The 56765-nt window shown below is 63.4% G+C and carries 52 protein-coding genes and 1 pseudogene (1 of these 53 running past the window's edge); 32 read left to right on the forward strand and 21 right to left on the reverse strand.

Annotated features, from left to right (window positions below; all coding sequences use genetic code 11):
* Nucleotides 1-354: 354 nt before the first annotated feature.
* Together FVD38_RS13900 and FVD38_RS13905 are read left to right on the forward strand one after the other, a co-directional pair.
* A complete protein-coding gene (locus tag FVD38_RS13900) occupies nucleotides 355-771 on the forward strand; it encodes a hypothetical protein (protein WP_147935360.1) in 417 nt (138 codons plus the stop codon).
* A gap of 10 nt (nucleotides 772-781) precedes the next feature.
* Entirely contained in the window at nucleotides 782-1231 is a 450-nt protein-coding gene (locus tag FVD38_RS13905; protein ID WP_187271589.1) for a hypothetical protein, read from the forward strand.
* Between the two features lie 98 nt (nucleotides 1232-1329).
* Here FVD38_RS13905 and FVD38_RS13910 read toward each other — a convergent pair whose 3' ends face one another.
* The 3 genes from FVD38_RS13910 to FVD38_RS13920 all read right to left on the reverse strand — a co-directional run bounded on the left by FVD38_RS13910 (nucleotide 1330) and on the right by FVD38_RS13920 (nucleotide 3257).
* A complete protein-coding gene (locus FVD38_RS13910) occupies nucleotides 1330-2127 on the reverse strand; it encodes an OBAP family protein (RefSeq protein ID WP_147935361.1) in 798 nt (265 codons plus the stop codon).
* 122 nt (nucleotides 2128-2249) lie between these two features.
* Nucleotides 2250-2591 (reverse strand): methyltransferase family protein, encoded by a 342-nt coding sequence (locus tag FVD38_RS13915; RefSeq protein WP_187271590.1) that lies wholly within the window; start codon nucleotides 2589-2591, stop codon nucleotides 2250-2252.
* A gap of 249 nt (nucleotides 2592-2840) precedes the next feature.
* Nucleotides 2841-3257, reverse strand: coding sequence for a protein tyrosine phosphatase family protein (locus FVD38_RS13920; RefSeq protein WP_147935362.1), 417 nt, complete (start codon nucleotides 3255-3257; stop codon nucleotides 2841-2843).
* A 280-nt stretch (nucleotides 3258-3537) separates the two neighbouring features.
* On the opposite strand from FVD38_RS13920, the gene FVD38_RS13925 reads away from it, so the two are divergent.
* From FVD38_RS13925 to FVD38_RS13975, 11 genes are all read left to right on the forward strand, one after another.
* Nucleotides 3538-3897: an ArsR/SmtB family transcription factor gene (locus FVD38_RS13925; protein ID WP_229493658.1), complete on the forward strand. Its 360-nt coding sequence runs from the start codon at nucleotides 3538-3540 to the stop codon at nucleotides 3895-3897.
* Nucleotides 3894-4325: a YeeE/YedE family protein gene (locus tag FVD38_RS13930; protein ID WP_147935363.1), complete on the forward strand. Its 432-nt coding sequence runs from the start codon at nucleotides 3894-3896 to the stop codon at nucleotides 4323-4325. The genes FVD38_RS13925 and FVD38_RS13930 overlap by 4 nt, the downstream gene beginning before the upstream one ends.
* A gap of 13 nt (nucleotides 4326-4338) precedes the next feature.
* Nucleotides 4339-4776 (forward strand): YeeE/YedE family protein, encoded by a 438-nt coding sequence (locus tag FVD38_RS13935; protein ID WP_147935364.1) that lies wholly within the window; start codon nucleotides 4339-4341, stop codon nucleotides 4774-4776.
* A 27-nt stretch (nucleotides 4777-4803) separates the two neighbouring features.
* Complete coding sequence (locus FVD38_RS13940) at nucleotides 4804-5607, forward strand: sulfite exporter TauE/SafE family protein (RefSeq protein WP_147935365.1); 804 nt, start codon at nucleotides 4804-4806, stop codon at nucleotides 5605-5607.
* A 45-nt stretch (nucleotides 5608-5652) separates the two neighbouring features.
* The gene (locus FVD38_RS13945) at nucleotides 5653-6351 is read left to right on the forward strand and encodes an MBL fold metallo-hydrolase (RefSeq protein WP_147935366.1); all 699 of its coding nucleotides are present in this window, start codon (nucleotides 5653-5655) and stop codon (nucleotides 6349-6351) included.
* Nucleotides 6352-6370: 19 nt separating this feature from the next.
* A complete protein-coding gene (locus FVD38_RS13950; protein WP_147935367.1) occupies nucleotides 6371-7000 on the forward strand; it encodes a class I SAM-dependent methyltransferase in 630 nt (209 codons plus the stop codon).
* Between the two features lie 71 nt (nucleotides 7001-7071).
* Nucleotides 7072-8232: a c-type cytochrome biogenesis protein CcsB gene (gene ccsB, locus FVD38_RS13955; RefSeq protein WP_147935368.1), complete on the forward strand. Its 1161-nt coding sequence runs from the start codon at nucleotides 7072-7074 to the stop codon at nucleotides 8230-8232.
* 37 nt (nucleotides 8233-8269) lie between these two features.
* Nucleotides 8270-8692, forward strand: coding sequence for a DsrE family protein (locus FVD38_RS13960; protein WP_147935369.1), 423 nt, complete (start codon nucleotides 8270-8272; stop codon nucleotides 8690-8692).
* Nucleotides 8693-8865: 173 nt separating this feature from the next.
* A complete protein-coding gene (locus FVD38_RS13965; protein WP_147935370.1) occupies nucleotides 8866-10245 on the forward strand; it encodes an MBL fold metallo-hydrolase in 1380 nt (459 codons plus the stop codon).
* Between the two features lie 18 nt (nucleotides 10246-10263).
* Entirely contained in the window at nucleotides 10264-10770 is a 507-nt protein-coding gene (locus FVD38_RS13970; RefSeq protein ID WP_147935371.1) for a YeeE/YedE thiosulfate transporter family protein, read from the forward strand.
* Nucleotides 10763-11374, forward strand: coding sequence for a DUF6691 family protein (locus tag FVD38_RS13975; protein WP_147935372.1), 612 nt, complete (start codon nucleotides 10763-10765; stop codon nucleotides 11372-11374). Before FVD38_RS13970 ends, FVD38_RS13975 begins: the two co-directional genes overlap by 8 nt.
* Nucleotides 11375-11410: 36 nt before the next feature.
* Here the strand turns inward: FVD38_RS13975 and FVD38_RS13980 are convergent, their stop codons facing one another.
* Complete coding sequence (locus FVD38_RS13980) at nucleotides 11411-15229, reverse strand: EAL domain-containing protein (RefSeq protein WP_187271591.1); 3819 nt, start codon at nucleotides 15227-15229, stop codon at nucleotides 11411-11413.
* A gap of 330 nt (nucleotides 15230-15559) precedes the next feature.
* On the opposite strand from FVD38_RS13980, the gene FVD38_RS13985 reads away from it, so the two are divergent.
* Genes FVD38_RS13985 through FVD38_RS14005 form a run of 5 tightly spaced genes read left to right on the forward strand, consistent with a single transcriptional unit; the run spans nucleotide 15560 to nucleotide 22054 of the window.
* Entirely contained in the window at nucleotides 15560-17167 is a 1608-nt protein-coding gene (locus tag FVD38_RS13985) for a cbb3-type cytochrome c oxidase subunit I (RefSeq protein WP_147935374.1), read from the forward strand.
* 2 nt (nucleotides 17168-17169) lie between these two features.
* Entirely contained in the window at nucleotides 17170-17802 is a 633-nt protein-coding gene (locus FVD38_RS13990) for a cbb3-type cytochrome c oxidase subunit II (RefSeq protein WP_147935375.1), read from the forward strand.
* Nucleotides 17799-18659 carry a c-type cytochrome gene (locus tag FVD38_RS13995; protein ID WP_147935376.1) on the forward strand — a complete coding sequence of 287 codons (861 nt, stop codon included), beginning with the start codon at nucleotides 17799-17801 and terminating at the stop codon, nucleotides 18657-18659. The genes FVD38_RS13990 and FVD38_RS13995 overlap by 4 nt, the downstream gene beginning before the upstream one ends.
* A gap of 25 nt (nucleotides 18660-18684) precedes the next feature.
* A complete protein-coding gene (locus FVD38_RS14000) occupies nucleotides 18685-19833 on the forward strand; it encodes a c-type cytochrome (protein WP_147935377.1) in 1149 nt (382 codons plus the stop codon).
* A gap of 4 nt (nucleotides 19834-19837) precedes the next feature.
* Nucleotides 19838-22054 (forward strand): heavy metal translocating P-type ATPase, encoded by a 2217-nt coding sequence (locus tag FVD38_RS14005; protein WP_187271592.1) that lies wholly within the window; start codon nucleotides 19838-19840, stop codon nucleotides 22052-22054.
* Nucleotides 22055-22075: 21 nt separating this feature from the next.
* Here the strand turns inward: FVD38_RS14005 and FVD38_RS14010 are convergent, their stop codons facing one another.
* Both FVD38_RS14010 and FVD38_RS14015 read right to left on the reverse strand, forming a co-directional pair.
* Nucleotides 22076-23398 (reverse strand): sensor histidine kinase, encoded by a 1323-nt coding sequence (locus tag FVD38_RS14010; RefSeq protein ID WP_147935379.1) that lies wholly within the window; start codon nucleotides 23396-23398, stop codon nucleotides 22076-22078.
* Nucleotides 23395-24060 (reverse strand): response regulator, encoded by a 666-nt coding sequence (locus FVD38_RS14015; protein ID WP_147935380.1) that lies wholly within the window; start codon nucleotides 24058-24060, stop codon nucleotides 23395-23397. Before FVD38_RS14015 ends, FVD38_RS14010 begins: the two co-directional genes overlap by 4 nt.
* A gap of 206 nt (nucleotides 24061-24266) precedes the next feature.
* On the opposite strand from FVD38_RS14015, the gene FVD38_RS14020 reads away from it, so the two are divergent.
* The 4 genes from FVD38_RS14020 to FVD38_RS27150 all read left to right on the forward strand — a co-directional run bounded on the left by FVD38_RS14020 (nucleotide 24267) and on the right by FVD38_RS27150 (nucleotide 29714).
* Nucleotides 24267-25073, forward strand: a complete 807-nt coding sequence (locus FVD38_RS14020) for a TlpA disulfide reductase family protein (protein WP_147935381.1) — start codon at nucleotides 24267-24269, stop codon at nucleotides 25071-25073.
* Nucleotides 25074-25120: 47 nt separating this feature from the next.
* On the forward strand, nucleotides 25121-26947 hold the full coding sequence (gene dsbD / locus FVD38_RS14025; RefSeq protein WP_147935382.1) for a protein-disulfide reductase DsbD: 1827 nt from the start codon (nucleotides 25121-25123) through the stop codon (nucleotides 26945-26947).
* 26 nt (nucleotides 26948-26973) lie between these two features.
* Nucleotides 26974-27801 carry a thiol:disulfide interchange protein DsbG gene (gene dsbG / locus FVD38_RS14030; protein WP_147935383.1) on the forward strand — a complete coding sequence of 276 codons (828 nt, stop codon included), beginning with the start codon at nucleotides 26974-26976 and terminating at the stop codon, nucleotides 27799-27801.
* A gap of 317 nt (nucleotides 27802-28118) precedes the next feature.
* Nucleotides 28119-29714: a methyl-accepting chemotaxis protein gene (locus tag FVD38_RS27150; RefSeq protein ID WP_308616840.1), complete on the forward strand. Its 1596-nt coding sequence runs from the start codon at nucleotides 28119-28121 to the stop codon at nucleotides 29712-29714.
* Nucleotides 29715-29744: 30 nt separating this feature from the next.
* Here the strand turns inward: FVD38_RS27150 and FVD38_RS14040 are convergent, their stop codons facing one another.
* The gene (locus FVD38_RS14040; RefSeq protein ID WP_229493660.1) at nucleotides 29745-30548 is read right to left on the reverse strand and encodes a redoxin family protein; all 804 of its coding nucleotides are present in this window, start codon (nucleotides 30546-30548) and stop codon (nucleotides 29745-29747) included.
* Nucleotides 30549-30771: 223 nt separating this feature from the next.
* On the opposite strand from FVD38_RS14040, the gene FVD38_RS14045 reads away from it, so the two are divergent.
* Complete coding sequence (locus FVD38_RS14045) at nucleotides 30772-31377, forward strand: MBL fold metallo-hydrolase (RefSeq protein WP_229493662.1); 606 nt, start codon at nucleotides 30772-30774, stop codon at nucleotides 31375-31377.
* Nucleotides 31378-31640: 263 nt separating this feature from the next.
* Here the strand turns inward: FVD38_RS14045 and FVD38_RS14050 are convergent.
* Nucleotides 31641-32294 (reverse strand): annotated as a pseudogene (locus FVD38_RS14050) (efflux transporter outer membrane subunit); the annotation flags it as partial.
* A 733-nt stretch (nucleotides 32295-33027) separates the two neighbouring features.
* Between FVD38_RS14050 and FVD38_RS14055 the strand changes: the two are divergent.
* The gene (locus FVD38_RS14055) at nucleotides 33028-34071 is read left to right on the forward strand and encodes a DNA-binding protein (RefSeq protein ID WP_162819330.1); all 1044 of its coding nucleotides are present in this window, start codon (nucleotides 33028-33030) and stop codon (nucleotides 34069-34071) included.
* A 130-nt stretch (nucleotides 34072-34201) separates the two neighbouring features.
* Here FVD38_RS14055 and FVD38_RS14060 read toward each other — a convergent pair whose 3' ends face one another.
* Entirely contained in the window at nucleotides 34202-34696 is a 495-nt protein-coding gene (locus FVD38_RS14060; protein ID WP_147935386.1) for a hypothetical protein, read from the reverse strand.
* Between the two features lie 32 nt (nucleotides 34697-34728).
* On the opposite strand from FVD38_RS14060, the gene FVD38_RS14065 reads away from it, so the two are divergent.
* On the forward strand, nucleotides 34729-35007 hold the full coding sequence (locus FVD38_RS14065) for a helix-turn-helix domain-containing protein (RefSeq protein WP_184236219.1): 279 nt from the start codon (nucleotides 34729-34731) through the stop codon (nucleotides 35005-35007).
* Nucleotides 35008-36043: 1036 nt separating this feature from the next.
* Here FVD38_RS14065 and FVD38_RS14070 read toward each other — a convergent pair.
* Nucleotides 36044-36901: a hypothetical protein gene (locus FVD38_RS14070; RefSeq protein WP_147935387.1), complete on the reverse strand. Its 858-nt coding sequence runs from the start codon at nucleotides 36899-36901 to the stop codon at nucleotides 36044-36046.
* A 331-nt stretch (nucleotides 36902-37232) separates the two neighbouring features.
* Here FVD38_RS14070 and FVD38_RS14075 point away from each other — a divergent pair, with 331 nt between their 5' ends.
* Nucleotides 37233-37433 carry a hypothetical protein gene (locus FVD38_RS14075; protein WP_147935388.1) on the forward strand — a complete coding sequence of 67 codons (201 nt, stop codon included), beginning with the start codon at nucleotides 37233-37235 and terminating at the stop codon, nucleotides 37431-37433.
* A gap of 68 nt (nucleotides 37434-37501) precedes the next feature.
* Nucleotides 37502-39469 carry a PKD domain-containing protein gene (locus FVD38_RS14080; protein ID WP_147935389.1) on the forward strand — a complete coding sequence of 656 codons (1968 nt, stop codon included), beginning with the start codon at nucleotides 37502-37504 and terminating at the stop codon, nucleotides 39467-39469.
* 3 nt (nucleotides 39470-39472) lie between these two features.
* Here the strand turns inward: FVD38_RS14080 and FVD38_RS14085 are convergent, their stop codons facing one another.
* From FVD38_RS14085 to FVD38_RS14105, 5 genes are all read right to left on the reverse strand, one after another.
* Complete coding sequence (locus FVD38_RS14085; protein ID WP_147935390.1) at nucleotides 39473-41095, reverse strand: putative bifunctional diguanylate cyclase/phosphodiesterase; 1623 nt, start codon at nucleotides 41093-41095, stop codon at nucleotides 39473-39475.
* Nucleotides 41096-41956 (reverse strand): response regulator, encoded by an 861-nt coding sequence (locus tag FVD38_RS14090; RefSeq protein ID WP_147935391.1) that lies wholly within the window; start codon nucleotides 41954-41956, stop codon nucleotides 41096-41098.
* A gap of 24 nt (nucleotides 41957-41980) precedes the next feature.
* Nucleotides 41981-42475 (reverse strand): sensor histidine kinase, encoded by a 495-nt coding sequence (locus tag FVD38_RS14095; protein ID WP_187271594.1) that lies wholly within the window; start codon nucleotides 42473-42475, stop codon nucleotides 41981-41983.
* A 36-nt stretch (nucleotides 42476-42511) separates the two neighbouring features.
* Nucleotides 42512-44110, reverse strand: coding sequence for a sensor histidine kinase (locus FVD38_RS14100; protein WP_147935393.1), 1599 nt, complete (start codon nucleotides 44108-44110; stop codon nucleotides 42512-42514).
* Nucleotides 44111-44261: 151 nt separating this feature from the next.
* On the reverse strand, nucleotides 44262-46028 hold the full coding sequence (locus FVD38_RS14105) for an amidohydrolase (RefSeq protein WP_147935394.1): 1767 nt from the start codon (nucleotides 46026-46028) through the stop codon (nucleotides 44262-44264).
* A 211-nt stretch (nucleotides 46029-46239) separates the two neighbouring features.
* Between FVD38_RS14105 and FVD38_RS14110 the strand changes: the two genes are divergently transcribed.
* Entirely contained in the window at nucleotides 46240-46518 is a 279-nt protein-coding gene (locus FVD38_RS14110) for a hypothetical protein (RefSeq protein WP_147935395.1), read from the forward strand.
* A gap of 2 nt (nucleotides 46519-46520) precedes the next feature.
* Here FVD38_RS14110 and FVD38_RS14115 read toward each other — a convergent pair whose 3' ends face one another.
* The gene (locus FVD38_RS14115) at nucleotides 46521-47684 is read right to left on the reverse strand and encodes a tyrosine-type recombinase/integrase (RefSeq protein ID WP_147935396.1); all 1164 of its coding nucleotides are present in this window, start codon (nucleotides 47682-47684) and stop codon (nucleotides 46521-46523) included.
* Nucleotides 47685-47891: 207 nt separating this feature from the next.
* Here FVD38_RS14115 and FVD38_RS14120 point away from each other — a divergent pair, with 207 nt between their 5' ends.
* Nucleotides 47892-48260, forward strand: coding sequence for a hypothetical protein (locus tag FVD38_RS14120; protein WP_147935397.1), 369 nt, complete (start codon nucleotides 47892-47894; stop codon nucleotides 48258-48260).
* On the opposite strand, the gene pnuC is transcribed toward FVD38_RS14120, so the two are convergent.
* Both pnuC and FVD38_RS14130 read right to left on the reverse strand, forming a co-directional pair.
* Nucleotides 48261-48833, reverse strand: coding sequence for a nicotinamide riboside transporter PnuC (gene pnuC, locus FVD38_RS14125; protein WP_147935579.1), 573 nt, complete (start codon nucleotides 48831-48833; stop codon nucleotides 48261-48263). It abuts the gene before it with no gap.
* Between the two features lie 61 nt (nucleotides 48834-48894).
* On the reverse strand, nucleotides 48895-49389 hold the full coding sequence (locus tag FVD38_RS14130; RefSeq protein ID WP_123071074.1) for a pyridoxamine 5'-phosphate oxidase family protein: 495 nt from the start codon (nucleotides 49387-49389) through the stop codon (nucleotides 48895-48897).
* Between the two features lie 163 nt (nucleotides 49390-49552).
* Here FVD38_RS14130 and nadB point away from each other — a divergent pair, with 163 nt between their 5' ends.
* Nucleotides 49553-51160 carry an L-aspartate oxidase gene (gene nadB / locus FVD38_RS14135; RefSeq protein WP_147935398.1) on the forward strand — a complete coding sequence of 536 codons (1608 nt, stop codon included), beginning with the start codon at nucleotides 49553-49555 and terminating at the stop codon, nucleotides 51158-51160.
* 1 nt (nucleotide 51161) lies between these two features.
* On the forward strand, nucleotides 51162-52067 hold the full coding sequence (locus FVD38_RS14140) for a DMT family transporter (protein WP_147935399.1): 906 nt from the start codon (nucleotides 51162-51164) through the stop codon (nucleotides 52065-52067).
* Between the two features lie 70 nt (nucleotides 52068-52137).
* Here the strand turns inward: FVD38_RS14140 and FVD38_RS14145 are convergent, their stop codons facing one another.
* Genes FVD38_RS14145 through FVD38_RS14155 form a run of 3 tightly spaced genes read right to left on the reverse strand, consistent with a single transcriptional unit; the run spans nucleotide 52138 to nucleotide 55506 of the window.
* Nucleotides 52138-52347 carry a KTSC domain-containing protein gene (locus tag FVD38_RS14145; protein ID WP_147935400.1) on the reverse strand — a complete coding sequence of 70 codons (210 nt, stop codon included), beginning with the start codon at nucleotides 52345-52347 and terminating at the stop codon, nucleotides 52138-52140.
* A 23-nt stretch (nucleotides 52348-52370) separates the two neighbouring features.
* Nucleotides 52371-54260, reverse strand: coding sequence for an ATP-binding protein (locus tag FVD38_RS14150; protein ID WP_147935401.1), 1890 nt, complete (start codon nucleotides 54258-54260; stop codon nucleotides 52371-52373).
* Nucleotides 54250-55506 carry an SIR2 family protein gene (locus FVD38_RS14155; RefSeq protein WP_222706925.1) on the reverse strand — a complete coding sequence of 419 codons (1257 nt, stop codon included), beginning with the start codon at nucleotides 55504-55506 and terminating at the stop codon, nucleotides 54250-54252. Before FVD38_RS14155 ends, FVD38_RS14150 begins: the two co-directional genes overlap by 11 nt.
* Nucleotides 55507-56003: 497 nt before the next feature.
* Here FVD38_RS14155 and FVD38_RS14160 point away from each other — a divergent pair, with 497 nt between their 5' ends.
* Nucleotides 56004-56765 carry the 5' portion of an NAD-dependent protein deacetylase gene (locus FVD38_RS14160; protein WP_147935402.1) on the forward strand. It continues 108 nt past the right edge of the window, so only the first 762 of its 870 coding nucleotides appear in the window; its start codon is at nucleotides 56004-56006; its stop codon lies off the right edge, out of view.

The raw sequence follows: 56765 nt of genomic DNA on the forward strand, positions 1-56765 counted from the left end.
CTCAATGACTTCGGGGGAATACTTGGGTTGCTTCTTCATGGCTCCATTTTCTCAAAGAATGGAGCCTCTACAAAACCCGGGGCGATTCAGGAACCGACAAAGTAGAGCCCCAACCCAGCCTCCTCATTTGCTTGCTCGATGCGCAGTCTTACAGTTGTCGTGAGTACTCATCGGTAAACCGAGCCCTGGGGTGGCAGACACCGCTTGACGCGGACCAGCACTAATATTGCATTAAGGAACAGTACATGCCGTTCCCATAAATTGGCCTAAGATTGGTCGCGCAGAACCTATCAGGTCCCGTTCAAATACTGCCGACAAACGCGTTGAGTATTCATTCTTGATATGGAGGCTCCGATGTTTCCTGCAACAACTGAAAAAGCCGAACGCAATACCTCACCGGCCGCCATGCAGCGGTTCGACCAGCAGTTTCGAGAAAACATCGCCCGCCTCAAGGGGGCGGACAAGCAGGCGATGGAGCAGCGCTTGCGCGAACTTGATCGAGAATGGAATGTGGAGCGGGCGATCGAGCTCGAAGCGCCGACCATGATTCTCCTCGGTCTGGCCCTGGGCACCCTGAGCAATCGTAAATGGTTCGCGGTGTCGGCGATGGCGGCGAGCATGGTCATTCTGCACAACCTCCAGGGCTGGTATCCGCTACTGCCGGTTTTTCGCGCCGCAGGGCTGCGGACCGCCGAAGAGATCGAACAGGAACGCATGGCGTTGAAGGCATTGCTGGGTGAAGAATCCACGCTGGCACATTCAATTCACTAAGGAGATGATGATGTTCGCTGCCACCGCGACCCAAGTATCAGGCCATACCTCGCCGCAACTGAACGATCAGATTCGGCACGAGACGCAAGAACGGATCAGGGAATATGAACGCAACGACCGGAACGCCTTGATCACCCGTCGCCTCAATGAGCTCGAACACGAGTGGGATGTCGAGCGTACCCTGCAGACAAATTTCGCCACCCTGTCGCTTGTCGGCCTCGCACTCGCGCTCAAGAGCGACAAACGCTGGCTGGTACTGGCTGCCGGCGTGCCCCTCTTCATGGTGCAGCACGCGCTGCAGGGGTGGTGCCCGCCGCTTCCCGTGCTGCGCCGGCTGGGCGTGCGTACGGCGAGAGAAATCGCCGAAGAGCGCTATGCACTGAAATCGCTGCGAGGCGACTTTGACGATGTCGATGGCGCGAAGGATCCGGACGCGATCGTCCGCGCGGTCCGAGCCTAGCGTGGCCGCGCGGTCCCCAGCCTATATTCCTCGGTATGCAATGCAAGCCGACATGCGCCGGCTGGGGTTTTTTTGTGCGGCGCGCGCCCCCATGATCGTCAATGACTCGGCTTCTGACCGGCAGCGTTCTGGTCAACGACACCCGGGATGTCTTTCGTTGGCCGGGGGAATTTACCGCTCAAATCGTCTACCCCGGATTGAGGCTTGGCAAGCGCGCGCAGATCCGCGCGCTCCTCACGCTTCTTGGCCCTGTTGACTTTCAACTGCTTGTCACGCGCCTCACCCAAGCCAGGCATGATTTCACCATCCCGATTGAATGACCAGGCAAGCATGGCTTCACCCAACGGAATTCTATCGCCCGGCTTGCCCTGGTGACCGGTATGCCACACATGCCAGGTCTTGCCGTAGCTGTTCATTTTCTTCTTCATCAAGGCATGCTCGGCCGCTGCTGGCAGTCCTGGCGCAACAAGCTGGCCGGACAGGATCTCGCCGTTATGCGGATGCCAGTATTTTCGCTCTTCTTGGGGCAGGGTATTGAACAGCTTCTCTGAAATTATATATTCCACGCCATTCATGTTGGCGGTTCTTGTATTGCCATCGAAGAGCACGCACTGCGCAAAGTCCTCGTTGACCTGGTGGCAGTAATGGTGCGCCTCCATCTGCATTTCAGGGTTGTCCTTCATTGGATGGAATCCATTCAGATACACATCAAATCCTTTGAGAGGAGAGTTGCTCTGCAAGATCTTTGCGCCTGCCTCGAGCATTCTGGTATCGTCATATTTTGCCTCGCCTGCCGGTGCGGTCTTGGGTGGCGACTCGGACTGCGCCGTCGCTACACATCCACTCCCAAGCCCGACAACACAGATTGCTGTGGCCATACATGCGCTCAGTTTCATTTCGAACTCCTTTGTGTAGATATTCTATAAACGATGTTTCAGTGAATAGCATCTCAGCGGTCGATCCGGGCTGCCAGAGCCTGAGCGGCGTGCGACGCATACGATGCGTCCGCATCCGGGCCTCAGTAGAGGTAAGGCAGCAGTTTCTTGACCTTTTTCTGATACGCGGAGTAGTCGGGATAACGCTCTAGCAGCCACGTTTCTTCGCGTGTCGCCTTACAGTCGAAGAACACCCCCAGCAGCAAGGTCGATACGATACGCAAGGGGCTAAATGTCAACAGCGAAATCCCGAGTACGGCCAGAAGCAGGCCGAAGTAGATCGGGTGCCGAACCAGGCGGTAAGCGCCGCTTGTGACAAGCTGAGCCTTAGGCCGGGGCCGGGGGAAAGGCGTAAGCGATTTCCCGAGCGAGACGACACTACTGCCGAGAACAGCGATTCCGCCCAGTACGCCGACCGCTCCCAAGACGCCGAATAGCGTCGGCGTTGGCCAGGCCGGCCCAACCTGGGCATCAGCAGGAAGAGTGCAAATAGCAAGACCTGGATCACTACCCAGGCTTCGCCACGGTTGCCGAAACGGTTTCGATTCATGTCGTATCCAGTTTTCCTTGAGAAGCGACCGTCCACCGAGATGAAGCGCACGCCATCCCCAGCCTCAGGTTGGTAACGTCCGCAGCGGTACCATCCATTCGCGCCCGTTGAGCATGCGCTCCGTCTATTCCTTCTCCAGGCGCGGTGCAAGCGCGCTGAGATCGTACCCTGCCTGCGACGCAGCTTCCAGCAGCGCGGAAGGGGATTCCTCGCCCGCGCGGGAAAGCGCCCACATCGACGTCGAGCGCCGTCCGGTGCGGCAATAGCCGAGTACCGGCTTTGGCAACTCGGCCATCAATTGCTTGAACGCGGCCGAATGGGCATCGGTGACATTATCCGGCGCCGCCGGCAGATACCGTGCTTCCATGCCGAAGCAGGCAGCTTCCTGTTCGATCTCGCTGAAGGCGGGCTGGTCCGGTCCTTCGCCGTCCGGCCGGTTACAGATGATCGAACGAAAACCGTCCCGTGCCAGGGCGGGGATGTCCTCGAGTTGAACTTGTTGCGAGACCGCGAGGTCCGGGCTGAGCTGTTTGAATTTCATGGGATCTCTCCTGGATGGTTGAGTTTGGCGTCTGACCAAAGCACTTACGAGCTCAAGGCCGACAGAAGGAACGCCGCTGCCCGGCGATGCGGATGAGGGAACCTGATCAGGTGCCAAGTGAGCAATTCACTTGCGGCGATTCAGGTGCCACGTCAAAGCACATGTCTGACTACCAACCCGGCAAGCATGATGTCGCGGGTCACCGGCATAGGTAACAATATACTTGAAAATAGTTTGAGATACGATATACTATAAAAATGTATTTTGAATGGTGGACAGGATGTCAAAGAAAGATGAAGAAGCGGGGCTGAGTCCTGCCGATGGCATCGATATCGAGTCGATGCGCCGTGCTGCAGAGCAGGCTAGCGGCCTGTTGAAGGCGCTGGGCAATATCGACCGCCTGCTGCTGCTTTGCCAGATGACACAAGGGGAGTTCTGTGTCAGCGAGCTGGAAGTCTTGAGCGGCATTCGCCAGCCTACGCTCTCGCAACAGCTTGGGGTGCTGCGCGACGAGCAGCTGGTCCATACGCGCCGCGAGGGCAGGCAGATCTATTACAGCATAGCGAGCAGGGACGCGATGGCCGTAATGGAAGTTTTGTACGGGCTGTACTGTAAACCAACGAAGGAGAGTAAATCATGACCATCAACTGGAGCGAGTTCACGCCCTGGGCGTCGTTGTTCGGCGGCTTGCTGATCGGTCTCTCGGCCGCGCTGTTTGTACTGTTTAACGGCCGGATTGCCGGCATCAGCGGCGTGCTTGGTGGTTTACTGCGTCCGCTGCGCGGCGACATCGGCTGGCGTGTCGCATTTCTGGCAGGACTGATCGGTGCGCCTTTAGTGTACGGGATGTTCGCTACCTTGCCGGAAGCCCGCATCGACGCCGGCACCGGGACCCTGGTCGTCGCCGGACTGTTGGTCGGGCTGGGCACGCGCTACGGGTCTGGCTGCACCAGCGGCCACGGCGTCTGTGGACTGTCGCGGGGTTCGCCGCGCTCCTTGGTCGCCACGGCGAGCTTCATGCTGGCCGGCTTCGTCACCGTGTATGTCGTACGCCACCTGATGGCTTAAGGAGGGAATTCTCATGCAGATCGTAATGGCATTGATTGTCGGGCTCATCTTCGGTATCGGGCTGCTCGTGTCGGGCATGGCCGACCCGGCGAAAGTCCTGAATTTTCTCGACCTGGCGGGTAGCTGGGATCCTTCGCTGGCATTCGTCATGGGTGGCGCGATCGCAGTCGGCGTGATCGCATTCCATGTTGCCGCCGGGCGCAAGAAGTCGCTGCTCGGCGATGCCATGCGCTTGCCGACCGCCACGCAGATCGACCGGCGGCTGGTGTTCGGCGGTTTGGCCTTTGGGGTGGGCTGGGGCCTGGCGGGCTACTGCCCTGGACCGGCGCTGGTGTCGCTGGTCGGCGGTGGCGAGAAGCCGCTCATTTTCACTGGCGCACTCCTGGCCGGAATGGCGATCTTCGAGCTGCTAGAGCGCCTGCCCGCTACCCCCGGCAAGCAGCATGTGTAAGCGCAGCGCCAGGGTGAGGGCGACGTCATGCTGATCAGCCTGGGGTTGGGTCTGGTGGTTGGCGTGGTCCTCGCGCTCACCGGTGCCGGCGGCGGCATTCTCGCGGTGCCGCTCCTCGTCTTCGGCATGCAGATGGGGGTTGCCCAGGCCGGCCCGATCGGCCTGCTGGCGGTTGGCATGGCGGCGGCGCTCGGCGCCTTCCTCGGTTTGAAGGCCGGGATCGTACGCTACCGCGCCGCCCTCCTGATCTCGGTGACAGGGATGCTGTTGTCGCCTGTCGGTTTATGGCTGGCGAACCGTATCGACAATCGCTGGCTGAGCGTACTGTTCGCACTCGTCCTCTTGTTCGTGGCTTTCAAAACATTTCAGCGCGCTAGGGGCAAGCAGGCTGTCCGTCAGGACCCTGTCAACCTCGAGCAGCCGTGCATGCGCGACGGCGGTACAGGCCGCTTTGTCTGGACGGCGGGCTGCGCTCGTTCGCTCGCGCTTTCCGGCACGGTTGCCGGCCTGCTCTCCGGCCTGCTTGGTGTTGGCGGCGGCTTCGTGATGGTGCCGGCGCTGCAGCGTTATACCAATCTGGATATGCAGTCGACCGTGGCAACTTCGCTTGCAGTGATCGCACTGGTGTCGGTGACCGGAGTTGCCTCGAGCGCGATCGCCGGCTCGATGAGCTGGCCGGTGGCACTGCCGTTCGCCGCGGGGGCGCTGGCCGGCATGCTGGGCGGCCGCATCGTATCGGACCGCCTGGCCGGACCGCAGTTGCAGATCGGCTTTGCCGGCGTGTCGGCGCTCGTCGCGGTGGGCATGATCGCCAAGGTACTGTACCGATAACCCGAGCCGCGATGCGGCGCTCATCCTATTCCAAGGAGAACCTACATGAATCTTAAACCGATCCAGTTGTTTGACACCGAGTCCTCGACTTTTACCTACATTCTTGCAACCCAGGCCGGCGGCGAGGCTGTGCTGATCGATCCTGTCGACGAACATTGGGAACGCGACCTGGAGCACCTGCGGCGCCTCGACCTGAAGCTGGCTTACGTCCTCGAGACGCATGCCCATGCGGACCACGTCACCTCCGCCGGCAAGCTGCGCGAGCTGACCGGCGCAAAGGCCGCGGTACCAAGCGGTTGCGGTATCCCGCCTGCCGACGTCCAGTTGAACGACGGCGATGTGATCCGCTTCGGCGGTGAAGAGATTCTCGTATTGCATACGCCCGGCCATACCGCAGGGAGCATGAGCTATGTGTGGCGCAACAACGTGTTCACCGGCGACACCCTGCTGATCAACGCGTGCGGCCGTACCGATTTCCAGAGCGGCAGCGCCGATGCCTTGTTCGACAGCGTGACGAAGAAGCTGTTTTCGCTTCCGGACGACATGCTGATGTGGCCGGGGCACGACTACAAGGGTCAGGTGGTTTCGACGATCGGTTGGGAGAAGCAGCACAACGCGCGCCTGGCCACGCGCAGCCGTGAGGAGTTCGTCCAGTTGATGGCCGAGCTTGACCTGCCCAAGCCGAAGCGGATCGACGTCGCCGTGCCGGCGAACCAGAATCTGGGTTTGCCGCACAGCGTCTGACGCAAGGAAAAGGATGGCAATGACGGACGATACGGCGGCAAAGGCGGCAAGCCTGTGGGACCAGCGCTACGGCACACCTGAATTCCTCTTCGGGACTGCGCCCAACGACTACCTGGCCAGCCAGGGGCACCTGCTCCGGCCGGGGATGCGGGCGCTGGCGGTCGCGGACGGCGAGGGCCGGAACAGCGTCTGGCTCGCACGCCAGGGCCTGAGCGTCGACGCGTTCGATCTCTCGCCGGTGGCCGTCGGGAAGGCCAGGCAGCTCGCCAGCGATGCCGAGGTGGCGGTTGACTTCCACATCGCCGATTGCGATGCCTGGAGCTGGGAGCCGGCATCTTACGACGTGGTCGCGGCGATCTTCGTTCAGTTTGCCGACCCGCGCATGCGGGCCCGCCTGTTCGCAAACATCATTGCCACGCTGAAGCCGGGCGGCATCCTGATTTTGCAGGGATATACGCCCAGGCAACTCGAATACAAGACAGGCGGTCCTGGAGTGTTGGAGAACTTTTATACCGAAGAAATACTACGCGCGGAACTCGGCTCACTGGACATCGTCGAGCTCCTGAATTACGAGGCAAACCTGGCTGAGGGAACGCAACATGCGGGGCGTTCGGCACTCATCGGGCTGGTCGGCAGAAAAGTCCTGTAGTCGCGAAGTGGGGCAGCCTGCCGGCCTGCGCCAACAACGCACATTGATAAAAACGATTGATGGAGACAAGCATGGGAGCATCCCAACCGAATCCGGGGGCCGTCTACAAGGAGGCGCCCGGCTATTTTCGGCGTCTAACGGGCGTTGACTGGATGTTCGGCGCCGGCCTGTTGGCCGCCGCGCTGTTCGCGCTGAACCGTTATGCCGCTTTCATGGATGGCTACGAGCGCGCTATCCTGTTGCTGACTGCGCCGACCTTGGCCGCGCTCGGCTGGCACTGGAAGCCGGTGCGCTGGCTGTTCCCGCTGTCCGCGGTCTTGTCCCTGTGGGCCGTGTCGCTCTATGACGGTTCGCTGGCAGCGGCGGAACAAAATTTCTTCTTGAAATACATGCTGTCGAGCCAGTCGGCCATTCTCTGGATGAGCGTGCTGTTCGTGTTCTCGACCGTGTTCTACTGGATCGGGATGCTGGCGCGCTCGCATGCCAGCAGTGCGCTCGGCTCGCGCCTGTGCTGGGCCGCCGTGGTCCTGGGTTTCACCGGCATGGCGGTGCGCTGGTTCGAGTCCTACCTGATGGGGGCGGATATCGGCCACATTCCGGTGTCGAACCTGTACGAAGTGTTCATCCTGTTCGCGCTGATCACCGCGCTGTTCCACCTGTATTACGAAGAGCGCTACGCCACGCTCCAGTTGGGCGCCTTCGTACTGCTGATCATCGCCGCCGCGGTCGTGTTCCTCCTCTGGTACACGGTGTCGCGCGACGCCGCCCAGATCCAGCCGCTGGTGCCGGCGCTGCAGAGCTGGTGGATGAAGATCCACGTGCCGGCCAACTTTATCGGCTACGGCACCTTCGCGCTGGCCGCAATGGTCGGCTGCGCCTACCTGCTGAAATCGCACGGCATCCTGGAAGACCGCCTGCCATCCTTGGCTGTGCTGGACGACGTGATGCACAAATCGATTTCGGTCGGCTTCGCCTTCTTCACCGTCGCCACTATCCTGGGTGCGCTGTGGGCGGCCGAAGCCTGGGGCGGCTACTGGTCCTGGGACCCGAAGGAAACCTGGGCCTTGATTGTCTGGCTCAACTACGCGGCCTGGCTGCACCTGCGCCTGATGAACGGATTGCGCGGCCGCGTCGCAGCATGGTGGTCGGTCGTAGGCCTGCTGGTGACGACCTTTGCCTTCATCGGCGTAAACATGTTCCTGTCGGGCCTGCACTCGTATGGGGAATTGTAATCCACATTAGTTGAATCCACGATCTAAAGGAGACGATATGAAACTGTTCCGTGTAATCGCTGCCATGCTGTTCCTGAGTGTCGCCGTGAGCGCCGGGGCCGCCGGGCGGCCCGAGAGAGTCGTGTACCACATCAGCGACGCGAGCAATGCCATGCAGGCGCTCGGGAACATCCGTAACCACCTGAACGCCAGTCCGAATGCGAGCATCGTCGTGGTCACGCACGGCGCCGGGATCGATTTCCTGCTCGAGGACGCCAAGGACAAGAACGGCAATCCCTACAATGCCGTGGTCCAGGAACTCGCGGACCGCAAGGTCCAGTTCCGGGTGTGCAATAACACCCTGAAAGGACGCCAGATCGATCGCAAGCGGGTGCTGCCGGAAGCGACCGTGGTGCCGTCCGGCGTCGCGGAGCTTGCGCGCCTGCAGTCCCAGGAAGGGTACGCCTACATCAAGCCTTGAATTCGGGGGGCCTCCATGGTGCACGTTAACGTGCAGTTAATCCTGGGTCGCGACACTGGGACAGGGATGAAGCCGACACATGCGCCGCTGGGCGGCGCATGTGTGCGAAAGTAAGGACGGCAGTCGCAGCCGTTTTGCAGGCATGACTGACTCTCAAGGAAAGGAGCGGAACCATGTTTTTTCAACGGGTTAAAACGCAGGGATTGGGCCACAATGCCTATGTGCTCGGATGCGGCAACGGGCTTGCGGTGGTCGTCGATCCGCGGCGGGACGTGGCGGAGTACCTGCAACTGGCGCGCGATAATGACTTGAGCATTGCCTACTGCATCGAAACGCATCGCCAGGAGGATTTCGAGTTCGGCTCGGCGAGCCTGGCGGAACTCACCGGCGCCAAAATCCTGGCGGGCAAGCACCCCCTGTTCGGCCGCGTCGACGTGCAGGTTGGGGACGGCGAGGAGTTCACGGTGGGGACGACCCGCTTCGTTGCGCTCGCCACCCCGGGACACACGCCCGAGAGCATGTCCTATGCGGTATATCCCGAGGACGCCGGCGACCAGTGCTGGGGCGTGTTCACCGGAGATGCCCTGTTCGTGGGCGATACCGGGAGGACTGATCTGTCGGACCCGGAAAAGACCGCGGAGAACGCGGGCCTGCTCTACGATTCCGTGCACCAGAAACTGGCGCCGCTCGGCGACCAGGCGATCCTGCTGCCGGCGCACGGGGCGGGCTCCGCATGCGGGGGCAACATCTCCGAGCGCGACGAGTCGACACTCGGCATCGAACGTGCGACCAATCCCGTATTCACGAAAAGCCGCGCGGAGTTCATGGCGCAGAAGGCCGGTGAGCATCTGCCTCGCCCCCCGTATTTCTCGCATATGGAAGTGGTCAACCTGGAAGCCGGGCGGCCCGTGCCCGCGTCCCCCGACGATCGGGTGCTGTTGCCCAAGGCATTCCAGGAGCGCGCCAGGGGCGGGATCGTGATCGACACCCGATCGCCCGATGCCTTCGCAGGCGCCCATATCCCGGGCTCGTACAACGTCTGGCTGAAGGGCCTGTCCACCTTTGGCGGCTGGCTCGCGGACGAACAGACACCGGTCTTCCTGGTCGTGGAACAGCCCGCCAAGGCGCCTCTGGCAATCGCACAGCTTGCGCGCATCGGCATCGACCGTGTCGAGGGGGTGCTCGTGAACGGGGTCGAGGCATGGCGCGAAGCGGGCTTGCCGATCGAAGCGCTGGGCACGACGAGCGCAAGCGAGGCTGCACGCTGGAACGAGGAGGGGGACCTGAGTATCCTCGACGTGCGCGACGACATGGAGTGGAAGGAGAAACACATCCCTGACGCGCACCATACCTTCGTGGGCCATCTCGAAGCAGACCTGCCCGCGATTCCCAAGGACCGCCGGATTGTCGCCCACTGCAGCGTGGGGCATCGCTCCGGGCTTGCGGTCAGTATTCTTCGGCGTAATGGGTATACCAACGTCTTTAACATGCTTGGCGGTATAACGGCATGGGACAAGCTCGGGCTGCCATTGAACAGGAACCAGGTCGAATAACGCGCGGAGGAGACGGACATGAACACGGCTGGCGGTGCATGGAATCCCTATCTAGTCGGCGCCCTTATCGGCGTGCTCTCGATGGCGACGTTTTATTTTTCCAACAAACCGCTGGGCGTGTCGACTGCTTTCGCACGCATGGCGGGCATGCTGGGCTACCTGGTCTCCAGGAAGCACACCGATTCCCTGGCGTTCTATCAGGACAAGGTTCCGAAAATCGAGTGGGAAGTCATGCTCGCTTTCGGCATCGTCGTCGGGGCCTTCTTCGCCGCCTTGTCGGGCGGCGAATTCGACGCCAGCGTGATCCCGCCGCTGTGGGAGGCGCAGTTCGGAAATTCGATCCCGCTTCGGCTGTCGGTCGCTTTCATTGGCGGCGTGATCATGGCGTTCGGTGCGCGGCTTGCAGGCGGGTGCACGAGCGGCCATGGCATCAGCGGCGCACTGCAATTGTCGGTCGGGTCGTGGATTGCGCTAGCGTGCTTCTTCGCGGGTGGTTCCCTGGTGGCGCAGGTGATGTATGGATAGCAAATCCGCAGAAACCGGCACCGGCCACGCCACGCCCCCTGGAAGCACCAGCGCCGAGGCTGATAAAAGCGACTCGCCAAGGCAGCTCGTACTGGGCCTTTTTTTTGGGATTGTTTTCGGGTTCCTGTTGCAAAAGGGCGGCGTTGCCAAGTACGACGTTCTGCTGGGCGCGCTTCTGCTGACCGATTTCACGGTCATGAAAATCATGCTGACAGCGATTCTTGTCGGGATGATCGGCATTTTCGCCATGCATGCTCGTGGACTGGTCAAGCTGCACCTCAAACCCACGAAGTATGCAGCCAATGTCATTGGCGGCCTCGCCTTTGGAGCAGGGTTTGCCTTGATCGGGTATTGCCCGGGAACCGGCGCCGCAGCCTTAGGACAGGGGAACCTGGACGCCATCGCAGGGATCGCCGGACTGCTGGCGGGAAGCTATCTGTTTGCCGAATTGTCCAGAAACCTCGGCACGAATCTGCTGGCCTGGGGTGACCGCGGCTGCATCCAGCTCCCTGATCTGATTGGCGTACGCATCATGCCATTCCTGATCGTGTTCGCGCCATTGCTGGGCGTGGCACTGTGGCTGTTGTACCGATATTTTCCGTAGTTCGAAAAGCATGACCAGGGCTGTCCGGGAGTTGCCTCAGATGCCGGACGCGGCGCCACCGATCTCGTGCGCGTCTGCCGCTTCGCCCACCTGTGCGGCGACCAGCTCTTCCAATGCTGTGGCCTCCATGGGCCGTCCGAACAGGTAGCCCTGGCAACAGCCGCAACCGATCTTCGCCAGGAAGGCGCGCTGGGCCTGTGTCTCCACGCCCTCGGCAATGATCCCGAGCCCCAGTGACTGGCTCAGCGCCACGATACTGCGAGCAATCGACGCATCGTTCGGGTTCTCCAGGATGTCGCGTACGAACGAACGGTCGATCTTGAGCTGGTCGAGCGGCAGCCGCTTCAGGTAGCTGAGCGAGGAGTAGCCGGTGCCGAAATCGTCGAGTGCAAAACCGATGCCGTGCGCTTTCAAGCGCAGCATCTTGTCGACCGTATCGTCGACGTCGTCTATCAGGACGGTTTCCGTCAGTTCCAGTTTCAACAGCCGCGGGTCGATCCCGCTCTCGCTCACGATGTCCAGCACCTCGCTCACGAAGCCGGGCTCGCGGAATTGGTGGACGCTGACGTTGACCGCAACGCTCATGTGGCCCATCGCGGGAATACGGTGCCATCGGGCCAGTTGCCCGCATGCGGCGCGCAATGCCCAGCGGCCGAGCGGCACGATTAGTCCCGAGGCCTCCGCAACCGGTATGAACTCGACCGGGCTCACCTGCCTACCTGCGCTACTCGTCCAGCGCAGCAGCGCTTCGGCGCCGCTGATCCGGCCTGCGCCGTCGACCTGGGGCTGGTAATGGAGTGCGAACCTGGCGCTACCAAGCGATTCCCGCAGTTCCCTTTCCAGAGCAAGGCGGTGGTTCACTTCGGTTTCCATGTCCAGATGGAAGAAGCACAGGGTATTTTTTCCTTCGTGTTTGGCGCGGTACATGGCCATGTCGCCACGCTTCATCAGGGTATCGATCGCTCCCTCGGTGCTGAGGGCGGCGCCCAGGCTGCACGTGGCGTGATGCGTCATGCCGTCGATGTCGAAGGGTTCGCGCAGCGCGTCGAGGATCTTTTTGCCAGTCATGGCAGCGTGGTGGGCGGCTTCCTGCTCGTCCCGCCCGACGTTCTCTAGCAGGACGACGAATTCGTCTCCCCCAATGCGCGCGACCGTGTCACAGGCCCTGGTACAGGCGCTGATGCGTTTTGCCACCTGCAACAGCAGCCGGTCCCCAACTCCATGTCCGCGCAGGTCGTTCAGGTCTTTGAAATTGTCGAGATCAAGGAACAGCAATGCTGCTATTTGCCCAGCCCTCTGGTGCAGCGGCATGGCGTGGTGCAGCCGCTCAAGCAGCATGCGGCGGTTCGCCAGGCCGGTCAGCGGGTCGGAATAGGCCAGCCGAACGATTTCATCCTGCGCCGTTTTCTGCGCCGTGATATCGCCCTGCGTGCCGACGTAATGGGTGATGCTGCCGGAGCTGTCGCGTACCGCCGTGACCGTGAGGCGGGCCGGATAGGTGCTGCCGTCCTTGCGCGAAGTCCAGATCTCGCCTTGCCACTTTCCTTCGGCCTCCGCAGCCTTCCACATGGCGGCGCCGGCATCGCTGCCTTCGCGTGACAGCGCGCACGGTGGCAGCATGCCGCCGGCCAGTTCGCCCGCGCTGTAACCCGTCATCATGCAATAGGCTTCGTTCACCCGCAGGATGCGGCGATCACGGCCGGCGATGAACATCCCTTCGGCGGACTGGAATACCGTCGCCGCCACGCGGTTCGATTCCTCGGCCGCCCGCCGCTCGGAGATGTCGAAGGAAATCCCGCACAAGCCCCCGACGCTACCGTCCTCGTTGAAAAGCGGTATCTTGGTCGTAAGCACGGTCACCTGCCGGCCATGGGCATCGGGCACCGTTTCTTCCGATACCACCCGTTGGCGTCCCACGATCGTCCGCTGGTCGTTGCGACCGATTTCCGCGGCAACCCCTGGCGCGAACAGCTCGATGTCGCTGTGTCCAACGATATCCTTGTTGTCGCGGCCGAGGAAGGTGCGCAGCGCCTGGTTGGCATAGGTGTAGCGGCAGGCTGCATCCTTGATGTAGATGAGGCTGTCGACGCTGTCCAGGATGGTGCCCAGCCGTTGCTCCGTCTCCCGAAGCCTGCCCGACTTGCGCAGGTTCTGGCGTCTCAGCCATGCGGTCGTACCCAGTGCGACGAGCAGCAGGACGAGCACCAGGCCCGCTGTCCACCGCAAGTACGCGGGAATCTGTGCCAGCACCCCGCGCGACTGCCAGCGTTCGAGAATGGCGAAATACACCGAGTCCGGGTTTGCCTGCCAGGCGCCAAGCCGACGGTCGAAGGCCGCCAGTAGATTGCCATTCAGGCCCTTTCCCGCCGCGTAGTAGAGGCGGGTCGGTTGGAACAGGATTGGTGTCGCCACGATGCCGCGTCCGGTCGCGTGAAACGCACCCACGAAGTGGCTCGCGACGACCGCATCAGCTTTGCCGGTGGCCACGAGGTCGAAACCCTCGGCGATCGATGCGACTGGCACTACCTGCGGCTTGACCCCGAATTCTTTGGCGAAATCGGTGAAGTAGCGTTGCTGGATCGAGTCGGACAGGATCGCGACACGCTTTCCGCCGATGTCGGTCATGGAGCTCAAGGCGACGCCCGTGCGCCGGAACACCTGCGACCAGCTGTACAGGGCGGGAACCTGATGAAAGTCGAGCTGCCGGCTCCGCTCTTCAGACCAGGCCACGTCGGGTAGCAGATCGATGCTGCCCTGGTTAAGCGCGGCAAGGCACTGAGTCCATTGGCACTGGATGAAGCGTAGCTCCCAACCTTCGGCCTTGGCGACTTCGCGGAGCATATCGACAAGGATGCCTTCCGCCTGTCCCTCTCCACTGGGATAAAGCTTCGGAGGATTGGCATAGACGCCAACACGGACCACGCGCGGAGCAGCTACCGCTTGGGCAAGCAGCGCAAAGCCTAGCAGTAACAAGAGAAGTATCTGCCGCAGCAAGAAGGTCGAGCCTTTCGCAAAAAATGGGCGGTTGGGACCAGTCGACTCGAATTTGTGCGAGGGCTGACCGATAGTTACATTTTTACCATAGCGGCTGGAATGCAGCGCTTCGATAGATCGCATGGGGCCGGCCCAGTCGGCGGCGAAGGAACACGCCGTCAGCCAGATCAGGCTGACGTGCCAGCGGTCGCGTTCCTGTAACTTGACCATCAGTTTACGGAACAACACAGTGGCGAGGGCGAACACCGCCAGGAACCCGAGCTGACGTCCGACGCGATCCCAATCGAGCAGGATCAGGGCCAGCACGCCCCAGATCGCGATATCGTCCAGACTTGCATAACGCAGGATGCGTTGCCCGATCGGCTGACGCAGGATCTCCAGCTTCTCCATGAGCAGAATCAGGATCGGCAAGGCCGTGACGGCGCACGCCAGGCCGACGCCCAGCACGAATTGCCAACTTGCGGCCTTCGGACCGATCCAGCCGGCGTAGCCCAGCATACCAAGCGCGGCAACGCAGCCGAACACCAGCGGCGTACCCAGCGCGAGCGATGCGGTGATCATGCTCTCGCGGCGGTGCGCCCAGGCCGCTTTCAGGTCGAGTTCGATGCCAGCGATCATCACGAAGATCATCACGGCCCACCAGGCAATACCGTTGAGCGACTGGATGACCTCGGGATTGAACACAAAGTTATAGTATTCCGGATAGGCCTTTCCCAGGATGCCTGGCCCGAGCAGGATGCCGGTGATGATCTGCACCACCACCAGCGGGGCGTAATAGTCCGTGTCGCCCAAGCGCCAGATCAGGTAGGGAATGCTGACGATGATCGCCATGGCGATCAGGAAAATTTCGGTCGTGCCCATTGCTGCGTGCATAGCGTCTCTGGCTGGTGTTGTCATTCGAGTAGGCGAGGGGCGAGTATGGTGTGCTTGTTCAACCCCTGGCAAGAAAAAATTGCGGTGGTGTAATTCGACCGCGACAAGACCAATCAATTACCCGCAGCCCGGCAAATCCTTAATCCTGCCTTAATCCGCAATGCATAGCATTGCTATCCGCTACAGAAACTTGCTCGTACTAAACATGCGGCCCCGGTCAACATAGGGAGGCCACGCCGCATCCGCAGCGCTCCCTCTGTGCGAACCCGATGAACTTGTCTGTGCCGTACTGGCGCAGGCCATTACGCATTCCAAATCATGCCCATCACTATCGGACTACTGCTCGCGCTGAGCTTTACCGCATCGCTTGCCGCGCTCGGCTTCCTGATCTGGGCCATCGCACGCCGCCAGTTCGCGCTGTCGCAAAGCGATGCCTCCACGATCTTCGAGCCGGGCGAGACCGGCGCCCCCGACGACACCACTGCCTTCGGCCGCGCGCCGGCCGGTTCGCATGCCCACCGTTTTGACGTGATCCGCGAGCGCATCGACGTCGCCGGGCGCCGCACCGTGCTGCTGATGGCGGCCGTGGCCGCGTTCTGGCTGGTGCTGGGCTCGGTGTTCGGCGTGATCGCCTCGCTCAAGCTGCACCTGCCTGACTGGCTGGTGGAGCACGCGCCGCTGACCTTCGGGCGCATGCGCAGCATGCACCTGAACCTGGTCGCCTACGGCTGGTTGTCGGTGGCCGGCATCGCCTCGGCGCTATGGATCGTGCCGCGCATCTTCCATACGCCGCTGCGTTACCCGCGCGTCGCCATGTTCGGCGCCATGGTCTGGACCATCGGCGTCGCCATGGGCGTCACCGCCATCGCGCTCGGCTACACCCAGGGCGTCGAATGGCTGGAAATCCCCTGGCAGATTGGTCTGCTGCTCGCGGTCGGCGGCGCCTGCCTGGCATTCCCGCTGGTGATGACGGCGCGCCACCGCAAGTCGCACCACATCTACGTGTCGGGCTGGTACTTCCTGGGCGGCCTGGTGTGGTTCCCGGTGCTGTACTTCATCGCCAACCTGCCGGGCCTGCACGCCGGCGTGCAGCAGGCCACGGTCAACTGGTGGTTCGCGCACAACGTGCTCGGCCTATGGCTGACCCCGCTCGGTGTGGGGACTGCCTACTACCTGATCCCGAAGATCGTCGGCCAGCCGGTGTATTCGTACAGCCTGTCGCTGCTCGGCTTCTGGGGCCTGGCGCTGTTCTACAGCCAGGTCGGCATCCACCACCTGATCGGCGCCCCGGTGCCGACCTGGCTGGTGACGCTGTCTATCGTGCACAGCGTCATGATGTTCATTCCGGTGATCGCGGTGGCGATCAACCAGCACACCACGGTGGTCCGCAATGCGTGGGCGCTGAAGCAGTCGGTAGCGCTGCGTTTCGTGGCCCTGGGCGCGCTGATGTACACGCTGTCCTCGTTCCAGGGCTCGCTGCAGGCGCTGCGCCCGGTGAATTCGATCACTCATTTCACGCACTACACGGTCGGCCATGCCCACTTGGGCGCCTACGGCTTCACCAGCATGGTGCTATTCGGGGCCTTCTACTACATGCTGCCTTACCTGACCGGCCGCGACTGGCCGTGGCCGCGCCTGCTCAAGCTGCACTTCTGGCTCGTGGTCGGCGGCTTCTCGGTGTATTTCTTCGCCGTGTCGATCGGCGGCTGGCTTCAGGGCATGGGCCTGCTCGAACCGGGACGCTCGTTCGAGGCCGTGACCCGCGCCACGATGCCTTACCTGGAGGCGCGCTCGCTCGGCGGAACCCTGATGACCCTGGGCCACCTCGTGTTCGCATTCCATATCGCCGCCCTCCTGATGGGCAAGGGCACCCAGCGCACGGCCATTGCGGGCCAGACGCCGGAAACCGCCACCGCCGGAGCATGACCATGAACCGCCTCATCCCGATTTTCGTCGGCGCCATCGCCATCCTCGCATTCGCGACCCTGATGCTGGTGGTGATCCCCGGCGCGCAGATCCGCGACCAAGCCCCCGCGCCGGGGCTGGCGGACTACACGCCGCAGCAGCTGGCCGGGCGCCAGCAGTACATCAACCAGGGCTGCGTCTATTGCCACAGCCAGCAGCCGCGCGCGGCCGGCCAGACCCTGGCCGACCTGTCGAAAGGCTGGGGCCGGGCCCCGACGTCGGCCGATTTCGCCTATGACCGTCCACACCAGCTGGGCACCATGCGCACCGGCCCCGACCTGCTCAATGTGGGCGCGCGCCTGCCGAGCCGCGACTGGCACCTGACCCACCTGTACCAGCCGCGCGCGATCTTCGGCTGGAGCATCATGCCGGCCTATCCTTACCTGTTCGAGCGCAAGAAGCAGGCGGCGCCGGGCGACGTCGTCGTCAAGCTCCCGCCGGAATACCAACCGCAGGGGGAGGTGGTGGTGGCGCGCCAGGAAGCGCTCGACCTTGCGGCATACCTTCAAGGTCTCAACCGTACTTATCCGGCAGCGCCGGCGGGCCAGGCCGTCCGTGACGAAGGCTATGCATTGTCGAAGGGAGAACAGCGATGAACAAGAACGATCCGGCCAAGAACCCGGCAGCGCCGCAGGTCGACGAAGCCTTCGACCCGTGGGAGCGGACGCGCCCGATTCCCCTGTTCGTGGTCGCGCTGGTGTTCGCGCTGGCATTCTGGGGCTTGCTCACCTACGTGTCGGAGTACCAGGCACAACGCCGCGGGCAGCAGCAGAACCAGCACAGCGCCAAGACGGCGGCGGTGGCCGTTGCAGCGGCGCCGCCAGGCGTCGTGCGCGGCCTGGCCGACGCCGACCCGGCAACCCTGCAGGCGGTGAGCGCCGGCACGGGCCAGGCCTGGAGCTGCGCTTCCTGCCACGGCGCCGCTGGCGAGGGAAATCTCAGCACGCCGCGCCTGGCCGGCCAGCCCGCCGCCTATCTCGCCAAGCAGCTGGAAGACTTCCGCTCCGGCCTGCGCCACAACGAATCGATGGCCTTCGTGGCGCGCGCCCTGAGCGACGAGGATATCGCCAAGCTGGCGCGCTACTACGCCGGCATCGAACTGCGCGCCAAGCTGGCGCCCAGCCTGGGCGGCAACCTGGAACGCGGCAAGCTGATTGCCGAGAAGGGCGACTGGAAATCCAACGTGCCGGCCTGCTTCCAGTGCCATGGCATGAACGGCGAGGGCGTCGCGCCCGGCTTCCCGGCGCTGGCCGGCCAGCAGCCCGACTACATCTTCGCGCAGCTGGCGGCGTGGCACGCGGGCGAGCGCAAGAATTCGCCCCAGAAGCTGATGGACGACGTCGCGCGACGCATGAATCCGGACGACATGCGCGCCGTGTCTGACTACCTCGGCTCGATGCCGGCGCCGGCCCTGCCGGCCCAGGCCGGCGCCACTTCCACCCCACCGCTGTGACGGCAATGCGCTCCTGAGACACGATATGAACGACCCGAAGAAAACCACGACCAAGTCACCCTATACCCTGGGCAGCACGGCCCGCCGCATGGCCGCGGCGGCCGGCGGCGGCCTGGTGCTGTTCGCCTTCGGCGCCCTGGTGGTCCAGACCGGCGCCTGGCAGCGATTCCAGACGATGGCCGGATTCACTCCCGATACGCCGGCGCCCGCGCTCACGCGCGAGGCAGCCGAGGCGAAAGCGCGCCAGGAGATGCTCGCCGCACGCGCCGAGCGCAAGAAGGACAAGGAAGGCAAGGTGGCCGCGCCGCTGCAGCCGACCGGTCCGGACGGCTACTTCGTGCCGCCGCTCGAATCCGAAATGCCGGACGGTCCGGAGGGTGATGCAATCCGTCGCGGCCGCGATATCTTTATCCACACGCCGCAGTATGCCCAGCGCTATGTCGGCAACAGCATGGCCTGCGCCCAGTGCCACCTGGACGCGGGACGGCGCGAGAATTCGGCGCCGATGTGGGCGGCCTATGTGCAGTACCCGAAGTACCGCGCCAAGAACAACAAGGTTAACACGCTGGAAGAGCGCATCAACGGCTGCTTCAACTATTCGATGAACGCGCAGGCCTCCGAGGCCGGCAAGGCGCCGCCGCCGGGCGACGACATCTACAAGGACCTGATGATCTACATGTACTGGCTTGCCGATGGCGCGCCAACCGGCGAGCAGATGCGCGGCGGGGGCTACATCAAGGTCAAGGAAACGCCGCAGGGTTACGACCACGCGCGCGGCGCCAAGGTCTACGCGCAGAACTGCGCGCTGTGCCACGGCGACGACGGCCAGGGCCGCAAGGACGAGAGCGGCAAGCTGCGCTTCCCGCCGCTGTGGGGGCCGGAAGCCTACAACTGGGGCGCCGGCATGGCACGGATCGACACTGCGGCCGGGTTCATCAAGGCAAACATGCCGCTCGGTAAGCCGCATAGCCTGTCGGACCAGGACGCATGGGATGCGGCGGCCTACATCAACAGCCACGAGCGGCCGAAGGATCCGCGCCAGACCGGGACCATCGAGGAGGCACGCGTGCGCTTCCACAAGGATGAGAAGAGCTACTACGGCAAGGAAGTGGGCGGCAAGATCATCGGCGCGGGCGTTGCCCGTACCAGCCCGGTCGCGGCACCGAAGGGTTAGCGCGATGAACCTGGCCTTTGCCGGCATTGATCGCGATGCGCTGCGCCGCGCCGGCCGCATGGTCGTCAGCATCGAGGGCATGTGGTGCGCCAGCTGCGCGCTGGCGGTCGAGCGCACGATCGCGCGTTCGCCCGGCGTGACCGCGGCCAGCACCAGCTTTGCCGGCGGCTCGGCGCTGGTGCGCTGGGACCCGGACCGGATCGACCTCGACGAATTGTTTACCCGGGTCGAACGGCTCGGCTACGGCATTGTTCCGCTGGTCGAATCCCAGGAGATGGAACGGCAGATCGACGCGCAGGCACGGGCGGTCTGGATGCGGCTGGCGGTGGCCGGCTTCTTCGGGATGTGGAGCATGCTCGGATCGGTGGCGCTGTATCTCGATGCCGGACTGGCGGCCTCGCAGGCCGGATGGTGGATCGCGCTCGCCTCCTGCCTGGCCGCGCTGCCGGTGGTGACCTGGTCGGCCCTGGCCTTCTACCGCGCCGGCTGGCGGACCCTGCGTGCAGGCGTGCCCGGCATGGATGCACTGGTGTCGACGGGCGTGCTGGCGTCCTGCCTTCTGTCCGGATGGTCGCTGCTGCGCGGCAGCGCCGACGTGTATGCGGACACCGCGACAATGCTGGTGAGTTTCCTGCTGTGCGGGCGCCTGATCGAACTGCACGCCCGGCGCCGCAACTCGGTGGCGGTCAATGCGCTGCGCCAGGCGGTACCGGAAACGGTGCGCCGCATCGGCGTCAATGGCGTCCCGGTGGAAGAACCCGCGAACCGTGTCGGTCCCGGAGATCTTGTGCTGGTTCACGCGGGCGAGCGCGTGGCGGTCGACGGCACCGTCGTCGAAGGTGAAGGCGAGGTCGATGCGGCGATCGTGAGCGGCGAGTCGGCTCCCTTGCCGGTGGCGCTTGGCGACCGCATCGTCGCCGGTTCCATCAACCTGTCGTCGCGGCTGGTGCTGCGCGTCGACCAAGCCTGGGGCCAGCGCTTCATCGACCGCATCGGTGTGCGCATGCTCGAGCTGCTCGGCACCAAGAGCGCCGCCGCGATGCAGGCCGAGCGCTTTGCGCGCTGGCTGGTGCCGGCCGCGCTGGTGCTGGCGGCGGCCAGCTTCACGGTTAGCTGGGCCGGCGGCGGCGATCCTGTGCAGGCCGCCCTGCGTGCCCTGTCGGTACTAGTCGCTGCCTGTCCCTGCGCGGTCGGGCTGGCCCTGCCGCTGGCTTATGCCGCCTCGACCGCGAGCGCGGCGCGCCAGGGGATCCTGCTGCGCGACCCTGCGTCGCTCGAAGCCCTGGCCAACGCCCGCGAGATCCTGTTCGACAAGACCGGTACCCTGACAGAGGGCATGCTCGAAGTGCGCGAGGTGCTCGGCTCGCAGCACGCCGCCCCGGCCGAGGTGCTTGGCCTCGCGGCGCGGGCGGAAGCGGACATTGCGCATCCGGTGGCGCGCGCGATCCGCTCGGCGGCCGAGGCCGCAGGCGCCGCTAGCTGCGGCGATGGGCTGGTGCAGCGCCATCCGCGCGGCTGCACCTGGCGCAGCCCGGACGGACAGGACATGCTACTGGTGGGCAGTGCGGGCTTCGTCGAAGAGCAGGGCGTGAGCTTGCCCCCAGGGGCACCGGCAGACTGCACCAGGGTTGAAGTCGTGCGTAACGGGAAGTGGATCGGGGCCATCCTGCTGCAGGACCGCATACGCGAAGACGCCGCGCGCGCGCTGCGGTCGTTTGCGGAGGCAGGAATACGCACCCGCCTGGTTACCGGAGACAGTGCGGCTGCCGCGGCCCCGGTTGCAGAAGCGGTCGGCCTCGGGCCGGACCAGGTCCATGCGCATTGTTTACCTGAGGACAAAGTGAAAGTACTCGAGCGGGCCGGCAAGCCCGCGGTGTTCGTCGGCGACGGTGTCAATGACGCACTTGCCCTGGCTGCTGCCGAATGCGGCGTCGCAGTGCAGGGCGCCACTCCGGCCGCCGTTGCGACGGCAGGGGTGGTCATCGCGAGCGGCGGGGTGGAGCAGGTGGCCGCAGCCTGGCGGCATGCCCGGCGAACCGTCGGGGTAGTGCGCCAGAACCTGGCGTTCTCGATGGTGTATAACGTGGCTGTGCTGGCGCTGGCCTCGAGCGGCATGGTGACGCCGGTTGCCGCCGCTGGCGCCATGCTGGCCAGCAGTCTGAGCGTCATGCTGAATTCGGGACGGCTGCTGTCCGGGACGAGTGCGCGTCAGCGCACTTGAACCAGGACTGGCCCGGGAGCGCTATTCGGCAGGAAAGGCGAGGTGCGCGGCCACGCCGCTGCCCTCGCGGCGTTCCAGCTTCCAGCTCCCGTCGTAGCGCGCGACGACCGCCTTGACGATCGAGAGGCCCAGGCCGCTGCCCTGGCCGCTGCCTTTGCGCCAGAAGCGCTGCCCTGCCTTGCCTATCTCCGCGTCGCTCATGCCGCTGCCCTGGTCTTCCACGGTAAAACCCACCATCCCGCCATACTGCACGATCCGCAGTACGACCGCCGCCTCGGCATCGCCGTAGCGCAGTGCGTTATCGAGGATGTTGCGTAGCGCGGTCACGGCCAGGGACCCGGGTATGCGCAGGGCGCGCGCTGCGCCGCCTTCGTCACGAACGCAAACCCTGGCGACCTGCTGCGCCGGAAGTTGCATGATGACCTGCTCGGCGATTGCGCCGGCCTGCAGGCGTTCGTCGTCGTCGAATGACATCGAACCCTCGACGCGCGCCAGCATCAGGAGCTGGTTGATGATGCCCTGCAGGCGGCCCACCCCGCGTTCGGCCTGCTGGAGGGCGACCGCCGTGTCCGGTCCGTCGCCACTCATGCGAGCGACCTGGAGATGGGTTTTCACGGCGGTGAGCGGCGTGCGTAGTTCGTGCGCGGCGTCGCCGGTGAAGCGCCGTTCGCGCTCCATGGTGCGCTCGATCCTGGCCAGCAGGCCGTTGACGGTGGTTACCAGGGGGGCGAGTTCATGCGGAAGGTCTTGCTCGGGCAGCGGGTGGAGCGCACCGGGCTTGCGCGCTTCAAGGGCAACGCGGATCCGTTCGAGCGGCCGCAGCCCATGGCATACGGCGAACCAAAGCGCGATCAGGGTCGCGCCCATGGCGACCAGGAAGGGCACGAAGGTCGCGAACGCGATATTCCGGAACAGCTGCTGGCGGCGCTCCACCTTGTCGGCGGTGGTGATGCGCATCCCGTTTTGCTCGATGGTGTAGCTGCGCCAGGTAACGCCATCGATGACGCGGGTGCGGTAGCCGGGTGATGCGAGACCGAGGCGTTCCGGGCTGTTCTCGGTGCGGCCCACGATGCCGCCCCGCAGCAGCCGGATTTCGCAGGCCACGTTGTCGGCTCGGACCAGGTAAGGGATAGGGCTGGTTCCGCGCGAGCCCGGCTGCACCGAAAGATGGGGCGAGTCGGCGATCAGCGCGGCGACCATGCGTGCCGATGCAGCAAGCCGCTCGTCGAGCGCGTCGCGGAATTCGTCGCGCAGGTCGACTAGCGTCCAGACCGAGGACAAGGCCCAGAACAGGGCGAACGAGGCGCCGATCGTGACCAGCAGGCGCAGGCGCAACGTCTTCATGCCCCCGCCTTGCCAAGCCGGTACCCAAGGCCACGCACGGTCTCCACGATGTTCGGCCCGAGCTTGCGACGCAGGTGGTAGATGTGGACGTTCAGGGCATTGCTCTCGACACCATCGCCGAGCCCATACAGGCTGTCCTTGACCTGGTCGCTACTCAGGATGCGCTGGCCGCTGTTGAGGAGCGCCTGGAGCAGGGCCAGCTCGCGCCGCGACAGCTCGACCGGGTTCCCGTCCAGCGTCACCACCTGGGTGGCCGGATCGAAGGCAAGCGGACCATGCTCGATGCGGTCGACGCTGCGGCCGGCACTACGCCGCTGCAGCGCATGCAGCCGTGCGACCAGTTCGTCGAGCTCGAAAGGCTTCACGAGGTAGTCGTCGGCGCCGCTGCGCAGGCCGGCCACCTTGTCCTGGACGTCGTCGCGCGCGGTCAGGACCAGCACCGGCCAGTCCTTGCCCGCGCCGCGCCAGCGCTTGAGCAGCGTGAGCCCGTCCGTATCCGGCAGTCCGAGATCGAGGAGGAGGACATCGAAACGGCCGGTCTGCACGGCCACTTCCGCCTGGGACGCATTGGCGACATGATCGGCCCCGATTCCTGAGAGGCGCAAGCCGGCAAGAATGCCGCTGGCGACCAGTTCGTCGTCTTCAATGACGAGTACACGCATGGCTAGCCCGAGTAGTGAAAGCAGGAACCGCGATCTTACCGCTTTACGGTTATGCCGCGATTAACGGCAGCGGCGGATTGTATGCTTCGCGGCAATTCGACTGGGTCGTTAATGTGGTGCTAATCGGCACGAAATACGATGCCTGTATTCGCCAGGCGTCGAACCGGCCCGTGGGGCCGGCGCCATGCGCAGGAAAGCACACCACCATGACTGTCACGCTCGGCCCGCTTGCCTTGCCCGCGCAACTGCTGGTCACGTTCGCAACGATCATCCTCGGTTCAGCCATCGGCAACCGGGTAGCCGCCAGGAGCGGCGTGAAGGCCGAGGGCTCGCTCTGGCTGATCATCGCCGGGGCGATTCTGGTCGCCCGCATTGTCTTTGTTGCCCGTTACTGGCCTCTGTACGCGGAAGAGCCCTGGCGGTTGCCCGACCTGCGCGACGGTGGGCTGGCGCCCATCGCAGGCTTCGCGGCTGCCATCGTCATTGGCGCCATCCTGGCATGGCGCAGGGCCGAGCAGCGCGCCGCGATCCTCACCGCCCTGTGTGCCGGCATCTTCATCTGGATCGGTGGGAGCGGGCTGATTCACGCGACCACCGGGCGCCATGCCCTCCCCGAGGTGATGCTGACGGATCTGGACGGACGCGCAGTTCCATTGTCCGCGTTTGCGGGCAAGCCCATGGTGGTGAACCTGTGGGCCAGCTGGTGTCCGCCTTGCAGGCGAGAAATGCCCGCCCTGGGCAAGGCGCAGCGCGAAGCGAGCGACCTGACCTTCGTATTCGTCAACCAGGGCGAGGACAGCGCCAAGGTGCGCGCCTACCTGAAGGCCGAGGGCCTGCCGCTGCGCAACGTGGTGCTCGACCCCGGCGGCGCACTCGCCAAGGCAGCCGGCGCCCCGGGCCTGCCGACCACGCTTTTCGTCGACGCCGACGGAATCCTGGTCGACAAGCGGATGGGAGAGGTATCGAGCGCCACGCTGGCCGAACACCTGGCGGTCCTGCGCAGCAAGCGCTGAGCCGCAAACACAACGGAGCGACATCAATGAACGACATGAGAATGCGTATGGTTTCCTTATCCCGGACGGTATCCGGACTGCACCAGTGGCTGGGGGCGATTCTGCTGGCCCAGCTTGCCGCAGTGCTGCTTGCAGCCTCCGGCGGCGCGGCGGCGGCCGACGACGATTTCCTGCCCCCCGAGCAGGCGTTCCGCTTCGCCGCCACCATGGTCGACGGACAGACGGCCGAAGTGCGTTTCGACATCGCGCCCGGCTACTACATGTACCGCGAGCGCTTCGCATTCGACGCCGGGCAGACCCGGCTCGGACAGCCTGCCTTCCCGGCTGGCGAGAAGCATTTCGACGAGACCTTCCAGAAGGAGATGGAGACCTACCGGGGCTCAGTCAGGGTGCGCATTCCCGTGGACGGGAACGGAAGCTTCACCTTGAAGACCACTTCGCAGGGCTGCTCCGACAAGGGCTTGTGCTACCCGCCGATGGCATCGACCGCGGTCCTGTCCGCTGGCGGGGGGCCGGGGGCGTCCACGAGCGCCGCCGCGGCGCCGGCAAGCCAGGGCCCGGCAGCTGCCGCGCCGGAGGGCGCGCTGTCGAACGACGACGAGAGCGGACGCATCGAGCGGGCATTGAGCAGCCGCGAACTGGCGGTCATCGTGCCGATGTTCCTGCTGCTGGGCTTCGGCTTGTCGTTCACCCCCTGCGTGCTGCCGATGCTGCCGATCCTTTCATCGATCATCGTCGGCGACAAGGGTTCTGCGTCGCGCCTGCGGGGCCTGGCGCTGTCAGTGTCGTATTCGCTCGGCATGGCGATCGTGTACACCGCGATGGGCGTGGCGGCGGGCCTCGCGGGCGAAGGACTGGCGGCGGCACTGCAGAATGCCTGGGTGCTGGGCGCGTTCGCCATCCTGATGGTCGTGCTGGCCTTGCCGATGTTCGGCGTGTTCGAGCTGCAGATGCCGGCGGTGATCCAGTCGCGCCTGGCGGGGGCGTCCAACCGGCAAGGGGCGGGCACCCACGCCGGTGTGTTCGCAATGGGCGCCATCTCGGCGCTGATCGTCGGGCCCTGCGTCGCCGCGCCGCTCGCGGGCGCGCTCGTGTACATCAGCCAGACCAAAGATGCCTTCATCGGCGGCAGCGCGCTGTTCGCCATGGCTGCCGGCATGAGCGTGCCGCTGCTGCTGGTCGGGGCCTCGGCGGGCACACTGCTGCCGCGCGCCGGTGCCTGGATGGTTGGCGTCAAGCGCTTCTTCGGCGTACTGATGCTCGGTACCGCCTTTTGGATCGCAGCGCCGGTCCTGCCTTCACGGGCCCTGATGCTGGGATGGGGCCTGCTGGGCGCCGGCTATGCGGCGTCGCTGCTGCTGCCACGACCGCGCCGGCCGTTCGCGGTAGCGGCCGGCCTGGTCGCCGGGGTGCTCGGCCTGACCCAGCTGGCAGGGCTGGCCGCCGGCGGCAGCGATCCATTGGCGCCGTTCGCTACGGCCGAGGCGCATGGAGAGACTCCGTTCCAGCGCGTCCGTTCGGTCGAGGAGCTCGACGCCATCCTGGCCAGGAGTCCCGGCAAGACCGTCATGCTCGACTTCTACGCCGACTGGTGCGTGTCCTGCAAGGAGATGGAGCGTTTCACCTTTTCCGATCCCCGGGTGCAGGAACGCTTTGGCCGGATGCTCCTCCTCCAGGCCGACGTGACCGCCAACAATGCGGCCGACCAGGCCCTGCTCAAGCGATTCGGCCTGTTCGGGCCACCAGGAATCATCTTCTTCAGCCCTGACGGCCGCGAACTCGGCGGCACCCGGGTGATCGGCTACGAGGATGCCGATGCCTTCCTCGCTTCGCTGCGCAAGGCCGAGGCCGCGCAAACGGGCGCCCAACCTTGAATAACACCTTCCCCATTGGAGACAACATGCAGGCTTACAAACTCGCGCTTCCAGCCACGGTCATCGCCGCTCTCGCAGCAGCATTCATCAACACGGGGGCGCTTGCCGCCCAGCAGACGCCGCCGGCGCTCGCGCGCGCCGTCGACGCCGGCGTGAAGGTGGTGAAGCAGTTCCCGGCGGCCTCCGGGCTCACAGGCTGGGTGCTGTCCCAGGGAGCACGTCATTCGCTGGTGTACACCACGGCGGACGGCAAGACCCTGGTTGCGGGAGCGCTGATCGACGAGCGCGGACAGAACCTGTCGGCCCAGCACGAAGACATGTACATTCCCAAGCCGGATTTCGCAGCCGCTTACGCGCAGCTGGAGAAATCGGCCTTCATCGCCGAGGGCAGCATCAAGAATCCGAAGAGCGTCATCTACGCCTTCGTCGACCCGAATTGCCCATATTGCCACTTCATGTGGCGCGCAGTGCAGCCATACGAAGCGGCAGGGCTGCAGGTGCGCTGGATTCCGGTCGCGACGCTCGGGCCCACCAGCATGCCGAAAGCGATCGAAGTACTGGCAGCGCCTGACAAAACCGCAGCGTTCCGGCGCATGGAGGAAAACCACGGCAAGCCGTGGAAGCCGGACGCAGGCAAGACCGAGCAGTCGCACCCGTCGGTGGCGGCGTCGATCCGCCGTAACGGAGAGCTGATGGATGCCTTCGGCATAGGCGGTACCCCTGGCGTGGTCTGGCGTGACAAGCAGGGCAAGGTCCAGGTGAAGAGCGGGATGCCGCGTCTGTCGGAGCTTCCGTCCATCACGGGCTTGCCCGAACAACGGGTGACCGACCCGGCACTGGCCAAATTCAAGTGATGCAGCAAGGTGTGAGAAGGCATCCGTTCCCAATGAAAGCAGGGCTTCATATGGATTAACGGATCCTGCGCCGCCGTGCGCTGCATTTGATCCCTCATCAGTCGATTCAGCCTGTTTCTTCTATCGAAGACGCGGGCTGAACGCGTTAGTGCATGCTTGCCACGGTCTGTTGCGCAGTAGCACCAACTATTGAACCGAAACGAGCATTCACCATAATTTCCTTATGGAATCTTAAGTTTCCTAGGATAATTTTCCTAACTGCTGCGCATACAGTCGACCAGAAATCAAATGAGGAACGGATGAAACTTCGGAACAAGATGGCCTTGTGCATGGCCATTGTCTTTGTGTTATTTGCGATCGCATTGGCCGTCGCGATCTCGGGAATGCGCGATGCGACAGCGCGATTCGGCAACTTTGTGGACCACGACCAGGCTTTCCTGGCCGAGGCGAACACGATGTACGCGCAAGGCCTGCAGATGGGGCAGGCGCTGCGCAATGTTGTCCTCGCACCGGATAACGAAACCGGCTACAAGAACCTGGCGGCTGCGCGCAAGGACTTTGGCAGAGCTCTGAAATCCGCCCGTGCACTTGCAGGTAAGGATGGCGCTGCAGATACGGCGCTCACCAGGCTGGAAACCTTGCAACAGCAGCGCGCAGACGTACAGGACCGCATCCTTGGACTCGTGAAAACCGATGCCGCTTCCAGCGTCGTCATCCTGAATGGCGAGGAAACCCCGGTGTGGCGCGAAATGCGCGGCGAACTGCTGAAGATCCTGAAGGAGAAGAACGCGGCGGCGGAAAAGGTCAAGACCGAATTGGTCACGCGTACCCAGACCATGTTCCTGGCCAGCCTGGCGCTCGCCGCCTTCGCCATCGTCGCCGGCGGCGCCGTCGCGTTCTGGCTCACCCGCAGCATCACCCGCCAGCTTGGCGGCGAACCGGACTATGCCGCGAGCATCGCGGGTTCGATCGCGGCCGGCGACCTGACCGTGCAAATCGCCCTCGACGACGAGCGCAACCAGACGAGTCTGATGTTCGCGATGCGCCAGATGCAGCACAGCCTGGCGACCCTGGTGCAGAAGGTTCGCGACGGTACCGACACGATCACGACCGCGTCAGGCGAGATCGCCGCGGGCAACCTGGACCTGTCGGCGCGCACCGAAGAGCAGGCCAGTTCGCTCGAGGAGACGGCGGCCTCGATGGAGGAACTCACCAGTACCGTGCAGCAGAATACCGAGAGCGTCCGGCATGCCAACGAACTGGCCACGACGGCGTCGGAAGTCGCGCTGAAGGGCGGTCAGGTTGTCGAGGAGGTAGTCGGCACGATGGGCGCGATCAACGAGGCCGCCAAGCGCATCGCCGACATCATCGGCGTCATCGACGGGATCGCATTCCAGACCAATATCCTGGCGCTGAATGCGGCGGTGGAAGCAGCACGCGCGGGCGAGCAGGGACGCGGTTTCGCGGTCGTCGCATCCGAGGTCCGCAACCTGGCGCAGCGCAGCGCCGCGGCGGCCAAGGAAATCAAGGCGCTGATCGGCGATTCGGTGGGCAAGGTCGATGCGGGTAGCAAGCTCGTCAATGTTGCGGGCGATACCATGACGGAGGTCGTCGCCAGTGTGAAGCGCGTCACCGACATCATGGCCGAGATCACGCTCGCCGGACAGGAACAGAGTGCCGGGATCGCGCAGGTCAACCAGGCCATCGCGCAAATGGACCAGGTAACCCAGCAGAATGCGGCGCTCGTCGAAGAAGCCGCCGCGGCAGCCGACTCGATGCAGGCGCAGGCGCAGGAGCTGCTGGCGGTCGTCAGCACCTTCAAGCTCGCCGCGGAGCCAGCTGCGCACTCGCAGCGCCTGGACGGCGGCGGCTCGCATACGCGCCGTCTCGCACTGCCAGCGATGGCGGGGTAGTCGGTCGGTGCGGGTTCCGCCGGCCACTGGTCAGCGCTTGCCCGCAGGTGCTGCGAGGATCTCCAGGCGCCTGTCGAGGCCGTCACGGTCGAGTTCACCCATGTGGCGCAGGACCAGGCGGCCATCCTTGCCGTAGAAGAGCGTCGTCGGCATGGCAAACGATCCGGTACGGCGGCCAAGCTCCCGGGGGCGGTCGGTCAGCACGTTGTCGAGATCGAGCTTTTGCTGCGCCAGGAACGCCCCGATCGTCGCCGCGTCCTCGCCTTCATTGACGAAGACGAAGGTGATGCCGGGGTGGCGCTTCTGGGCATCCTGCAGCGCCGGCATCTCGCGCCGGCACGGCGGACACCATGTGGCCCACAGGTTGACCACCATCGGCTTGTCCGTCAGGGTCCGTAGTTGCACCGGTGTGCCGTCGAGCCGGCGCAGTTCGACCAGGGGCACCGGCGTGCTGGGCGGTCCGAAATCGAGCATGGCGATGGCGCCGCCGATCCAGACCACGCCCGCGCTCAGGACCGCGGCGAAGACCGGCCGGCGCGGCGTGTTCGTCCTGGCAGTCAGGTGCGCGCCGAGCATGAATGCCACCAGCACGCCGGCCGTGTCCGAGAATCCACCGTCGCTGACATCCAGAATCGAGAGCGGCTCGGCGGCATATTCCGGCGCATTCTGGAGGATGAACGTGATCCGGGCGGCGACCAGCCCTCCCAGGATCGTCTTCCACACGACCGGCCAGCTGTTCCAGCCACGCCTGCGCTGGTACCACCAGCTCACTGCAGCGCTGGCCAGGATGGCCAGCGCCGGTATTGCCCACCTGCCTACGTCGAATTCGTCCACCACTCCTCCTGAAGGGACAGTCCGGCAGGACCGTCATGCAGCGGCCGTGTCATGGCTCGGGGACCGCTTGCCAGGGCATGCTAAAGCTTGCGGATTAATGCAGCATTAGCAAGCGCGCGGCAGTATTGTGGTGGTGGTGGCGGCGCGCGCCAGGAACCTCATCGGCGCTCTATACTGCGGCATCCGGGGCACCTGCACCCTCATCGTCATCAGGAGAATCTGCATGATCTTCCGCCAACTGTTTGAGCCCTTGTCCAGCACTTACACCTATCTGATCGGCTGTTCGGAAACCGGGCAAGCGGTATTGATCGATCCCGTGATCGTGACCATCGATCGTGACCTGGAGGAGCTTCGGCGCCTGGGGCTGACACTTGCATACAGCATCGACACCCATGTCCACGCCGACCACATCACGGCGGCGCTGGAACTGAAGAACAAGGTGGGCAGCAGGATTGCAGCGCCAGCAGCGGAACGCGTTGACTGCGCGGATGTTCAACTGGAAGAGGGGACGCCATTCAGAGTCGGTTCCATGGAATTCCAGCCCCTTCACACGCCGGGCCATACGTCGGGGCATTTCGCCTACGTGTTCGGGGACCGCGTCTTCACGGGCGACGCCCTGTTGATCGAAGCTTGCGGGCGCACCGACTTCCAGCAGGGCGACTCGGATGCGCTCTATCACAGCGTGCGTGGAAAGCTCTTCACGCTACCCGATGAAACGCTCGTCTATCCGGCGCACGATTATCAGAAGAGGTGGGTGTCTTCCGTCATGCAGGAGAAGGAGCGCAATCCGCGCCTTGGTGCAGACCGCTCGATCGAGGAGTTCCGGTAGATCATGGCGGGGCTCAAGCTGCCGTACCCTAAATTTATCGATTATGCGGTTCCCGGCAATAAGCAATGCGGCGTGTGTCCGGCTGATCTGCCGGAAAACCTCGGCAAGTACTGCCAGCAGATGACGGAGAGTCCGCAAGGATAGTCCGTCGATGGCGACGAGCAGCAGGTTCACTCCGGCATGCGCGGGTGTTTCTGTATCTGCGCCAGCGGAATGTCCGCGTCAAGGTCGGCGGGCGGCGGCGAATCGCCACTGCGTTCGATTCATCCGCCGCCCAGCGCCCGGTACAGGCCCGCCATCGCGGCCAAGCGCTGCTGCTGTACGGCGATCAGCGCGATCTCGGCGTTGTACAGGTCGGTCCTGGCGCTGAGCACGCCCAGATAGTCGCTGCTGCCGCTGCGATACGACATTTCCGCCAGTTGCAGGCGCCGCCGCTGTGCCGCGACGTTGCCGCGCCGTGCTTCCAGCTCGGTGTCGAAGGTCCCGCGTGCGGCAAGACCGTCGGCGACTTCGCGGAACGCGGTCTGCACGGTCTTGCGGTACTGTGCGACCGCCATGTCGCGCCCGATGCGTGCGCTGTCCAGGTCGGCCTGACGCGCGCCGCTGTCGTACAGCGGCAGTGCCAGGTCGGATGCAAACGACCAGGCGCCGGTGCCGGCGCTGGCCAGCCTGCCCAGCGAGCTGCTGGCGCTACCCGCCGCGGCCGTCAGCGAAATGCGCGGGAAGAAGGCGGCGCGCGCAGCGCCGATGTTCGCATACTGCGCGCGCAGCAAGGCTTCCGCCTGGCGCACGTCCGGACGGCGCAGAAGGAGTTCGGACGGCAGTCCCGGCGGGATGTCTGCCAGGAAGTCCTGCCTGGACAAGCTCCTGGCCGGGGGCAGGGCGGCCGGCAGTGCCTGGCCGATCAATGCTGCAAGACTGTTTCCGCCTGCGCGAGCAGCCGCTGCTTGGCCGCGTGGCTTGCCAACGCCTGATGCACGGTCCCTTGCGCCAGACTTGCGTCAAGTTCAGAGGCGGCGCCCGTATCGTAGCGCAGCCTGACGATACGGTAGATTCGCGGGCCGCTTGCAGCGTTGCCTCGGCGGCCTCTAGTTGCTCTCCGTAGGACAGTAGCGGCAGATTTTGTTCGGCCACTTGCGACACCACCAGGATGTGCATTGCCTCGCGGACGTAGGCGCTGGCCAGATACCGTTCTTGCGCGGCCTCAGCATGTTCCAGACACGTCCGAACAGGTCGAGCTCCCGGGTGGCCTCGATGCCGGCCGTTTGGCCGTGGCTGAGCGCCCGGACGCCTGCAGCTCCTGCGCGCTCGTCCGGCGGGGTCCTTTCTTGGCGCCCGACATGCCGAGGGCAGCTTGCGGCCACGCTGCCGCTTGCTGCCTCTCCAGGGCCGCACGTGACTGGGCGACGTGCCGTAGCGCCAGGCGCAGGTCCTGGCTGCCGTCGAGAGCAATGCGTACCAGTGCGCCTAGGCGCTGGTCGGACAGGAGTCGATACCGCACGAAACTGACTACGGGTTGGAGTGGATTCGACATTATAGAAGTAATGTCATATTTTCAGAGGAGGGCGCCGGTTTCGTTACGTTTTACGTAGTATTACGGGACTACGAAAAGGGGGGTATATGCTCGAGAATAGGCAAAGCACAGCCTCTATGCAGGCTGACATTGATTGCCTGCGTGATCGGTTTCCACGCACTGCGGATCTCTATAGGGAAGCTTGTGCCGTTATGTTCTTCAGGTACGGCGTGACTCCAACAACGAACGCTCTCTATCAGCTTGTTCGGAAAGGGAGTATGTCTGTTCCAAGCGAAGCATTGAAAAGGTTTTGGAGTGACTTGCGTGAACGGGCAAGGGTCGACCTTCAGCATGCGGACTTGCCCGATCAGGTAAAGCAGTCGGGCGGCCAGCTGATCGGTGAGATCTGGGCGCTAGCCCAAAAGGCTGCTGACGAGTCGATCATTGTATTGCGGCAGAGCGCAATGGTCGAACGCGACGCTGCCCTGGCCGAAAAGGACCGTCTGGAAGATGACATCGCTCAACTGTCTGCCCAGCTCAAGGACGGCCGCGATCAAATAGCAGCAGCTGAGGGGACGATCGTAAAACAGCGGGATGAACTTGGCGCGGCAGCAGCAGCCCAGCAAGAAACGGACTTGAGACTGAATGAGGCTAGAGCTGACATTGAAACGTTGCGCGACCAGATAAGTTCGATGTTAAGAGAGCGCGCGGCGGAGATCGAGAAATTAACTGACCGCATCCTTCAAGCTGAGCAGCGTTACACCGATCTGGCGAAAAGAACCCTGGTTGACCTGGACAAAGAGCGAACTGCGGCGACGAAACTGCAGAAGCAACTCGACGCCGAGCGCCGGACGTTCGCGTCCCGCATTGAAGAAATCCAGTCCGAGGCACAGCGGGCTCAGTTTCAGCTTGCCCGACAAGGCCAAGAGCTCAGCGCCTATATGACTAAGGCGGAACTACTTGCCGACGAGCGAGACCGAGCGGCTAGCCAGACCATGAGAACCGCATTTCAGTGCGGGGAACTGGAGAGCCAGCTCGCTGCAGAGCGAGCAAAGGTTGCTGAGTTGCGTGAACAACTCGAGCGATTCGCCAGCACATCGAAACCAAGCAGGCGGGAGCCGCGCTCGACGCCTGTAATCCCTCGCCAGCGGCGTCGACCCGGCAGCAAACAAGACAAATAGATTGCTAGCGTTGAACGAAGTTCGATACCGATCGAAACAGCAGACTGGCTGCGAGCTTGGAGTAGGCGGTGTAGCGTTTGCTCTCGGAATTCGCGCGCTCGAGGTGTACTTCTGACCGCTTTAGACGAGCTCAGGCTGCTTCTCGTTTTGGCCGAGCCCTGTAAAGCGATTTCATCTTCTGCTTCGCTTCTTCTCGAGTCAGAACAACGGCTTCACCGGCATCAGTAAAGTAGACGGGTATCTCGACATCATCTTCGACGTATAGCCGAATATTCAAAACCGATGTCCAGCGCAAAGTGTTGACTTTCTCCTTGCGGTAAGGCTCAAGTAGGGAAATCTCAACAATTTTAAGTAACTTGTTGCCGTTGCAAGTGCGGCAGAACTGTAGTACGTCGCGAGGATCCCAGAGGATCGTCGTCTGTTGGACCCAGCGACGCTCTTCTTTAAATGCGTAGGTGATGAACACGTAGAGCATACCTAGGCTTAGCGTAGCTGCACGCCAGGTCGCGATCCCTGGCCCCATCGAAAACATGGGCGCCTCATGTGCTTTGTCTGTAGTAATCACTTGAATGCCTCTGCAGTACGAAATGAACACTATAGATTGTAGTCCTAAAGTGTTCGCCATGAGTACATCGTGCATTTTATGCGGAGGTGCTCGTGGGGTTGCTCAAACAATTTGGAACAGGACTGCAGAAGGCGAGGAAGAGTCGAGGTCTGACACAAGAGGATTTTTCGGTAGTTTCGAGTCGAACCTATCTCAGCAGCCTGGAACGCGGGATCAAAGCCCCTACGATTACAAAGATCGACGACATCGCAGCGGTGCTGGGTGTACATCCGTTGTCTCTCGTTGCGTTCGCGTATCTGCCGAAGGACATTGCGGAGCGAAAGAAACTTTTTTCTCAGGTAATAGCTGACCTGAAATCGTTCGAAGATTAGGACGACAGTTGCGATTCGCGGTAAGCAAACGTATGGGATTCTGGATGGCTCGAAAGGCAGCAGTCCCGCCGTACTGCAAGAGAATCGAACGCAAATGAGGATCCTTGCAGGGTGGCATGGCAGTCGGCTGGTATCCCGGCCATACTTCCGACGCATGCGCGTATTACCTAACGGTTACCGCAAAAATCGGGACTGCACGACGAGTTACGTAAAGCTCGCCGGTAAAACCAAGAAAGCCACAGGTTAGACCGCTATGAGCCTAGGATGAAGCACAGGCGGCAAGATACGAAGTAAAACTTGGACACCTATGCGACGCGGCAGACTTCAAACAATTAGTTCCGAAAACTTCCACGATTTACTTCGGAGCGCTGCTATATAGCAAAGACCGAACTACTGGCCGACGAACGCGACCGAGCCGCCCGCCAGGCTGCGGAAAGCGCGCACCAGAGTGCGGAGCTGGGTAGCCAGCTTGCCGCCGAGCGCGCCAGGGTGACTGAGCTTCGCGGACGGCTTGAGCGAACAGCGCCGAAATCGGAATCGGCCAGCGAGGAGTTGGGTTTGGCACGGGCAGCGCGTCGTCAGCGGCGACCCTCACGAAGCAAGCCAGACAAATAGGCCAGGCCTGACGCCAGCGGCCCGAGTCCCACACGCCGATCCGCGAGCTGCAGCCAGTTGTCTCGTCTGTCATCACTGAACATCCGACGCGATTCCGTATCCATAAATACTTCCGTTGTACCTAAAGCTATTGACGTGATGAGTAGGCCATGAAGATTTACCTAAACATATAGACTCGACGGGGAAAACGGGGCTTTGACGCCGAGTCGGTAGATTAAGGTGCCCCGAGTACGGAGTTTTAGGTACGAGCGCTCCGAGAGCGTAGATCAGAAAGACGGCGATGACGGCCAGTGCGTACTTCGCATAATCTATATTATGTTAAATGCGCTATGTGGCCACCAACGCAAGACCTATCAAAACCGGGGCACCCACTCCACAGCGTCCATTCGCGTGCCATCCTCCACCTATCGACCACCATCCACTACGCGGTCCAGATCGCCGCCGACGCATCGTCCGCCGCCTTCACCGCACGTGCTCCGGTTGCGTCGGAGACTGCTTCATACGTCCGCAGTTCGTCCAGCATCGTCGCCAATCCCCGTTCGAGACACGCCTCCACCAGCGCGTCGTCCGTGTAGCAGCCATAAGGATCGACCAGCCGATAAAAGCCGTCCGTCATGATCAGCAGGCTCGTTCCCGGTTCCAGGTCAACGCTCCGTACGCGCGCCTGGAAAGCACAGTTCGGACGCAGGCACAGGACGGTCGGCCCCGGCTGGGTGTTCTGGAACGCGCGTCGCGCACGCAGCATCGGCAGCATGCGCTCGCGCCGTCGTTCGGGATCGCTGACGCCTTCAGCGCGCAGTTGCGCGATCTCGGCCTGCAGTACGGCGTCCTGCGGATTCACGAACGGATCGAGATCGATGCAGCCGCCAGCGGCCGTGTGCAGCAGACTCGTGCAGTCGCCCAGGCTGTATAACGCGGCGCGCTGGACGCCGTCCCGAACGTCGATGCGTATCCAGGTCATGGCTGCGATCGGCCACGCATACAGCGGCATCGCGCTATGTCCAGCAATCTGCTCGAACCGGGCGCCGACCGCGCCGATCGCGGCATGTACGCTTTCCTGCTGGCCGCGCCCGGGCGCCAGTTCCTGTTCCAGCGCCGCCGTGATTGCGTGCACGAACCAGGTCACGTCGCCATGGACAGGATCGAGGTAATCACGTTCGGCCACCGAGGTGCCGCCATCGATCACAAGGATGTCAGTGGCGCCGGCATGATCGAAGACGGCCACATGGTAGTAATTGCGGCGTGACGTTGCTCCTGCAGAGATGTGCACGATCTTCATCGGATGTGGCCGGTTCTTGATGTGTCGGGGACTCTACCCGCGCCGGGAGCGGAAGACAAGCACTCCGACCCCGCCTCACTTATAACTCGACAATATATATGCTAATGTCGAGTTAAATTCCTGCCTCAAACAGCCGCCAGGAAAGTCGCGTCTGCCGTCACCGCCTCGTTGCATCAACACCTTCTCTCCAAGCTCCCGCCTCCCAGCATGGCAGTTGATCCCGGCCAGAGACGGTTCATCGAACATGCTAAGCTGATCCGGAACATCCCGTCTAGCACCTCTTCCCAAACTGCATCTTGACCTGACGCATCAAACTGATCAGGAGGAACAAATGCAACGTGGAACACTTGGGACCGCCTCCGCCGCGCGCTGCTCGGCCGATCCACTCGACGGTGCTCTCGGCGTCGTCCATGGCGCCGGCAGCATCAGCGGCAACCGCCCCTACCGCAAGCCCGGTATCCGTATGGTGACGCCCGCCGTTGCCGACAACGAGGGCTGCAGCACCACTGCGAAGCACAACGTCACCGTCTGACGCGCGGCGCAAGGCCGCACGCCGGCCGCAGTCCGGCCGCGAATACCACATCGAAACAGGAGGATCCCATGCAAGCGAACACCAATGCCGCCCAGTCCAGTCGCCACCACTGCCGCAGCCGCATGCGCAGGCTGCGCTATCCGGTCGCGATCCTGTGCCTGTCGATGTCGACAGCGCTGAGCGCCGGTCCCCTTCCCCCTCCGCCCAACGTTCTCTATCGGATCGTCCCGCTGGCCCCGGACGCCTCTCCCAACGTCGACATCAATGCCAAGGGCCAGGTGGCGTTCAGCGAGTACGTCGCGCTTTTCGTCCACAACGCCAGGATGTACGATGGCGTCCAGGTACGCAAGCTCGGTTCGCTGGTCGGCGACAGTAACACTATCTACACCACCGCTGTCGCGCTGAACGATCTGGGACAAGTGACCGGCCTGTCCTTCCTGGCGCCGATGGGTAACGGATACCATGCCTACCGCTGGAGCGCGTGGAGCGGGATGGTCAACCTGAGCCCTCCTGGCCTGCTCGCCTCGGAAGGAATTGCGATCAACAACCTGGGCATGGTCGCGGGTAATGCGCGGCATTCCCTGGACACCGAGGAACGCGCCTTTCGCTGGATTCCCGGTCTCGGCATGCGCGATCTGGGTTCGCTGAACGCCTACTCCAACGTGACCGCGATGAACGATGCCGGCGTCGTGGTCGGCCTCAGCGATGCGGCGCCGACAATGGGCTGGAGCTATACCGTCCCGACACGATGGACGCTGGCGCCGGTACCGCAGCCTCTTCTTTCGAACCAGTTCCCGTGGTCAAGTGCTATGGACATCAACGCGGCAGGGCACATCGTCGGCCACGGCCTGTTTGCACCCAACCCATCCAATTCACGTTCCTCCTTCTTCTGGATGCCCCGCAAAGGCGCGATCGATCTGCGGGTGCCTGGCGACTCCTGGGCCGTGAAAATGAACGACAAGGACATGGTGGTTGGAGAGACCGCGACCGGCCCGGGCAACGTGGTCGGGTTCGTGTGGACCCCGAAAAACGGTCCGCTCCTGCTTGGAAACCCAGGCACCGACCAGTCGACTGGCCGCGACGTCAACAAGCACGGCCAGGTCGTGGGCCGGTTCAACTCCCGCGCCTTCGTCTGGACCCGTGCCGCGGGCCTGGTCGACCTGAATACCCGTCTCAGGGACGCGCCGGACGGGTTTGAACTGGACGAGGCACACGCCATTTCGGATAACGGTTCGATCGTCGCCAGCACCACTACCGGGGCCCTGGTGCTGCTGGTGCCGGGCGCTTGCGCCAAGGCGGCACCGGTAATCGGGACCATCAAGAGCCTCGGCGCGGCACGGCCCGGCGCCCTGCTGACGTTTGCGGCAGCGTTCAGGGACAGCGACCTGCGCGATGCCCACACAGCAAGCTGGTCGTGGGGCGACGGGAACACCAGCGCCGGCAGTGTCGCCGCGGCGCGCGGCAGCGGCGGCGTCAGCGGACAACATACTTACCGCACGCCGGGCGTGTACCAGGTCCGCCTGACGGTGAGCGACAGCGGGGGCGAGCGCAGCGTGGCGCAGTCGACGGTTGTCGTGGGCCAGTCCGGCATCGTGCTCGCCGGCGATGGCCGATTCTGGTCGCCACGCGGCGCGTCGCGGCTCGCGTCCCACGATCCCGGCATCGCCCGCTTCTCTTTCCGCTCCGCGGGCGACGCCTCCGACGGTGGCGGCAAGGCCGCGATCCGCTTCAGCGCGCCGGGCATCGAATTCGACAGCGGCGGCTACGACGCCCTGGCCCACGATCCGGCAGGCGTGCGCTATGAAGGTAGCGGGGTGCTGAATGGACGGCATGGCCACCGCTTCGTCCTGAGCGTGGTGCGCGACGCGGCAACTGCCGATGCCGGCCGCATCCACGTGCGCATCACGCACCGCGACGCCGTGACCGGGGCCGATGTGCTCGATTACGACAATGCGGTTGTCGACGCGAGCGCGGCAGCCGGCTCACCTGGCGCGCCGCTCATCGCCGGCAGCAAGGTGAGCCTGGGTGCAGACTGAGGATCAATGCGCCGGTGCCCCGCCGGCGCCCTTCGGCCGGCCAGCCGCCACCAGCCATTGTTCGAACTGCGGCGCCGGGATCGGCCGCGCATGAAGGAAGCCCTGGGCCATATCGCAGCCGTGGGCCAGCAGGAAGGCCTGCTCGGCCTCGGTCTCGACGCCTTCGGCCACTACCAACAGGCGCAGGCTGCGCGCCATGGCCAGCGCGGCCACCACCAGGCCGGCGCGTTCGGCGTCGGTGTCGACGTCGGTCACCAGCGATTTATCCACCTTGAGTTCGTCGGGCTTCAGGCGGCTGATGTAGCCCAGCGACGAATAACCGGTGCCGAAATCGTCGATCGCCACCAGCACGCCCAGGGTTTTCAGCGCCGCCAGGGTGGCGCGAGTCTGCTCGGTGTCGGCCAGCTGGCTCTGTTCGGTAATCTCGACGCACAGGCGACCCGCGTCCAGCCCGGTGGCGCGCAGCGCCGCTTCCACCACCGGCACCAGGCGGCCGGATTTGAACTGGGCCGGCGTCACGTTTACGCCCATGCGCAGCCCGGGCCCGCCGTCGGCGTTCCAGAGCGCGGCCTGGCGACAGGATTCGAGGATGGTCCAGGCGCCGATTTCTTCTCCCATCGAGGATTCCTCGAGCATCGGCAGGAACAGGTCGGGCAGCAGGAGGCCCAGCTCGGGGTGGTGCCAGCGCAGCAGCGCTTCGGCGGCGGCCGGGCGGCCGTCGGCCAGGGTCACGATCGGCTGGTAGAACATCTCCAGTTCGCCGCGCTCGAGGGCGGTGCGCAGGCCGGCGCCCAGCCGCACCCGCATCTCCATGCGCGCCGTGAGTTCGGGCCGGTAGAACTGCACGTTGTTGCGCCCTTCTCCCTTGGCCTGGTACAGGGCGCTGTCGGCAAAGCGCAGCAGCGTGCGGAAATCCTGGGCGTCGTCGGGGAACAGGCTCACCCCCATGCTGACCGCCAGGCGCACCTCGTGACCGTTGACATGCAGCGGGCGGCCGCATTCGCGCCGCAGCTTGTCGGTCAGCGCGATCACGTCGCGCGCATCGGACACCTCGGACAGCACCACGACGAACTCGTCTCCGCCCAGGCGCCCGACGATATCGATCGCGCGCACGCTATGGGCCAGGCGGCTCGCCAGCTCCTTGAGCACCACGTCGCCGGTCTCGTGCCCATAGGTGTCGTTGATGTGCTTGAAGTAATCGAGGTCGATGAAGACCACCGCCAGGCGCGATCCGCGGCGGCGCGCCACGGCCAGCTCGCGCTCGACCTGCTCGCTCAGCATCGCGCGGTTGGCGACGCCGGTGAGGGCGTCGTGGTGGGCCAGGTGGGCCAGCTCTTCCTCGGCCCGCTTGCGCTCGGTGACGTCGTTCACCTGGATCAGAAAATGCTGCGGCTCGTGGTTGGCCGGCAGCAAGGTGGCCGACACCAGGGCCCAGACCGTGTGGCCATCTTTCGGCCGGTAGCGCCGCTCGTACTGCACCGCGTCGCTGCGCCCTGCCAGCAGGTCTTGCTGGTACTCGCGTTCGATTGCATTGTCGCCGCTGTCGCCGAAGGCATCCTGGACGGCCCCCACCAGCGCGTCGGCCGGCACGCCCAGCAGGCGGCACATGGCGCGGTTGACGCGCACTTAGCGGTTGTCGCGCCCCACCAGCGCCAGGCCCAGCGGCGCATTGTCGAAGGCGCTGCGAAAGCGCTGTTCGCTGTGCAACAGGCGCAGCTCGGCCGCCACGCGTTCGCGCTCGTCGTCCAGCACAATTGCCGTGCCCATCGGGTGGGCGCGCTCGTCGCAGATCGGGCCCGCCGAATAGTCGACGGGGATGCGCTGGCCGGCGCCGGTCACCAGCATCGCCGCCCCGCTGCGCGCCAGGCAATCGTGGTGCGCCAGGCCGACCGTGGCGCCGGCATCGTCTTCCAGGCGCACGACCTCGGCGGCGCTGCGTCCGCGCAGGACCTCGGTGCCGAGCAGGTGTTCGGCCGCCGGATTGGCCAGGCCGACCAGGCCGTCGGCATCAAGGGCGATAACGGCATCGCCCACCCCGTGCAGCACCGAACTGAGCCATCGCTCCTTGTCGCGCAGCGCGCGCTCGACCTCGGCCTTGCGCAGCGCGACCTCGATCACCGCCCGCAGCTCACGTCCCTGGAACGGCTTGGTCAGATAACCGTAGGGCATGGCAGCGGCGGCGCGGTCGACGGTCTGGTCGTCGCTGTAGGCGGTCAGGAACAGGATCGGGATCTGCAGCTCGGCGCCGATGGCCGCCGCCGCGGCGATGCCATCCATGTCGCCCTTGAGCACCACGTCCATCAGCACCAGGTCGGGCCGGTCGGCGCGCGCCCGCACGATGGCGTCGCGGCCGTTGTCGACGCAGCCGCAGACCCGGTAGCCCATGTCGCGCAACTGGCCCGCGATGTCCATGGCGACCACGGCTTCGTCCTCGACCACCAGCAAGGTCGGTGCGTCCTGCGCGGCGCCGGGGATGGATTGCAGCATACCGGTTCCTGGGTTGATCTGGGCCTATTCTGGCGCCGCGGCCTGGGTGGCCAGCGCCTGCCGGGACAGGGCATCCGTCGCGTTGGCGGCGCTGGGCCTGCCGTTGGCCCCGGCGTGGAAGACGAGCATGATGCAGGCGCCGTTGCGGTTCTCGAACACGAGCCTGGCATGCAATTGCTCGCTCAAGGCAGTAACTAATCTGAGACCAAGCGTTTGGGGAGAAGTTCGATCGGCGTCGAGCGGCAGACCGATGCCGTCGTCCTGGACCGTCAAGCGCAGCGTTTGCTCATCGGTACCGGCGTCCTCCCCGACCTCGGGCCTGAGCGTCACCCGGATCGTGCCGCGCCGCCCTTCCGGGAAAGCGTGCTTGAGGCTGTTCGAAACGAGTTCGTTGAGCAGCAAGCCCAGCGGCACAGCGAGGTCCAGGCCGACGTCGACCGGCGCCACCTCGAGCGCCAGCACGATGCCGCGGCGGTCGGCCGCGCCGGCGCTCGCCAGCTGGTCGCACAGCTCGCCCACGTACTCGTCGAGGCGGATGGTGCCAAGCGTGCGCGACTAATATAGGCGCTCGTGCACCAGCGACATGGCGCGGACGCGATTGGCGGCCTCGAACAAGGCTCGCTGGGCATGGCCGTCCGTGAGCGTGCGCGCCTGCAGGTTGAACAGGCTGATGATGAGCTGCAGATTGTTCTTGACCCGGTGGTACAGTTCCTTGAGCAGGGTGTTCTTGTCTTCCAGCGTCTGGCGCAGTGCTTCCTCCTGTTCCCAGCCGGCGCTGACGTCGCGCACGGTCACGATCAGGAGCGCGCGTTCGGGCAGCGGATTGGCCATGGCGTCCGCCGCGAAGGCGATCCCGTCATGGCGCAGGCCGCGCAGGTGGGTGGTGCCGGCCATGCCGCTCCTGGCCGGGGCCTTGCGCATGCGCTCGTACACCGAGGCCGGCGTCTCCCCGCTTTCCACCAGCAGCGCATCCAGCGCCAGCCCTTCCAGCGCGCCGGCGGCGTAGCCGAACATGCGCTCGACCTGGACGTTGGCGCGCGTCACCCGGCCATCGTGCCCGACCAGCAGGATGCCGTCCGGCGTTTCTTCGAAGATTCCGCGCAGGAAGGCTTCGCTGCGCTCCACTGCGCGCTTGGCTTCGCGCAGGATCCGTTCGGCGTGCTCGGCCTCGTCGCGCTGGATGGTGCGCTCGCGCAGCAGCGCGGCGGTCTGGACCAGCGCATGGCCGACGTCCAGCGCTTCGTCCAGCGGCAGCGGCGGCAACACCACCTGTTCGCCGTGGCCCAGGGCGACGGCGGGATGCACCAGTCCGCGCAGCGCCGCCTCGATGCGGGTGCCGATCAGCGCTACCAGGCCGGCGCCCAGCGCCAGCAATCCGCAACCGCCCACCACGATCCATTCCAGCGCGCGCCACAGGCTGGCATTGAGCACGCTGCGCTGCAGGGCGATGGCCACCGTCCAGTCGGACAGCGAGGAATGGCTGAACACGGTCACCAGGCCGGCCTCGTCCGCACCGGGCTCGTCGACCGTGCCTTCCGGTCCCAGCGTGAAGCCGGCGGCCAGCGCCGAGCTGGCGCGTTGGCCGACCTCGGCGCGCCTGGCGCGGCTGCTCCACACGATGCGGGCCTTGCCGTCGTAGATGGTGACGGTGGCGCCCGGCGGGGCCTGCTGGCGCTCGAGGATGGCGCCCAGGCGCTCGCCGAAGTACTGCATCGACAGCACGTAACGGACCTGGCCGCCACGCACCACCGGCACGTCGACGCTGCTGAGCAGGCGGTTCACGGTGGGCCCGAGGTACAGGTCCGACACCATGGGACGGCCGGTCGCGAATACGCTGCGGATCTGGCCGGCATTGCCGTGGCGTGGCAGCGGTGCGCCGAACGGCAGGCCGGTATTGATCACCTGGCGCAGACCTGGATCGGACGCCACCAGCACATTACCCGGACGCGAGTGCAGCACCTCGATCGCCTGGGCGTGGAAGGCACGCAGGTCGTGGGCGTCCAGGCTGGGCGAGGTCGCCAGCGCCTGGAGCGCGGCCCGCGCGCTGCTCAGCTCGCGGTCGATGGCCTGCATCAGCGCCCGCGACACGTCCTGGGAGGCGCGCTCGATGCCGGCCCGCTCGCGTCCGTACGAATGCAGGAACAGCGCGACCACGGCGATCGTGGTCGGGACGATGAAGGCCGCCAGCAGCAGGGCCAGCCATTGACGGATGGTCGGGGCGCGGCGGTGGAAGTTGTACGGGGCGATCGGTGAGCCCTCCTGACGCCCTCACCCTACGCCGCCCCGCCTTCCGATACAAGCAGGGTCAGCGGTTCTGGTAGCCGCCAAACTGGCGCACCGGACTCCAGGCCGGCGACACCGCCGGCAGTGCTGGGGACAGCTTTTCGAACGGGCCGGCGCCGTACACGACCTGCCCGTTCACCACCGTCAGCACGCTTTCCAGGTCCTTGATTTTCTCGACGTCCATCGTGAAATAATCCTGCGGCAGCACGGCGAAGTCGGCGTATTGACCTTCGACCAGCCGGCCCTTGACCTCTTCTTCACCGCTCATCCAGGCGCTGCCCCGCGTCATGAGCTGGAGCGCTTCGTGGCGCGTCAGCACATCTTTCGCCTGCCAGGTCGCGAGGCCGCCGGCGGTCTTGCCCGTCACTGCCCAGTAGATCGACGGCCAGGGGCCATAGCTGCTCACCCGCGTGCCGTCGGTGCCCAGGCCCACCGGCAGGCCGAGCTCGAGCATCTTGCGGATCGGCGGCAGTTGCCGGGTCTGGGCGCCGTAGCGTTCCCGGTAGGCTTCGCCCTGGAAGTACAGGCGATTCTGTACCGCCACGCCGCCGCCCAGCGCCTTGATGCGTTTCAGTTGGTCGTCGGTGACCGTCTCGGCGTGGTCGACGATCCAGCGCAGGCCGGCCAGGGGCGTGCTGCGGTTGACCTTTTCGATCACGGCCAGGTCGCGCTCGATGCTTTCGCCATAGGTGGCGTGGATGCGGAACGGCCAGCGGTTCTTCCCCAGCAGGGTGACCACGCGTTCCAGCTCATCTTCCATATGGTGCGGCAGGTCGGGACGCGGCTCCAGGAAGTTCTCGAAGTCGGCCGCGCTCGAGACCAGGTTCTCGCCGGCGCCTTCGGTGGTAAAACCGTTGGCGTAGAACAGGTGGTCGTTGCGGTTCGGCTTGGTCATCGCGATCCAGCGCTGGTAGTCTTCCAGCTCCTTGCCGGCCTTCTGGGCGAACAGGTAATAGGCGGTGCGCACACTGAGCTTGCCCTCTTTCGCCAGCTCGATCGTCACGCCATAGTCGTCCGGATAGGCCTGGCCGCCACCGCCGGCATCGACGGCGCTGGTCATCCCCAGGCGGTTCAGGTCACGGTAGAAGTGCAAGGTCGAGTTGCGCTGGTCGGCGCGATCGAGCTTGTTGGTCTTGGCCAGGGTCGAGTACAGGATCATGGCGTTCGGCTTGGCCAGCAGCAGGCCGGTCGGCTTGCCGGCGGCGTCGAGTTCCAGCTCGCCGTCGAGGTATTTTGTCTCCTTGGTATAGCCGAGCGTCTCGATGCCCTTCCGGTTCAGGAACGCCTTGCCATACAAGTACAGGATGAAGACCGGCTTGTCGGGCACCGCGGCATTGATCTCGGCCAGGGTGGGCATGCGCTTCTCTTCGAACTGGTGTTCGCTCCAGCCGCCCACGACCTTGACCCATTGGCCTTCGGGCGTGCGCGCAGCCTGCTCCCTGAGCATTTCCATCGCCCGCTTCAGGCTGCGCACGCCATCCCAGCGCACTTCCATATTGTAGTTGAGGCCCGCGCGGATCACGTGGGTGTGGGAATCGTTCAGGCCCGGGATCACGGTGCGCCCGCCGACGTCGACGACCCGGGTGTCTTTCTGCTTGAGGCGGAGCACGCGCTCGTTGCTGCCGGTGGCGGCGATCTTGCCATCCTTGACCGCCAGCGCCTCGACGAACTCACCCTCGCCGGCCATGGTGGCGATCTTGCCGTTGGTGATGATCAGGTCGGCCTGGGCCTGGGCGGTCGCGGCGGACACTAAACCTGCGGCGAGCAGTGCGAAGGTGAGTTTGTTCATTGCTTGATTCCCTGTTGGTTGGACAGCGTCCAGTATCGGTCGCCATCGCCAATGTTGAAAAGCGGATAATTTTGACGATGGCATTCGAATCCATCGACCGTTCGACCCAGCTTGGGCCCAGGGGTGCGCACGGCAGACGGTGCGCGGTTTGCACGCGATCCTTGGCTGCGTGACAATGGACTTACACGAACTGATCATTCAAAGGATGAGCATGAACATCACGGTCCAGAATACCGTCCCCGATACCGCGCGCATTACCCTGGTCGGCGAGCTGCACGATGGCAGCTTCAAGGCGAAGGTGATGACCGAGACCGCCGTGCCCTACACGCCCTACTGGGACAACCTGCTCGAGCAGCGCATCGTCTATATCCAGCCCGACGACGAGCAGCTGGGCTCGATCGTAACGGCGCTGAACGAACGCCGTCTGTCACTCGACGAGTTGCAGAATTACGGCAGCTCGGACGGCGGAACCTCGTCGATCCCGGTCTGAGCCTACAGAATGCCTTTGCCGTCCGAGCCGAGGATTTCGTCGTGGCGTTCCTTGTCGGTCTTGTGCAGATAGCCGGCGGTGGTGGCGATATTGGCGTGGCCGGCCGTGTCTTGCAGGGTCTTGAGCTGCACCCCACTATTGGCGTGATTGGTCAGCATGCTATGGCGTAGCCAGTGCGGCGACGCCTGGCGCAGCATGGACGCGCTATCGCCGTCTCCCCGGGCCGCCGCCTCGCTGGCAGCCTGCTGGAAGATCGCCTTCAGCGCCTCGGAGGCCGCCTCGTCGGTGACGCGCACATGGTCGCGCGTGCGGCTCGACAGCACCAGCGGCATATGGTCGCCACGGCTGGTCTGCTCCAGCAGGCCGAAGGCGCGCCGGTAGTCGCGGTAGGCGGCCAGCGTGGCCGGCGGCACCGGCAACCGGCGCGGCTTGTTGCCCTTGCCCAGCACGTCCAGCCACCAGCGGCCATCGCCCTCGCTATAGATCGAACCCATGCGGGCACTCACGATCTCGTTGAGGCGCGCGCCGGTCTGGGCGAAGGCGATCAGCAAAAACCGATCACGGGCGCGCTGGCGCGCCGCGGCCTCGGAATCGGCGTCGCGCGCCTCGGCCGCGGCCAGCGCATAGGCCAGCGCGGCCGGCGTCAGGTAGCGCGTGATGCGGCCGGCATGCGGCGCCCGCACATTGCGTACCAGGCGTGCCGGGTTGCGGCGCAGATAGCCGGTGTGCTCGGCGAAGGCCAGCAGGCCCTTGATGGCGATCATCGACTGGCGCCGGCTGGTGTCGGATAGCGGGCCGGAGAACGGGCGATAGCGCGGATCGTTGCGCGGCCACTTGGTCGTGCACACCCATTCCGGCGGCGGGTTGCGGATGAATTCCTTGTAGGCGTTGAGGTCGGCCACGTTCATCTGCTGAAAGGTCTTTTTCGCTTCTTCGCGGCACCAGGTCAGGAAGCGGTACAGCTCCTTCTGCAGGTTGGCGATCGACTTGGGGCTCAGCTCGCCGTGCGAGATATATTCGCGCGCCAGTTCGGCGTCGTTGCGGGCCGACGTGACGGGTTCGTCATGTACGCCGGAGAAGATCCCTGCGTCCGGGCGACTCGCCGCCGCCCGGTCTGGATGTTCGGTGGGCAGTGGCTCGAGGTCGATCGGCAGGAAGGCGGGCATGGGACGAAATGGCAATGACTGTATGGATATACAGTATAGCACCGGCCATCCGGATTGCGGAAGCTTCATGCTTGAGGCTGCTCGAATATCGGCCTTGTGGGCGGCCGAGTCCTACAGCCGCCCGCCCTGCAGGCCGATAGTGAGCGGGCCGAGCCTGCCCGACAATGCGGTATTGATCCCGTCATTTCATACTTCGAGGAGACCCCAATGAACACCGCATCCAACCCAGGCTCAGGCAAGGACGACAGCGTCACCGTAGGCGTCGGCGGCCAGACCAGCGGCCAGCAAGGCGCCACCCCGAGCCACGAGAGCCAGACCGAAACCGGCGGCAACGGCGGCCCGGGACTGACCCGCAACCAGTCCGGCCCCTACGTCAATGCGCCGGACGGCACCGAGGGCGCGGGCGCTACCGATGCCGCGCCGCGGACCGAATCGGTGGACGCTGCCATGACCCATGCCAATCCGGGCGCCCAGGACACCCGGTCCGGCCAGGCCGGTGTGCGGGACACCGGCCTCGGTACGCCTGAGACGGGCAGCAACCAGGACGAGCGGGATCTGCCGCCGGTCCAACCGTAATCAGGTACCTGCGCGCTCGCGCCTGGCCAGCCTGGTCCACCAGACCCAGGACACGATCGCATTGACCCAGAAGCACAGGTAGAGGAAGGCCGTGAGGTGCAGCCCGCGGCTGTAGTACAGCGGCACGGCGATGGTATTGACCAGCAGCCAGACCGGCCAGTTCTCGATACGCCGCTGCATCATCAGAAGCTGGGCGATCACGCTGAAGACCAGCACCGCGGAATCGATGAAGGGCGCGTAGGCATTCGTATAGAAATGGAGCAAGGCGCCGTAGGCGGCCGTGGCGGCGATCCCGGCCGGGATCATCCATGCCAGGCTGCGCCAGCCGGCGTGGGTAATCGGCAGCGGCGCCCCATCATTCCCATGAAGCCAGCGCCACCAGCCCAGCACCCCGGTACCGACGAAGAACATCTGCAGCACGACGTCGGCATATAAACGGTTCTGGGCGAACAGCACGCCGAACAGCGTGCAGCCGACGATACCGGTCCACCAGGTGTGGACGTTGTTGCGGCCGGCCAGCAGGATGGCGGCGGCCGTGAAGGCGTTGGCCGCCAGTTCGAGCGGGCTGGTCATCATGTGCGCTCCAGGATTCGGGAGCGCTACTGTAAGGCACGCGCATGCCCTACTGCAAGAATTACAGCTTGATGGTCCCGTGCTCGCCGTCCACGTCAGGCTGGGTGCCGGTCACGGCCGCCTTGGCCATGGCGAACAGGCGCACCATCTTGCTGTCGTTCGAGTCCCAGTACTCGGCGGCGTGCGGGTCGACCCGCACCAGCACCGCGTGCTGGTCTCCCGGGCCGGCCGGGAACCAGGCTTGCACCATCGGGTTCCAACGCGCCTCGACCTGCGCGCGGTCGACGACCCGCTCGGCGCGGCCGCTGACCGAGACATAGGTGCTGTTGTCGTTGTCGGCGAAGCTGACGTTGACTTCCGGCTGGTGCGCGATGCTGTCCCACAATTCGGTCGTGGAGTTGACGAAGAACCAGATGCCGCCTTCGGCATCGACGTCCTGCTTGGTCATCGGCTGGCTGACCAGGTGGTCGTACTGGTCACGGAAGGTGAACATGGCGAAGCGCATCGAGCCGATTCGGTCGGCGAGCGCGGCTGCGTGGTGGCGGTCTGCGGTCATGGTATGTCCTTGATGGGTGACTAAAACCCCATCCTAACGTACCTCGGGGCCGCTTTTCGGTGCGGGGCCGTACAGTGACGACCGAGCTGGACACCTTCCCCCAGCCTGACATATCGACCACAAATCGCTTATAGTGATGCCTCTGTACACATATGACATTGCCATGAAATTTGACGTCGCGATCGTCGGCAGCGGCCTGGCCGGCCTGTCCGTTGCCCTGCACCTGGCCGAGACCCGCAAGGTCGCCATCATCTCGAAGCGCGCACTGCGCGATGGGGCGAGCAGCTGGGCCCAGGGCGGGATCGCCGCCGTCCTCGATTCGGGCGACAGTCATGACCAGCACATCGACGACACCCTGGTCGCGGGCGCCGGCCTGTGCGACGAAGGGGCGACCCGCGCCATCGTCGAAGGCGGTCGCGCCGCCATCGAATGGCTGATCGAACAAGGCGTGCCGTTTACCCGCGACGCCACGGCCGAACTGGGCTTCCACCTGACACGCGAAGGCGGCCACAGCCAGCGCCGCATCATCCACGCCGCCGACGCCACCGGCCACGCGGTGCAGGTGACGCTGGAACAGAAGGTGCGCGCGCATCCGAATATCGCGCTGTTCGAGCACCACGTGGCGATCGACGTCATCACCTCCGACAAGCTGGGCGCGCCGGCGCTGGTGGGCCAGCCGCGCTGCTACGGGCTCTACGTGCAAGACATCGAGAGTGGCCAGGTGCTGACCTTCGAGGCCGAGCAAACAGTGCTGGCCACCGGCGGCGCCGGCAAGGTCTACCTGTACACGACCAATCCCGACACCGCCACCGGCGACGGCATCGCCATGGCCTGGCGTGCCGGCTGCCGGGTGTCGAATATGGAATTCATCCAGTTCCACCCGACCTGCCTGTACCACCCTTACGCCAAATCGTTCCTGATCACCGAGGCGATCCGCGGCGAAGGCGGATTGCTCAAGCTGCCACGCGAAGCCGGCGCCGTGGCCGGAACCCGCTTCATGCCTGCCCACGACGAGCGGGGCGAGCTGGCCCCGCGCGACGTGGTCGCCCGCGCCATCGACTTCGAGATGAAGAAACGCGGCCTGGATCACGTTGACCTGGACATCAGCCACCAGGATCCCGAGTTCCTCAAGGAGCACTTCCCGACGATTTACGCGCGCTGCCTGGAGCTGGGCATCGACATCACGCGCGAGCCGATCCCCGTGGTGCCGGCCGTGCACTTCACTTGCGGCGGCGTGGTCACCGACCTGGCCGGCCGCACCGACATTCCCGGCCTGTACGCGGTGGGCGAAACCGCCTGCACCGGCTTGCACGGCGCCAATCGCCTGGCCAGCAATTCGCTGCTGGAATGCGTGGTGGTGGGCCGCGCCTGCGCCGAGCATATCGCGGGGAGCAGCCCGGTCGAACATCCGGCGCTGCCGGCCTGGGACGAGAGCCGCGTCACCAATGCCGACGAAGAAGTCGTCATCGCCCACAACTGGGACGAGCTGCGCCGCTTCATGTGGAATTACGTCGGCATCGTGCGCACCACCAAGCGCCTCGAGCGGGCTGAGCACCGCATCAAGTTGCTCAAGGAAGAGATCGACGAGTACTACCGCAACTTCCGCATCACGCCCGACCTGCTGGAACTGCGCAACCTGGTCGAGGTGGCGCACCTGATCGTCAAGAGCGCGCTGTCGCGCCATGAAAGCCGCGGCCTGCATTATTCGCGCGATTTCCCGGACACCCTGCCGAAGGCGCTGCCGAGCGTCTTGACGCCGCGGCGCGGCTGAGATGTCGACTCCCGGCTATCGGCTGACCCCGGCCACCGCCCTGCTCCTGACCATCCCGCCCGTGCTGTGGGCCGGTAATGCCATCGTCGGCCGGCTGGTACGCGACGCCGTGCCGCCGATGACGCTCAACCTGATCCGCTGGTCGATCGCGCTCGCTGTCCTGTTGCCGCTGGGCCGCGCCGCGCTGCGCCCCGGCAGCGGCGTATTGACCAACTGGAAGCGCTACAGCATGCTCGGCCTGCTGGGTGTCGGCCTGTACAACTCGCTGCAATACCTGGCGCTGCAAAGCTCGTCCCCGATCAATGTGACCCTGGTCGCCTCCGGCGTGCCGGTGTGGATGCTGCTGGTCGGGCGGCTGTTCTTCAACGTGCCGGTCAAGCGCAGGCAGGTCGCGGGGGCCGTGCTGTCGATCGCCGGCGTGCTGGTGGTCCTGTGCCGCGGCTCGCTGGCCGAACTGGCGGCGCTGCGGCTGATGGCGGGCGACCTGTACATGATCCTGGCCACCATCGCCTGGTCCTTCTATAGCTGGCTCCTGATGCAGCAAAAGGACGTGCCGGCGCTGCGCGCGGACTGGGCCGCCTTCTTGCTGGCCCAGGTCGGGTTCGGCGTGTTGTGGTCGGGTGCGCTGGCGGGCGGCGAATGGGCGCTCAGGGATGTGCACATCGCCTGGAGCTGGCCGCTCGTCGCCGCCCTGCTGTACGTCGCGATCGGCCCGGCCATCATCGCCATGCGCTGCTGGGGCGCCGGCGTGCAGCGCGCCGGGCCGAGCCTTGGGGCGTTTTTCATCAACCTGACGCCGCTGTTCACGGCGCTGCTGTCGTCCGCTTTTCTCGGTGAGGCGCCGCACCTGTATCATGTTGTGGCATTCGGCATGATCGTGGGTGGGATTGCGGTGTCAGCAAAGTGAGCCCCACATAATTACGCGGCCATTGACCGCGTATAACCGACTGACTGCAACGGTAAGTGAAGGCCATGCTCTATAACTTAGAGAACGGATATCTATTTTTAACATTGGCATTCAAATACTTTCCCTTGGATTCAGCGGAAAGCATTTCATCATACTCTGAAGATTGGACGCCAAAATACTGGTAGACTCCGCCATTCTTAAATTCCACTTCGAGAATTTGATTTTCACCATCGTAGCCGACAGAGTGGATGTTGCTCGAAGTAACCATAATTCGTTCCATTATTCCTCCAATCACATAACTTATCAGATTTTGGGGACTGCATTCGGGTCTTGTTTTCGCCATGCATCAATAAGCGGCTCGTAATTTTCTTGAAGAATTTTATCTGTCCAGCCTCCCGTTCTAACGCGCGTGCCATTTGGCCCCATCGGCACTACTACCTCTGGATCATCACTATGTGGGCGCATTCCTTCTGCAGGTCTGTCAATGAGGGCACGAATTGGCATATTCACAGCCTCACCTACAATTAAGGCCTCACCAGTTCGAAGTACCGGCAGCATGGAAAATAGACCTTTCAGATTATCCGATGCACAGGAGGTAATCTGAGAACGGTCGGCTTCATTCGTAAGCCTCAACGAAATTATGGTGCCACATTGAGAGAGGATGGTGCTGTCGATCTCCGATGGCCTCTGACTAACAAGCATCATCCCGACTCCATATTTGCGACCTTCTTTCGCAATTCTTTTGGCCGCGACAGCAGCGCGATTTTTAGCTTGCGCCCCGAGATAAACATGGGCTTCCTCGAGCACAACCATCAGCGGCCGTTTACGACCGCCTTCAGCCTTAAGACGTCCCCAAAAAAGAGAGTCGTACAAGATTCTTAATACTGCCCCAATTAGGTCATCAACGACCGATACGGGAATTCCTGAAAGATCGAAAACGGAAATCGGCGTATCAGCGCCAATCCAAGAATCTAATAACTTGTCAAGATCCGCTTCGGTTTTCCCGCTCACATCAGGCGCCCATGGTCCCGGACGGAACAAAAACTGCATTCTTGGATCTCGCAGCTTGCTCTCAAGACTGTCTAAATGTGTTCGAGGCAGATCTCCATACTGCCCAGCGTACACCTTATCTGGATCATCTTTTACATCTTTCAAAGGCCGGAATTTTGGTCGGGTCACGAGGTCAGCATCGCCCGAATCGCTCGCGTCCCCTTGCGCGTTAGGGAGATAGGTGCGAGTTGCCTCAGTTTGGTTCTGATTCTTGCTAACTGAGTGGGTCGAACATTGCAATGAATATAAATCGTGCCATAGCTTATAAACAGAGAACGGTAAAGGTGTGTCGACAGTGATATTAATATCAGTTAGGCTGTGGGCCGACCCGCCAGGGGCGGAGGCCCGTTTGGCGGCAAGAATCCGATCTTGAAGCATTACCAACGGGGTGCCTGTAATATTCCCCACTGATATAGATAAGAATTCGTCCGAAGTGAGAGCCCAGAATGGGACGTATAACTCTTTTTCGCCTTTTTTCTCATCGGCGCCAACTCTAAACACTCGAGCCCGGTCACCAAATGCGCTTGTATACTCGCCATGAAGGTCGAACAACACCACTCGTGCTGCTTGAAAGCGAGTACGATCCGATACAGAGCAGAGAATGTTAGCGACGGAATTTGATTTCCCGGAGCCAGTGCTACCGACAATTGCAGAATGTCGGGAGACGAGTCTGTTCATTTCTAGGAAAGCACGGATGGATTCTGCACTTGCTACGCGGCCCACCGCAACATAGCCGTCTTCGTCGCCAGGTGCATACACCGTCTTAAGGTCTGATTCAGTGACAACATGAACAGAGTCACCTATCGAAGGATACTGCGCGATGCCTCGCTCAAATTTTGTCCCGCGACGTCCCTGGCCTACAAGTTCTACTCTGAGCCATCGATTTCCATATTGAGACGCACCTTCAGGGACGCCGGGCGCAGCACCTGCACCGACCTGTGAAATTACCCCATATAGATCCACGTAACCGGAGGGTATTCGCACGAATCCGCCAACCTGACCTACTCGGTAGGCCTCTCCATTAACGAAAAGCAAGCCACCTGGAGTATTCTCCAAAAGCTTCACGCTAATGCTCGCTCCATTAATATCTTCGACGCTGCCTAAACGCGACGGGTCTGTATTCTGAATCGAATTAGCGCTCATTCTCATTTCCGCATAGCTGTTCGAGAAATAGACCTAGGTAATGAAAATCACCAAGCCTATTTTTTACGAGCTTACCGTGACCTGAATTATTCTCTGAATCCTCTTCAATTAACCATGGATAATGCTCACCGCCGCCTGCCGTTCCCGGCCTGTATTGACCTACTCGAGTTCCAACTACCGCACCGTCCCACGCAAGCACGGTGAGATTGCTTTGTTTTTTCGCATAGCTAACTGCTCGTTCATGTTGTAACAGATCAGAATACATTAGAGCAAAACATTGTGCGTTCCGATTTCCTCGAAGGCCGTCAAGAAGCACCTCGTTTAGATGATCGTCTAAAAATGAGTATCCACATACGATTAGCCTCGGCGCATCTTTGCCGTGAAAAAACGCTCGTAATCGATCAAGCATGGCAAGGTAAGGCATACGTCGGCTCTGATCATACTTTAAGTGCGATGGGTAGATCATTACCTTTCCCTGTGCAGCCTCACGAGTGACGCGGACCACGCGAGATACTTTTGCGCCATTAACTAGCTCTTCACTTTTCTCCCAATTAATTGAGCCATGCAGTTTCCACAATCTAGTCCAACGAGCCGGGACAACGTCGTGCTCGATAGATGCTAGATCAAACCAAGGATTATGTGATCCAACAAATCCATCGAAGTGAGGGATCGGATGTTGTTCAAATGCCTGTTCAAAAAGAACGTCGTAATTTGGGGTGAATATTTCGATCGGATGATTACGATTCACGCCACCAATCCATGAAGCAAATCGGTTATAAGCGTTCCGATACGGCGGCAGTGGGGCGCGAACTTCACGCGCAATCAAAGTGCAGATCTCTGCATCCAGTCGATACAGATCGTCTTTGCCCATCTCCAAAATAACTGCATTTCCTTTTCGGCTTGCAAGAGTTCGTAATTCGGTAAGAACATCTTCGACTGTGGGATTTTTACAGTAGACGTGTGTGCACTCTGCATACAAGGCATCCCATTGTTTTTTGAGTTTGGAGTTTCCATTTGCTTGAGCATCGATCGCCGACAGTCCATCTGCAACCCGTTTGGTAAGCTCAACCACTGCAGGAATCAGCGTAACACTCTTCTCACCATTGGCGTCGTAGACTCCAAGAGGACATCCCGCTCCGACGAAACAACCAATTCTTTGCTTGTCATCTTGAAGCACTTGTCTAAGATGACGCGCCTGCTGGGCGGCATCATGAATTTCGGGGAAATGCTTTTCTATTAATGTCATTATGTAATCCGTGACTTGGTCGACCCGTATTGCCGAGCATCGTCAGCTCAATTAATATGTTATTGAAACCAACCCAAGAAGAATCCCGAATACTTAGGTAGCCTTAAAACTTGCGTTACTCCAGTCAGGTCCAACTTTAGTCGTTGATGTTAAGCAATATTTATTTTTAGCAACCAACTGGTTCTCATTGGTAACTTCCACTACTTATGGTAGCTCAATAGTTCCAACTTGTAACCTAGTTTGTGTCCATGAAGACACGGATTTTTATACATGGAATTCGAAATCTTTCACAAAGGAATTTTTTATGCGTAAAGCGTATTTTTGTCATGAAGAGAAATTTTTGATCAGATATCAGTAGGGATTAGCTGAGCAGGGGCGTCGAATCATTCGCTTAGGAAACGTGTTTCACGTCTCGAAAGACAGTATTACGATAGATGTTCTATCGCAATGAGATTGATATGGTTAATCATGTGCATTGTTGCAGGAAGCCAGCTTATATGAGTGCGGATTTGCTAGCGCGTTTCCTGGACACGAAGCGGTCTGTTCTTGTCCTCACCGGCGCCGGCCTGTCGACCGCTTCCGGCATCCCCGATTACCGCGACCGTGACGGCGTGCGCCGCGGCCGCCTGCCGATCCAGGGCCCGGAATTCCGTCGCGACGTCGCGGTCCAGCGCCGCTACTGGGCGCGCAGCATGGTCGGCTGGCCGCTACTGGCGCGCGCGCGACCCAATGACGGACATCGGGCGCTAGCCGCCCTCGAAGCGGCCGGCAAGCTCGGATTCATCCTGACCCAGAACGTCGACGGCCTGCACCAGCAGGCCGGCAGCCACGCCCTGCTCGAATTGCACGGCAATATCCATTATGTGAGCTGCCTGGCCTGCCATGCGCGCTTCCCCCGTGCTTTCGTCCAGACCCAGCTTGAGTTCGCGAACCCGGCCCTGCTGCAGGCGATGGCCGCGCCGCTACCGGACGGCGATGCGGCGCTCGACCCCGACGCAGTCACCGGCGTCGCCATCCCCGCCTGCGTGCACTGTGGCGGCGTGCTGATGCCCGACGTCGTCTTCTTCGGCGATAACGTTCCCCCAGCGCGCACCGCCTGCGCACTGGCCCAGATGGAGGCGGCCGACGCGCTCCTGGTGGTCGGCTCGTCGCTGATGGTGTATTCGGGCTTCCGTTTCTGCCGGCTCGCGCAGGCGGCCGGCAAACCAATCGCCGCCATCAACCTCGGCCGCACCCGCGCGGACGACATGCTGGCGCTC

It is taken from the genome of Massilia arenae (assembly GCF_008014745.1).
In the GTDB taxonomy this organism is placed as follows: Bacteria; Pseudomonadota; Gammaproteobacteria; order Burkholderiales; family Burkholderiaceae_D; genus Telluria; species Telluria arenae.

Coding starts and splice junctions, on each gene's coding strand:
- FVD38_RS14145 (WP_147935400.1), bottom strand. CDS start 52,347: ATGGAACGAATTATGGTTACTTCGAGCAACATCCACTCTGTCGGCTAC.
- FVD38_RS13990 (WP_147935375.1), top strand. CDS start 17,170: ATGAACCGCCTCATCCCGATTTTCGTCGGCGCCATCGCCATCCTCGCA.
- FVD38_RS14110 (WP_147935395.1), top strand. CDS start 46,240: ATGAACATCACGGTCCAGAATACCGTCCCCGATACCGCGCGCATTACC.
- FVD38_RS14015 (WP_147935380.1), bottom strand. CDS start 24,060: ATGCGTGTACTCGTCATTGAAGACGACGAACTGGTCGCCAGCGGCATT.
- FVD38_RS27150 (WP_308616840.1), top strand. CDS start 28,119: ATGGCCTTGTGCATGGCCATTGTCTTTGTGTTATTTGCGATCGCATTG.
- FVD38_RS14000 (WP_147935377.1), top strand. CDS start 18,685: ATGAACGACCCGAAGAAAACCACGACCAAGTCACCCTATACCCTGGGC.
- FVD38_RS13940 (WP_147935365.1), top strand. CDS start 4,804: ATGCTGATCAGCCTGGGGTTGGGTCTGGTGGTTGGCGTGGTCCTCGCG.
- FVD38_RS13995 (WP_147935376.1), top strand. CDS start 17,799: ATGAACAAGAACGATCCGGCCAAGAACCCGGCAGCGCCGCAGGTCGAC.
- FVD38_RS14020 (WP_147935381.1), top strand. CDS start 24,267: ATGACTGTCACGCTCGGCCCGCTTGCCTTGCCCGCGCAACTGCTGGTC.
- FVD38_RS14115 (WP_147935396.1), bottom strand. CDS start 47,684: ATGCCCGCCTTCCTGCCGATCGACCTCGAGCCACTGCCCACCGAACAT.
- FVD38_RS14010 (WP_147935379.1), bottom strand. CDS start 23,398: ATGAAGACGTTGCGCCTGCGCCTGCTGGTCACGATCGGCGCCTCGTTC.
- FVD38_RS13970 (WP_147935371.1), top strand. CDS start 10,264: ATGAACACGGCTGGCGGTGCATGGAATCCCTATCTAGTCGGCGCCCTT.
- FVD38_RS13905 (WP_187271589.1), top strand. CDS start 782: ATGTTCGCTGCCACCGCGACCCAAGTATCAGGCCATACCTCGCCGCAA.
- FVD38_RS13985 (WP_147935374.1), top strand. CDS start 15,560: ATGCCCATCACTATCGGACTACTGCTCGCGCTGAGCTTTACCGCATCG.
- FVD38_RS13910 (WP_147935361.1), bottom strand. CDS start 2,127: ATGAAACTGAGCGCATGTATGGCCACAGCAATCTGTGTTGTCGGGCTT.
- FVD38_RS14075 (WP_147935388.1), top strand. CDS start 37,233: ATGCAACGTGGAACACTTGGGACCGCCTCCGCCGCGCGCTGCTCGGCC.
- FVD38_RS13945 (WP_147935366.1), top strand. CDS start 5,653: ATGAATCTTAAACCGATCCAGTTGTTTGACACCGAGTCCTCGACTTTT.
- dsbD (WP_147935382.1), top strand. CDS start 25,121: ATGGTTTCCTTATCCCGGACGGTATCCGGACTGCACCAGTGGCTGGGG.
- FVD38_RS14120 (WP_147935397.1), top strand. CDS start 47,892: ATGAACACCGCATCCAACCCAGGCTCAGGCAAGGACGACAGCGTCACC.
- FVD38_RS14150 (WP_147935401.1), bottom strand. CDS start 54,260: ATGAGCGCTAATTCGATTCAGAATACAGACCCGTCGCGTTTAGGCAGC.
- FVD38_RS13925 (WP_229493658.1), top strand. CDS start 3,538: ATGTCAAAGAAAGATGAAGAAGCGGGGCTGAGTCCTGCCGATGGCATC.
- nadB (WP_147935398.1), top strand. CDS start 49,553: ATGAAATTTGACGTCGCGATCGTCGGCAGCGGCCTGGCCGGCCTGTCC.
- FVD38_RS14105 (WP_147935394.1), bottom strand. CDS start 46,028: ATGAACAAACTCACCTTCGCACTGCTCGCCGCAGGTTTAGTGTCCGCC.
- FVD38_RS13950 (WP_147935367.1), top strand. CDS start 6,371: ATGACGGACGATACGGCGGCAAAGGCGGCAAGCCTGTGGGACCAGCGC.
- FVD38_RS14060 (WP_147935386.1), bottom strand. CDS start 34,696: ATGGCGAACACTTTAGGACTACAATCTATAGTGTTCATTTCGTACTGC.
- FVD38_RS13900 (WP_147935360.1), top strand. CDS start 355: ATGTTTCCTGCAACAACTGAAAAAGCCGAACGCAATACCTCACCGGCC.
- FVD38_RS13960 (WP_147935369.1), top strand. CDS start 8,270: ATGAAACTGTTCCGTGTAATCGCTGCCATGCTGTTCCTGAGTGTCGCC.
- FVD38_RS14140 (WP_147935399.1), top strand. CDS start 51,162: ATGTCGACTCCCGGCTATCGGCTGACCCCGGCCACCGCCCTGCTCCTG.
- FVD38_RS14005 (WP_187271592.1), top strand. CDS start 19,838: ATGAACCTGGCCTTTGCCGGCATTGATCGCGATGCGCTGCGCCGCGCC.
- FVD38_RS13965 (WP_147935370.1), top strand. CDS start 8,866: ATGTTTTTTCAACGGGTTAAAACGCAGGGATTGGGCCACAATGCCTAT.
- FVD38_RS13980 (WP_187271591.1), bottom strand. CDS start 15,229: ATGGGCACGACCGAAATTTTCCTGATCGCCATGGCGATCATCGTCAGC.
- FVD38_RS14045 (WP_229493662.1), top strand. CDS start 30,772: ATGATCTTCCGCCAACTGTTTGAGCCCTTGTCCAGCACTTACACCTAT.
- pnuC (WP_147935579.1), bottom strand. CDS start 48,833: ATGACCAGCCCGCTCGAACTGGCGGCCAACGCCTTCACGGCCGCCGCC.
- FVD38_RS14090 (WP_147935391.1), bottom strand. CDS start 41,956: ATGCTGCAATCCATCCCCGGCGCCGCGCAGGACGCACCGACCTTGCTG.
- FVD38_RS14130 (WP_123071074.1), bottom strand. CDS start 49,389: ATGACCGCAGACCGCCACCACGCAGCCGCGCTCGCCGACCGAATCGGC.
- FVD38_RS14080 (WP_147935389.1), top strand. CDS start 37,502: ATGCAAGCGAACACCAATGCCGCCCAGTCCAGTCGCCACCACTGCCGC.
- FVD38_RS13920 (WP_147935362.1), bottom strand. CDS start 3,257: ATGAAATTCAAACAGCTCAGCCCGGACCTCGCGGTCTCGCAACAAGTT.
- dsbG (WP_147935383.1), top strand. CDS start 26,974: ATGCAGGCTTACAAACTCGCGCTTCCAGCCACGGTCATCGCCGCTCTC.
- FVD38_RS14055 (WP_162819330.1), top strand. CDS start 33,028: ATGCAGGCTGACATTGATTGCCTGCGTGATCGGTTTCCACGCACTGCG.
- FVD38_RS13935 (WP_147935364.1), top strand. CDS start 4,339: ATGCAGATCGTAATGGCATTGATTGTCGGGCTCATCTTCGGTATCGGG.
- ccsB (WP_147935368.1), top strand. CDS start 7,072: ATGGGAGCATCCCAACCGAATCCGGGGGCCGTCTACAAGGAGGCGCCC.
- FVD38_RS13930 (WP_147935363.1), top strand. CDS start 3,894: ATGACCATCAACTGGAGCGAGTTCACGCCCTGGGCGTCGTTGTTCGGC.
- FVD38_RS14155 (WP_222706925.1), bottom strand. CDS start 55,506: ATGACATTAATAGAAAAGCATTTCCCCGAAATTCATGATGCCGCCCAG.
- FVD38_RS14070 (WP_147935387.1), bottom strand. CDS start 36,901: ATGAAGATCGTGCACATCTCTGCAGGAGCAACGTCACGCCGCAATTAC.
- FVD38_RS13975 (WP_147935372.1), top strand. CDS start 10,763: ATGGATAGCAAATCCGCAGAAACCGGCACCGGCCACGCCACGCCCCCT.